Source organism: Paraburkholderia sp. SG-MS1 (assembly GCF_012275575.1).
In the GTDB taxonomy this organism is placed as follows: domain Bacteria; phylum Pseudomonadota; class Gammaproteobacteria; order Burkholderiales; family Burkholderiaceae; genus Paraburkholderia.
The window spans coordinates 65,141-122,811 of record NZ_NPIH01000242.1 but is presented as its reverse complement, the minus strand read 5'-3'; the positions used below and the strand labels follow the sequence as shown (position 1 = coordinate 122,811).

General features: G+C 63.8%; 47 protein-coding genes (1 of these 47 cut by a window edge). 20 read left to right on the top strand and 27 right to left on the bottom strand.

Annotated features, from left to right (window positions below; genetic code table 11):
- From waaA to CIC12_RS24105, 4 genes are all read right to left on the bottom strand, one after another.
- Positions 1-392: the 5' portion of a lipid IV(A) 3-deoxy-D-manno-octulosonic acid transferase gene (gene waaA, locus CIC12_RS24120; protein WP_168667679.1), read on the bottom strand. 922 nt of this gene lie to the left of the window's left edge; the window shows 392 of its 1,314 coding nt (coding positions 1-392); it begins with the start codon at positions 390-392; its stop codon lies off the left edge, out of view.
- 109 nt (positions 393-501) lie between these two features.
- Positions 502-1,386 carry a Kdo hydroxylase family protein gene (locus tag CIC12_RS24115; RefSeq protein WP_168667677.1) on the bottom strand — a complete coding sequence of 295 codons (885 nt, stop codon included), beginning with the start codon at positions 1,384-1,386 and terminating at the stop codon, positions 502-504.
- A gap of 46 nt (positions 1,387-1,432) precedes the next feature.
- Positions 1,433-2,434, bottom strand: a complete 1,002-nt coding sequence (gene waaC, locus CIC12_RS24110) for a lipopolysaccharide heptosyltransferase I (RefSeq protein WP_168667675.1) — start codon at positions 2,432-2,434, stop codon at positions 1,433-1,435.
- A 250-nt stretch (positions 2,435-2,684) separates the two neighbouring features.
- Positions 2,685-4,079 (bottom strand): phosphomannomutase/phosphoglucomutase, encoded by a 1,395-nt coding sequence (locus tag CIC12_RS24105; protein WP_168667673.1) that lies wholly within the window; start codon positions 4,077-4,079, stop codon positions 2,685-2,687.
- Between the two features lie 290 nt (positions 4,080-4,369).
- Between CIC12_RS24105 and CIC12_RS24100 the strand changes: the two genes are divergently transcribed.
- The 8 genes from CIC12_RS24100 to CIC12_RS24065 all read left to right on the top strand — a co-directional run bounded on the left by CIC12_RS24100 (position 4,370) and on the right by CIC12_RS24065 (position 13,899).
- On the top strand, positions 4,370-5,632 hold the full coding sequence (locus CIC12_RS24100) for an oligosaccharide flippase family protein (protein WP_168667671.1): 1,263 nt from the start codon (positions 4,370-4,372) through the stop codon (positions 5,630-5,632).
- Positions 5,629-6,459 (top strand): glycosyltransferase, encoded by an 831-nt coding sequence (locus CIC12_RS24095; RefSeq protein ID WP_168667669.1) that lies wholly within the window; start codon positions 5,629-5,631, stop codon positions 6,457-6,459. Before CIC12_RS24100 ends, CIC12_RS24095 begins: the two co-directional genes overlap by 4 nt.
- A gap of 38 nt (positions 6,460-6,497) precedes the next feature.
- Positions 6,498-7,646 (top strand): glycosyltransferase family 4 protein, encoded by a 1,149-nt coding sequence (locus CIC12_RS24090; protein ID WP_168667667.1) that lies wholly within the window; start codon positions 6,498-6,500, stop codon positions 7,644-7,646.
- A gap of 13 nt (positions 7,647-7,659) precedes the next feature.
- Positions 7,660-8,682, top strand: coding sequence for a UDP-glucose 4-epimerase GalE (galE, locus tag CIC12_RS24085; RefSeq protein WP_168667665.1), 1,023 nt, complete (start codon positions 7,660-7,662; stop codon positions 8,680-8,682).
- 254 nt (positions 8,683-8,936) lie between these two features.
- Positions 8,937-10,151, top strand: a complete 1,215-nt coding sequence (locus tag CIC12_RS24080; RefSeq protein WP_168667663.1) for an ABC transporter substrate-binding protein — start codon at positions 8,937-8,939, stop codon at positions 10,149-10,151.
- Positions 10,152-10,302: 151 nt separating this feature from the next.
- Entirely contained in the window at positions 10,303-11,178 is an 876-nt protein-coding gene (locus CIC12_RS24075; protein ID WP_168667661.1) for a branched-chain amino acid ABC transporter permease, read from the top strand.
- Positions 11,179-11,186: 8 nt separating this feature from the next.
- On the top strand, positions 11,187-13,127 hold the full coding sequence (locus CIC12_RS24070) for an ABC transporter permease subunit (RefSeq protein ID WP_168667659.1): 1,941 nt from the start codon (positions 11,187-11,189) through the stop codon (positions 13,125-13,127).
- A gap of 37 nt (positions 13,128-13,164) precedes the next feature.
- On the top strand, positions 13,165-13,899 hold the full coding sequence (locus tag CIC12_RS24065) for an ABC transporter ATP-binding protein (RefSeq protein ID WP_168667657.1): 735 nt from the start codon (positions 13,165-13,167) through the stop codon (positions 13,897-13,899).
- Between the two features lie 120 nt (positions 13,900-14,019).
- Here the strand turns inward: CIC12_RS24065 and CIC12_RS24060 are convergent, their stop codons facing one another.
- Positions 14,020-15,579, bottom strand: coding sequence for a methyl-accepting chemotaxis protein (locus tag CIC12_RS24060; RefSeq protein WP_168667655.1), 1,560 nt, complete (start codon positions 15,577-15,579; stop codon positions 14,020-14,022).
- 294 nt (positions 15,580-15,873) lie between these two features.
- Between CIC12_RS24060 and CIC12_RS24055 the strand changes: the two genes are divergently transcribed.
- Positions 15,874-16,974 carry an MraY family glycosyltransferase gene (locus CIC12_RS24055; RefSeq protein ID WP_168667653.1) on the top strand — a complete coding sequence of 367 codons (1,101 nt, stop codon included), beginning with the start codon at positions 15,874-15,876 and terminating at the stop codon, positions 16,972-16,974.
- A gap of 214 nt (positions 16,975-17,188) precedes the next feature.
- Here the strand turns inward: CIC12_RS24055 and CIC12_RS24050 are convergent, their stop codons facing one another.
- Genes CIC12_RS24050 through CIC12_RS24040 form a run of 3 tightly spaced genes read right to left on the bottom strand, consistent with a single transcriptional unit; the run spans position 17,189 to position 21,111 of the window.
- Positions 17,189-19,069, bottom strand: a complete 1,881-nt coding sequence (locus tag CIC12_RS24050) for a polysaccharide biosynthesis protein (RefSeq protein WP_168667651.1) — start codon at positions 19,067-19,069, stop codon at positions 17,189-17,191.
- 11 nt (positions 19,070-19,080) lie between these two features.
- A complete protein-coding gene (locus CIC12_RS24045) occupies positions 19,081-20,109 on the bottom strand; it encodes an MraY family glycosyltransferase (RefSeq protein WP_168667649.1) in 1,029 nt (342 codons plus the stop codon).
- Between the two features lie 42 nt (positions 20,110-20,151).
- Positions 20,152-21,111, bottom strand: coding sequence for a UDP-glucose 4-epimerase family protein (locus CIC12_RS24040; protein WP_168667647.1), 960 nt, complete (start codon positions 21,109-21,111; stop codon positions 20,152-20,154).
- Positions 21,112-21,848: 737 nt separating this feature from the next.
- Between CIC12_RS24040 and CIC12_RS24035 the strand changes: the two genes are divergently transcribed.
- The 4 genes from CIC12_RS24035 to CIC12_RS24020 are packed head-to-tail and all read left to right on the top strand — an operon-like array spanning position 21,849 to position 28,849.
- Positions 21,849-22,829, top strand: coding sequence for a glycosyltransferase (locus tag CIC12_RS24035; protein ID WP_168667645.1), 981 nt, complete (start codon positions 21,849-21,851; stop codon positions 22,827-22,829).
- Positions 22,826-24,994: a glycosyltransferase family 2 protein gene (locus CIC12_RS24030; RefSeq protein ID WP_168667643.1), complete on the top strand. Its 2,169-nt coding sequence runs from the start codon at positions 22,826-22,828 to the stop codon at positions 24,992-24,994. The genes CIC12_RS24035 and CIC12_RS24030 overlap by 4 nt, the downstream gene beginning before the upstream one ends.
- Positions 24,987-27,773 (top strand): glycosyltransferase family 4 protein, encoded by a 2,787-nt coding sequence (locus CIC12_RS24025; protein WP_168667641.1) that lies wholly within the window; start codon positions 24,987-24,989, stop codon positions 27,771-27,773. Before CIC12_RS24030 ends, CIC12_RS24025 begins: the two co-directional genes overlap by 8 nt.
- On the top strand, positions 27,770-28,849 hold the full coding sequence (locus CIC12_RS24020; RefSeq protein WP_168667639.1) for a glycosyltransferase: 1,080 nt from the start codon (positions 27,770-27,772) through the stop codon (positions 28,847-28,849). The genes CIC12_RS24025 and CIC12_RS24020 overlap by 4 nt, the downstream gene beginning before the upstream one ends.
- Positions 28,850-28,916: 67 nt before the next feature.
- On the opposite strand, the gene CIC12_RS24015 is transcribed toward CIC12_RS24020, so the two are convergent.
- The 4 genes from CIC12_RS24015 to CIC12_RS24000 are packed head-to-tail and all read right to left on the bottom strand — an operon-like array spanning position 28,917 to position 32,474.
- Positions 28,917-29,807, bottom strand: a complete 891-nt coding sequence (locus CIC12_RS24015; protein WP_168667637.1) for a hypothetical protein — start codon at positions 29,805-29,807, stop codon at positions 28,917-28,919.
- Complete coding sequence (locus tag CIC12_RS24010) at positions 29,804-30,394, bottom strand: histidine phosphatase family protein (protein WP_168667635.1); 591 nt, start codon at positions 30,392-30,394, stop codon at positions 29,804-29,806. The genes CIC12_RS24015 and CIC12_RS24010 overlap by 4 nt, the downstream gene beginning before the upstream one ends.
- Positions 30,395-30,436: 42 nt before the next feature.
- Complete coding sequence (locus CIC12_RS24005; protein ID WP_238812860.1) at positions 30,437-31,435, bottom strand: glycosyltransferase; 999 nt, start codon at positions 31,433-31,435, stop codon at positions 30,437-30,439.
- A gap of 49 nt (positions 31,436-31,484) precedes the next feature.
- Positions 31,485-32,474 carry a glycosyltransferase gene (locus CIC12_RS24000; protein WP_168667631.1) on the bottom strand — a complete coding sequence of 330 codons (990 nt, stop codon included), beginning with the start codon at positions 32,472-32,474 and terminating at the stop codon, positions 31,485-31,487.
- Between the two features lie 520 nt (positions 32,475-32,994).
- On the opposite strand from CIC12_RS24000, the gene CIC12_RS23995 reads away from it, so the two are divergent.
- From CIC12_RS23995 to CIC12_RS23970, 6 genes are all read left to right on the top strand, one after another.
- Entirely contained in the window at positions 32,995-33,951 is a 957-nt protein-coding gene (locus CIC12_RS23995) for a class I SAM-dependent methyltransferase (protein ID WP_168667629.1), read from the top strand.
- A gap of 43 nt (positions 33,952-33,994) precedes the next feature.
- A complete protein-coding gene (locus CIC12_RS23990; RefSeq protein ID WP_168667627.1) occupies positions 33,995-35,068 on the top strand; it encodes a zinc-dependent alcohol dehydrogenase in 1,074 nt (357 codons plus the stop codon).
- 76 nt (positions 35,069-35,144) lie between these two features.
- The gene (locus CIC12_RS23985; RefSeq protein ID WP_168667625.1) at positions 35,145-36,248 is read left to right on the top strand and encodes a methyltransferase domain-containing protein; all 1,104 of its coding nucleotides are present in this window, start codon (positions 35,145-35,147) and stop codon (positions 36,246-36,248) included.
- 108 nt (positions 36,249-36,356) lie between these two features.
- A complete protein-coding gene (locus tag CIC12_RS23980) occupies positions 36,357-38,606 on the top strand; it encodes a YfhO family protein (RefSeq protein WP_168667623.1) in 2,250 nt (749 codons plus the stop codon).
- Between the two features lie 174 nt (positions 38,607-38,780).
- Entirely contained in the window at positions 38,781-39,731 is a 951-nt protein-coding gene (locus CIC12_RS23975) for a glycosyltransferase family 2 protein (protein ID WP_168667621.1), read from the top strand.
- Positions 39,724-40,137 carry a GtrA family protein gene (locus CIC12_RS23970; RefSeq protein ID WP_342030564.1) on the top strand — a complete coding sequence of 138 codons (414 nt, stop codon included), beginning with the start codon at positions 39,724-39,726 and terminating at the stop codon, positions 40,135-40,137. Before CIC12_RS23975 ends, CIC12_RS23970 begins: the two co-directional genes overlap by 8 nt.
- Before the next feature lie 99 nt (positions 40,138-40,236).
- On the opposite strand, the gene CIC12_RS23965 is transcribed toward CIC12_RS23970, so the two are convergent.
- The 13 genes from CIC12_RS23965 to CIC12_RS23905 form a co-directional block, all read right to left on the bottom strand.
- Positions 40,237-41,367, bottom strand: coding sequence for a glycosyltransferase (locus tag CIC12_RS23965; RefSeq protein ID WP_168667619.1), 1,131 nt, complete (start codon positions 41,365-41,367; stop codon positions 40,237-40,239).
- An 11-nt stretch (positions 41,368-41,378) separates the two neighbouring features.
- Positions 41,379-42,602, bottom strand: a complete 1,224-nt coding sequence (locus tag CIC12_RS23960; protein ID WP_238812859.1) for a glycosyltransferase — start codon at positions 42,600-42,602, stop codon at positions 41,379-41,381.
- 28 nt (positions 42,603-42,630) lie between these two features.
- Complete coding sequence (gene wecB / locus CIC12_RS23955) at positions 42,631-43,752, bottom strand: non-hydrolyzing UDP-N-acetylglucosamine 2-epimerase (protein WP_168667615.1); 1,122 nt, start codon at positions 43,750-43,752, stop codon at positions 42,631-42,633.
- Positions 43,749-45,326, bottom strand: coding sequence for a polysaccharide deacetylase (locus CIC12_RS23950; RefSeq protein ID WP_168667613.1), 1,578 nt, complete (start codon positions 45,324-45,326; stop codon positions 43,749-43,751). The genes wecB and CIC12_RS23950 overlap by 4 nt, the downstream gene beginning before the upstream one ends.
- Positions 45,323-46,705, bottom strand: a complete 1,383-nt coding sequence (locus CIC12_RS23945) for a phenylacetate--CoA ligase family protein (RefSeq protein WP_168667611.1) — start codon at positions 46,703-46,705, stop codon at positions 45,323-45,325. Before CIC12_RS23945 ends, CIC12_RS23950 begins: the two co-directional genes overlap by 4 nt.
- 285 nt (positions 46,706-46,990) lie before the next feature.
- On the bottom strand, positions 46,991-47,767 hold the full coding sequence (locus CIC12_RS23940) for an ATP-binding cassette domain-containing protein (protein ID WP_168667609.1): 777 nt from the start codon (positions 47,765-47,767) through the stop codon (positions 46,991-46,993).
- A gap of 4 nt (positions 47,768-47,771) precedes the next feature.
- The gene (locus CIC12_RS23935) at positions 47,772-48,590 is read right to left on the bottom strand and encodes an ABC transporter permease (RefSeq protein WP_168667607.1); all 819 of its coding nucleotides are present in this window, start codon (positions 48,588-48,590) and stop codon (positions 47,772-47,774) included.
- A gap of 1 nt (position 48,591) precedes the next feature.
- Positions 48,592-50,007: a mannose-1-phosphate guanylyltransferase/mannose-6-phosphate isomerase gene (locus CIC12_RS23930; RefSeq protein WP_168667605.1), complete on the bottom strand. Its 1,416-nt coding sequence runs from the start codon at positions 50,005-50,007 to the stop codon at positions 48,592-48,594.
- A gap of 290 nt (positions 50,008-50,297) precedes the next feature.
- Positions 50,298-51,224, bottom strand: coding sequence for a dTDP-4-dehydrorhamnose reductase (rfbD, locus tag CIC12_RS23925; protein WP_168667603.1), 927 nt, complete (start codon positions 51,222-51,224; stop codon positions 50,298-50,300).
- A gap of 12 nt (positions 51,225-51,236) precedes the next feature.
- Positions 51,237-51,788, bottom strand: coding sequence for a dTDP-4-dehydrorhamnose 3,5-epimerase (gene rfbC / locus CIC12_RS23920; protein WP_168667601.1), 552 nt, complete (start codon positions 51,786-51,788; stop codon positions 51,237-51,239).
- On the bottom strand, positions 51,773-52,666 hold the full coding sequence (gene rfbA, locus CIC12_RS23915) for a glucose-1-phosphate thymidylyltransferase RfbA (protein ID WP_168667599.1): 894 nt from the start codon (positions 52,664-52,666) through the stop codon (positions 51,773-51,775). The genes rfbC and rfbA overlap by 16 nt, the downstream gene beginning before the upstream one ends.
- 10 nt (positions 52,667-52,676) lie before the next feature.
- Positions 52,677-53,738: a dTDP-glucose 4,6-dehydratase gene (rfbB, locus tag CIC12_RS23910; RefSeq protein ID WP_168667597.1), complete on the bottom strand. Its 1,062-nt coding sequence runs from the start codon at positions 53,736-53,738 to the stop codon at positions 52,677-52,679.
- A gap of 490 nt (positions 53,739-54,228) precedes the next feature.
- Positions 54,229-55,140, bottom strand: a complete 912-nt coding sequence (locus CIC12_RS23905) for a GDP-mannose 4,6-dehydratase (RefSeq protein ID WP_168667595.1) — start codon at positions 55,138-55,140, stop codon at positions 54,229-54,231.
- A gap of 192 nt (positions 55,141-55,332) precedes the next feature.
- Here CIC12_RS23905 and CIC12_RS23900 point away from each other — a divergent pair, with 192 nt between their 5' ends.
- Positions 55,333-56,196: a symmetrical bis(5'-nucleosyl)-tetraphosphatase gene (locus tag CIC12_RS23900; RefSeq protein ID WP_168667593.1), complete on the top strand. Its 864-nt coding sequence runs from the start codon at positions 55,333-55,335 to the stop codon at positions 56,194-56,196.
- A gap of 123 nt (positions 56,197-56,319) precedes the next feature.
- On the opposite strand, the gene CIC12_RS23895 is transcribed toward CIC12_RS23900, so the two are convergent.
- Positions 56,320-57,153: a lysophospholipid acyltransferase family protein gene (locus CIC12_RS23895; protein ID WP_168667591.1), complete on the bottom strand. Its 834-nt coding sequence runs from the start codon at positions 57,151-57,153 to the stop codon at positions 56,320-56,322.
- A 64-nt stretch (positions 57,154-57,217) separates the two neighbouring features.
- On the bottom strand, positions 57,218-57,671 hold a 454-nt coding region (locus CIC12_RS33330), incomplete at its 5' end, for an amidohydrolase family protein (RefSeq protein WP_238812858.1).

Sequence of the window (57,671 nt, the reverse complement as noted above, 5' to 3'; positions counted from 1 at the left end):
ACCAGACCGAGCGACGGCCGCCACGCACGCAGGAAGCGCCGCACCGCATGCGGCATGTCGTACGGCAGATAGCTGCGCAACACGCGGTCGCCGAAAATCTCCGTGCCGGTGGCGCGGCCGCTCGGCGTCATGTGGGTCAACAGAATGCGGGCGTCGGGGCGCGCCTTGATCAGCGCTTCGATCAACGGCTGCGCGGCGCGCGTCTCGCCGACCGACACCGCATGCACCCAGATCAGCGGCCCGTTGTCCTCGGGCAAGCGCCCGCGCGAGTAGCCGAAGCGCTCGCCGATATGCTCCCGATAACCGCGCTCCTTGCGCGAACGGATCAACAGACGCAGCACGGCGAGCGGCGCGATGATCCACCAGAGCGCGTGATAAATCGCCCTCAGCATCGGCGCTCCGCGAGGGCGAAAGCCGCAGCCTCCTGCGCACGTTCCGCATTCTTCGCGCGCTCGAACGCACCGGCGCGCGCGCCTCGCCTCACCCTCAGGAACGCGGCGCTCAAACCAGCGCCCTGCCCTTCAGCCGTTCGAGAATGCCGAGCGGCGCGCATTCGGGCTGCGCCATCGCCTTCACCGGCAGGAAGAAGGTCTGCTCCAGCATGAACTGGCCGGACATCACCGCGTGCGAGGTCTGGTCGGAGAAACACACCCACACGCAGCCCGGCGGAAACGGCATGGTCTCCTGCGGGCTCGACTTCTGATAGTCGAGATCGGCTTTCATGCCGTCGTGCAGATGCAGCATCAGATGGTCGTACTCGCTGCGCGGCGACTTGGTCACGTGCAACAGATTCAGCAGCCATGCCGCGCCCGGCATCTGCGGTTTGATACGCGGCAGGAAGCGTTTGGCCATGTCCTCGAACGGCTCGCCGACGCGCCACACGCGCGGCGCGCCATGCGGGTTGACGTTGGTGAACACGCGCAGAATCCGCTCGCCATAGTTGGGACGAGACGGAAACGCGTCCACGTGCAGACGGCTGTCGTCCTTGCGCCATGAGGTTTCGCGCGTTTCCACCTGATGCAGCCGCAAGCTGGTCGGTGCGACGCGCAGCCGGCCGTTGTATTCGGGAAACAGGCCGTCGACCAGCGTGCGCGCATTAGTCTGATATCGCGCGATCAACGCGCGCACCGCGGATTGCGTGACGGCGTCGCCGGCCACGCCGTGCAATGCGCCGCCGTTGGGTTCGAGGCTGATGTTCTTGCGGCCCGGATCGGCGAGCGCGGGATCGAGCAACGCCTGCTCGCCGCCTTCGATCGCAAAGCGCAGGTTCGGGAAGTACAGCACCTTGCCGCGCTCGACACCGGCAAGCAGCATCTCGCGCGGTACGGACAGGTTGCGTGCGTGCCAGTCGGCGTTCGTTACTTCGATGATCTGGGTTTCGTTCATGGTCGCCCTTGAGAACGGAGGGTGCGCAAGGCGAAGCGCACACGGGTTACAGCAGACCAAAACCGGTCAGCGCCGACTTGACCTGCTGCAGCGTGGGCGGCTGCCCGGCCGAGCCGAGATTGACGACGTTCGGCGACCAGTATCCGCCAGTGCGCCACGCGGTCGAGAAATTGTACAACTCGACCGTGGGCCGCTTCAGCGCCGCCGCGATGTGAACCAGACCTGTGTCAACGCCGACCGTCGCCGCCGCGCCTTCGATCAGGCCGACCACCGCGGGCAACGACAGCTTCGGCGGTACGATTGCCGCCGCGCCGAATTCCTTCGCGAGACGCTCGCTGGTTGCGCGCTCGGCGTCGCTGCCCCACGGCAGCACGATCGAAGCGCCGCGCCGCACCAGCGACTGCCCCAACTCGATCCACGCGGTGTCGGGCCATTGCTTGTCGGCGCGCGAGGTCGCGTGCACGAACACCACGTACGGCACCGGCAGGTTCAGATTCGCCTCCGACAATGCCAGCGCCGCGCGCCCGGTATCGAGGCCGAAGTCGATTTCGTCGGTCGGTTGCGGCGGCGGGTCGTTCAGCGCCGCGGCGACCAGCTGCCGCGTGCGTTCGACCACATGGGTGCGCGGCTCGATCGGCACGCGCTTGTCGTAGAAGAAACGCACCGGCCATTCGAAGCCCGCGCCCTCGGTGCGGTTCGCGAGGCCGACGAGCGGCCCACGCGCCATGCTCGCCACCCACGCAGTCTTGATGAGCCCCTGGCAGTCGATCACGAGATCGTAGTGCTCGGCCGCGAGCGCGCGCCGGAACGCGCCGATTTCGCGCCAGTTGTCGACCGACAGGATGCGCTTGCGCCAGCGCCGCAATGAAACGGGAATTGCCCGTCGCACGCCGGTGACGAGTTGCACGAGCCCGACGAAGCTTTCTTCGACGAGCCAGTCGATCTGCGCATCCGGATGGCGGCGTCGGATGTCGGCGATCACCGGCATGTTGTGAACGACGTCGCCGAGAGACGACACCCTCACGATGAGTATCTTTTGCACGCTCAAGAGTGAGAAAACCGGCTGTCCGGCCCGAAGATGCGTTGAGAGAGTCTCCAACCTGCCGCCGCGCGTCAGGCCCCCGAGGGATGAGAAAGCCTGGGACGGCCCGGCGCTTTCTCACGAGGACCGCAATTTTAACGCGTCGCATGTCAATGGCATGAAAAAACGCGGCGCGGTAATAAACCCGCGCCGCGTTCGACCACGGCGGCGCTCCAGGCCCGGCGAGCCCAGCCGAACCGCGCCGCCGCTTCAGCCGTCAGAACGGCAGTTTCGCGTCGGCCTTCTCCGCGAGGATCACGCGGCGGAAGTCTTCCTGGATGCGTTTGAGCGCCGCGTCGTTATCGGCTTCGAAACGCATCACCACGACCGGCGTGGTGTTCGACGAACGCGCGAGGCCGAAGCCGTCCGGATACTCGACGCGCAGGCCGTCGATCTTCACGACGTCGTCCGCGCCGGTGAACTTCGCGTTCTGCTGCAAACGTGCGATCAACTCGAAGTTCTCGCCTTCCTCGAGCTTCAGTTGCAGCTCCGGCGTCGAGTTCGAGTTCGGCAGCGAGTTCAGCAACGCGCTCGGATCGGCGACGCGCGTGAGGATTTCGAGCAGACGCGCACCGGTGTACAGGCCGTCGTCGAAACCGTACCAGCGGTCCTTGAAGAACACGTGGCCGCTCATTTCACCGGCGAGCGGCGCGCCGGTTTCGCGCAGCTTCGCCTTCACGAGCGAGTGGCCCGTCTTCCACATCAGCGGTTCGCCGCCTTTGTCCTTCACCCACTTCGCGAGGTTGCGCGTGCACTTCACGTCGTAAATGATCTGCGCGCCCTTGTTGCGCGACAGCACTTCTTCGGCGAACAGCATCAGCTGACGGTCCGGATAGATGATCTGGCCATCTTTGGTGACGACGCCGAGGCGGTCGCCGTCGCCGTCGAACGCGAAGCCGATTTCCGCATCCGTTTCCTTCAGCGCGCGAATCACGTCCTGGAGGTTTTCCGGATGAGCCGGGTCCGGGTGATGGTTCGGGAAGTTGCCGTCGATTTCGGTGAACAGTTCGACCAGCTCGCAGCCGAGCTTCCTGAACAGCTTCGGCGCGAGGCCGCCGGCGACGCCGTTGCCGGTATCGACGACGATCTTCATCGGGCGCGCGAGCTTGACGTCGCTGGCGATGCGATCGAGGTACGCGTCGGCAATGTCGTACTCGGTGTACGTGCCGCTGCCCTCGCTGAAGTTTTCGTCGACGATGCGCTGATGCAGCGCGAGGATCTGTTCGCCGTAAATGGCCGCGCCGCGCAGGACCATCTTGAAGCCGTTGTAGTCAGGCGGATTGTGGCTACCCGTCACGACGATGCACGAGTCGACGCGGCGCTCGCCGCCTTCGAGCTGCAACGGCACGCTGGCCGCGAAGTAGCCGACGGGCGTCGGCACCATGCCGACGTTGACCACGTCGACACCGGCCGCACGCAGACCGTCCGACAATGCCTGAATCAGTTCGGGACCGGACAGGCGTCCGTCGCGCGCGACCACGACCGCGTCACCGCCCTGCGCGCGCACTTCGCTGCCGAATGCGCGGCCGATGGAGCGTGCGGCATCGGCGTCGAGCGTCTTGCCGATCACGCCGCGAATGTCATACGCCTTGAAAATGGATTTGGAGATCATGTTGGCTCACTTACGTGCAATGGAAAATTTTGACCGGCGCACCGCTGACCATCGGTAAAACTAGCGGTAAAACGAGCGATGAAAAGTAGCACTGACATGCTGCGGTGCGCCCTTGCCGGAAGCGATCCGGTTCCAACTTATAATTGCGTTCTTCTGACCCGCCTCAATAACGCCATTCTAATGCTTAGACGCCCTCCATTTGTAAAGTTGCCGCAGCAGTCGGCCAGGTGGGCGAACGCGCGCAGTGCCGCTGCGCAATCCGCATCCATGCACCGGCAGACGGCCAGAGGATGCTGACGCTCAAACGCTTCGCCAATCCCGACGTCACGCGCGCATTCACGAATATCGTCTGGCTCGGGCTCGAAAGACTCACACAAATCGGTGTCGCGATCGTGATCAGCGGCATGCTGGCGCGCTACTTCGGGCCGGACGTGTTCGGCAAATGGCAATACGCGAACACGCTGCTGCTGGTGCTCTCGCCGATCACCTGGGTGTGCGGCGCGGAGATTCTCGTGCCGACCATCGTCAACCGGCCGCCCGCGCAGCTCGGCACCGTGCTCGGCAGCGCGTTCGTATTGCGCTTTACCGTATCCATCGGCGCGTTGCTGCTCACGTGGCTCGGCATCGCGCTGCATGTGTTCGAGCCGCTCGTCGGCGCCATGCTCGCGGGCCTCGCGGTGACGATGCTGTTTCGCGAGCCGTTCGTCGGCGTGATCAACGCGTGGCTGCAAAGCATGACCTACAGCAAGCCGCAGTTGCTCACCAGTATGAGCACCGCCGTGCTCAAGGCCGGCTGCGTGTATCTGCTGGTGCGCGCGGCAGCGGCGCCCGCGCGCTTCGGCTGGCTGTGGGCGCTCGAATCCGCGGCGATCGGCGCGGTCCTGCTGATCTACTTCATGCGCCGTCACGGCGGGCGGCTGAACTGGCGCTTCGACCGTTCGCTCTTCACGCATTTCGCGAGCGCGGGCACCGTGTTCTGGCTCGGCCTGATCTGTATGTATCTGTTCCTGAAACTGGACCGGCTGATGCTCGAGCGGGCCATCTCGTTCGCCGACCTCGGACGCTACGCCGCCGCCCAGCAGTTGAACGAAAACTGGATCACGCTCGCGCTGATGCTCGCGCAGACCATCGCGCCAGCATTCGTCTACCGTGTGCAGGAAGCCGCGCGACTGCGCCGCAATATGTGGCGGCTCACCGCGATGACCGCCGCATTGATGGTAAGCGGCGCGATCGTGCTGGACCTGCTCGCCGGTTTCATCATTCGCCGCGTGTTCGGGCCGGACTTCGAAGGCGCGATCGACATCTTCCGCTGGGCCGTGTGGCTGTCCGTGCCGGCCGGCATCGAAGCGATCGGCAATCTTATCGTACTGAAGTACCAGGCAAGGTTCGTGTTGCTGTCCAAATGGCTGCTCGCGCTGGCCGTCGCGTTCGTCGTGAATCTGCTGGCGATCCCGCGACTCGGCGCTTACGGCCCGCTGGTCGGTCTTGCGGCCGGCTATCTGGCGGCCGCGTCGGTTAATCTTTATTACATCCGTTTCAAATTGCGCCCATGACGAACGCATCCGCCACCGCGCAAACCGCTCTCGACGACGTCGCGGTGCTGATGCCCGCGTACAACGGCCAGGCCGACGTCGATCTCACGCTCGCCTCGTTCAGTGAAAGTGCGCCGGTGCACGTACTGATCGTCGATGACGGCAGCACGCCACCGATCGTCGCGCCGGCGCTCGCCAACATGAAGATCGACGTGCTGCGCCTGGCGCAGAACGGCGGCATCGAGCGCGCGTTGCAAACCGGCATCGACGCGCTCGCGCAGCGCGGCTTCCGCTATGCCGCGCGCATCGACGCGGGCGACCGCAGCGTGCCGCAACGTCTGGCAAAGCAGCGCGCGTTCATGCAGGCACATCCGAACGTGGCCGGGCTCGGCATGTGGACCCAGGTCGTCACGCGCGCGGGCGAGCCGCTCTTCATGCTGACGCCGCCCGCCGAGCCGCACGCGATCCGCCGCGTGCGCTTCTTCCGCTCCTGCTTCGCGCATCCTTCGATGATGCTGCGCATCGACGCCGTGCGCGCGGTCGGCAACTATCGCGCCGAGTATCGGTCCGCCGAAGACCTCGATCTGTTCGTCCGTCTGATGGAGCGCTACGACTGCGCGAATCTGCCCGAACTCGGGCTCTATTACGAGTTGAACGAAGGCGGCATCAGTGCGACCAGACGGCGCCGCCAGATCACCTCGACACTGCGTTTGCAACTGCGCTACTTCGACGCCGCCAATCCGTACGACTGGCTCGGCGTCGCGAAAAACCTGCTGCATCTGGTGATGCCGTACCGCGCGCTGCAGTGGGTCAAACGCGTGCTGCTCGCGCCGCGCGCGAGTCACTGACCGTCCAACGTTCCATTCACCGCCGAATCCGCTCCCGCATGAAGCCTGTCTTGAAGTCGACGCCCGCGCTGCGTATTACACTCGTTTGCAATACTGCCTGGGCAATCTATACCTATCGGCAAGGACTGATCCGCATGCTGGTGGGTCGCGGCGTCGACGTGACGGTGCTCGCGCCGCGCGACCGCACGTTCGAGCTGCTCACCGCGATGGGCTGCCGCTGCATCGAACTGCCGGTCGCCTCCAAGGGCACCAATCCACGCGACGATCTGCGCACGCTTGTCTCGCTCTATCGGCACTACCGGACGATCCGCCCGCACGTGGTGTTTCACTACACGATCAAGCCGAACATCTACGGCTCGATCGCCGCGAAGCTCGCGGGCGTGCAGTCGGTCGCGGTCACGACCGGGCTCGGCTACGTGTTCATCCAGCAGAGCCGCGCCGCGCAGGTGGCGAAAAAATTGTATCGTTTCGCGTTCCGCTTCCCGCGCGAGGTCTGGTTTCTGAATCGCGACGACCAGGCCGCGTTTGTCGAGCAGAATTTGTTGGTGCATCCTGAGCGGGCGCGGCTGCTGCACGGCGAAGGCGTCGATCTCGAACAGTTCGCGTTCGCACCGTTGCCTGAGCGGCCGGAGTTTAAATTCGTGCTGATCGGGCGGCTTCTGTGGGACAAGGGGGTCGGCGAATATGTGGAGGCCGCGCGACGGTTGCGTGAACGATATCCGCACGCGCGGTTCCAACTGCTCGGCCCGGTGGGCGTCGACAATCCGAGCGCGATCACGCGCGACGAAGTGGCGGCGTGGGAGCGGGAAGGCATCATCGAGTATCTCGGCGAGGCGCACGACGTGCGCCCCTTCATCGCCGATGCCGATTGCATTGTGTTGCCGTCGTATCGTGAAGGCGTGCCGCGCACGCTGATGGAAGCGTCGGCGATGGGCCGGCCGATCGTCACGACCGACGTGCCGGGCTGCCGCGAAGTGGTGGCCGACGGCGTCAACGGTCTGCTGTGCGAAGTGCGCAGCGCAGAGAGCCTCGCCGCGCAACTCGCGCGCATGCTCGACATGAGCCACGCCGAACGCCGCGCGATGGCCGAACGCGGCCGGCAAAAAGTCGCACAAGAATTCGACGAACGGGTCGTCGTCGAAACATATAAAGACCTGGTGCAGAAAATGACGGGTGTTTTACTTTAACGGAGCAAACAGCATGACCACGAAGGGCACGATTCTGGTAACGGGCGGCGCTGGCTTCATCGGCTCGCACACATGTGTCGAACTGCTCAACGGCGGCTACGACGTCGTGGTGATCGACAATCTCGTGAACAGCAACCGCGAATCGCTGCGGCGCGTGGAAAAAATCACCGGCCGCGCCGTGACCTTCTACGAAAACGACGCGCGCGACATCGACGCGCTCAACCGTATTTTCGACGCGCACCCGATCACGGGCGCCATTCACTTCGCGGCGCTGAAGGCCGTGGGCGAATCGGTCGCGAAGCCGATCGAGTACTACAGCAACAACGTGGGCAGCCTGCTGGCGCTGCTCGGCGTGATGCGTGATCGCAACGTCAGGCAGTTCGTGTTCAGTTCGTCGGCGACGGTGTACGGCGTGCCGAAAAGCTCGCCGATCGATGAATCCTTCCCGCTGTCGGCCACCAATCCGTACGGCCAGTCGAAGCTGATCGCCGAGCAGGTGCTGCGCGATCTGGAACTGGCCGACCCGTCCTGGCGCATCGCCACGCTGCGCTACTTCAATCCGGTCGGCGCGCACGAGAGCGGTCTGATCGGCGAAGATCCGGCTGGCATTCCGAATAACCTGATGCCCTATGTCGCGCAGGTGGCGGTCGGCAAGCTTGGGAAGCTACGTGTGTTCGGCGGCGACTATGAAACGCCCGATGGCACCGGCGTGCGCGACTACATTCACGTGGTCGATCTGGCGCGCGGGCACCTCGCCGCGCTCGACGCGCTGGTCAAACGCGACGCGAGCTTCGTCGTGAACCTCGGCACGGGCCAGGGCTATAGCGTGCTCGACGTGGTGCGCGCGTTCGAAAAGGCGTCGGGCAAGCCGGTGCCGTATGAGATCGTCGCGCGCCGTCCGGGCGACGTCGCGTCGTGCTTCGCCGATCCGGCGGCCGCCGAGAACATCCTCGGCTGGCGCGCGCAGTTCGGCATCGAACGGATGTGTGCGGATCACTGGCGCTGGCAGTCGGGTAATCCGCGCGGGTTTGCCTGACTCGGTACGGCAACCCACCGGTTGCCGAAAAATCGACGGGGCGCGAGCGGGTCCGGCTGGTTGTACCGCACGGACCACGCCGCCGTCGATTGCGGGATTGCACCAAGCGGGTAAGTCCGAATATTACTAATACTTTACGATTTCCTATACTGCCTCACCGACGCGACGGTCAGGCTTCCTAAGAACGTCCGGCCGGCGCGCATGGGAGCCGCATCGAGGCTCCGTGCAAGAAAAGACATGCTACGGAGACTGCTATGGGAATTCGCTTGAAGAGCGTGGTGAGCGCGCTCGCGCTGTGTGCCTTCGCCAACGTCAGCTATGCGGCCGACCCGATCAAGATCGGCGTCGACGGACCCTTCACCGGCGGGTCGTCTTCGATGGGCGTGAGCATGCGCGACGGCGTGCGTCTTGCCGCCGCCGAAATCAACAAGGGCGGCGGCGTGCTGGGCCGTCAGATCGTGCTGGTCGAACGCGACGACGAAGCGAAAAACGAACGTGGCGTGCAGATCGCGCAAGAGCTGATCAACAAGGAAAAAGTCGTCGCGGTGGTCGGCTACATCAACACCGGCGTCGCGCTCGCCTCGCAACGCTTCTTCCAGGAAGCGAAGATTCCCGTCTTCAACAACGTCGCGACCGGCAGTATCGTGACGAAGCAGTTCACCGATCAGCCCGACAACTACGTGTTCCGCAACGCCGCCGCGGACCGCATTCAGGCGCCGATGATCGTCGACGAAGCCGTCACGAAGCGCGGCTTCAAGAAAGTGGCGATTCTCGCCGACTCGACCAACTACGGCCAGCTCGGCCGCGAAGACCTCGAAAAAGCGCTTGCCGCGAAAGGCGTGAAGCCGGTCGCCGTCGAGAAATTCAACATCAAGGACGTCGACATGACCGCGCAGCTGCTCAAGGCCAAGGAGGCCGGCGCTGAAGCGGTGCTGACGTACGGGATCGGGCCGGAGCTTGCGCAGATCGCCAACGGCATGGCCAAGCTCGGCTGGAAAGTGCCGCTGATCGGCAGCTGGACGCTCTCCATGGCGAACTACATCGACAACGCGAGCACCAACGGCGAAGGCGCGCGCATGCCGCAGACCTTCATTCAGGAAGCCAATACGCCCAAGCGCAAGGCGTTCATCGACGCGTACGTGAAGGAATTCAAGCCGAAGAACAATCGCATCGACTCGCCGGTCTCCGCCGCGCAGGGCTATGACTCGATCTACCTGCTGGCCGCCGCGATCACTCAGGCCGGTTCGACCGACGGCCCGAAAGTGCGCGCCGCGCTCGAAAACCTCGGCACCAAGGTGGAAGGCGTCGTGATGGTCTACGACAAGCCGTTCACGCACGACGACCACGAAGCGATCAGCCCGAACGTGCCGGTGGTCGGCGAGGTCAAGGGCGGCCGCGTGATCTATGCGTATGAGGCCGACCGCAAGGGCGGCAGCCAGCTGCGCACCAAGCAGGCGTCGCCGAACTAGGCGCGCACCGACGCGAGCCCGGTGCGCACCTCGCGCCGGGCTCGTGGCAAAGCCGCGCGCGCAACGCGCGGCAGCATGCTCCGGGAGCCGCGCCCGCCTGATGGCGGGCGCGGCTCTGCCTCATAAGCGGTGAATACGAAGGCGCTCGACGATGGCCATTCTTCTGCAGCTCGTCTATAGCGGCATTGCGCTCGGCATGATCTACGCCGTGATCGCATTCGGCTATCAACTCACGTTCGCCACGTCCGGCACGCTGAACTTCGGCCAGGGCGACGCTCTGATGCTCGGCGCGCTGGTCGGCCTCACGCTGGTGTCATTGGGCGTCAACTACTGGCTGATGATTCCGCTCGTCTGCCTGTTCGGTCTGTTGCAAGGCGCGTTCGTCGAACGGATCGGCGTGCGGCCCGCGATCAGGATCAAATCCGAATTCGGCTGGATCATGTCGACTATCGCGCTCGGCATCATCTTCAAGAACGTCGCGGAAAACGTCTGGGGCCGCGACGATCTGCGCTTTCCGTCGCCGCTGCCGGAAGCGCCGCTGAAGGTGCTCGGCGCGAACGTGCTGCCGATGGAACTGCTGGTGGTCGGCGGCGCACTCGTGATGATGCTGGCCGTCGAGTTCTTCAACCGCAAGACGATCTTCGGCAAGGCGGTGGTGGCCACCGCGAACGACCGCGACGCCGCCGCGCTGATGGGCATCAACACCAGTCTCGTGATCACGTTTTCGTATGCGCTGTCGTCGCTGACGGCGGCGTTCGCCGGCGTGCTGATCGCCCCGCTCACGCTGACCGGCGCGACGATGGGCGCGGTGCTCGGGCTCAAGGCGTTCGCGGTGGCGATCATCGGCGGGCTGTCGAGCGGACTCGGCATCGTGGTCGGCGGCGTGATTCTCGGGATCGCGGAGACCACCACGGGCTTCTACATCTCCACCGGCTACAAGGATGTGCCGGGGCTCGTGCTGCTGCTGATCGTGCTCGCGCTGAAACCCGCCGGCCTGTTCGGCAAGACCTCGATCAAGAAAGTGTGAGGCCCGCCGTGAATCTGAAGAAACTCATTGCGTCGGCTCTCGCGCTGGTCGCGCTCGCGGTGTTCCCGGTGCTGTCAGGCAATCCGTACTACATCCATCTGTTCGAGACCATCATGATCTACGCGATCCTGCTGTTCGGTCTCGACATCGTGGTCGGCTATACCGGCCAGGTTTCGCTCGGTCATGCGGGCTTGTTCGGGGTCGGCGCTTATACGGCAGGCGTGCTGTTCATCAAGCTCGGCATGCCGTTTTTCGTCACCGCGCCGCTCGCGATCCTGATCACGGCCGGCTTCGGCGCAATTCTCGCGCTGCCCGCGCTGCGCGTGTCCGGTCCCTACCTCGCGATGGTCACGCTCGCGTTCGGCACGATCCTGCAGATCCTCATCAACGAGATGGATTTTCTGACCAACGGGCCGATGGGCGTGAAGATTCCCAAGCCGTCGTTGGGCGGCCGGCCGATGAACGAAGTCGAATACTACTGGCTCGTCGCGGCGCTGCTGGTGGTGTCGCTGATCGTCGTGCACCGCGTGCTCAAGTCGCACCTGGGCCGCGCGTTCGAAGCGCTGCGCGACAGTCCGATCGCCTCGGACTGCATGGGCGTGTCGGTGTATCGCTACAAGGTCTACGCTTTCGTGATCAGCGCGGGTTTTGCAGGGCTCGCCGGCTGCCTCTATTCGTATTCGGAGCAGTACATCTCGCCGAATACCTACAACTTCGAGCTGACCATCCTGTTCCTGCTCGCGATCATCATGGGCGGACGCAAGACGCGCACCGGTGCGCTGCTCGGCTCCGCGATCATCGTGCTGCTGCCCAAACTGCTCGACGACATCGACATGTTCCGCACCGTCGCGTCGGTGCTGGCGGCAGTGGTCGTGATCGGCGCGGGCGTGGCGCTCACGCGCAAGGTATCGACGCCGCGCAAGGTGGCGATTCCGGTGCTCGGCACGGTCGGGCTCGCTGCGTTCTCCTACCGCATCGACACGCTCGCCGACTGGCGGCTGACGATCTTCGGCCTGATGATCCTGCTCGTCGTGTACTACCTGCAGGACGGCGTGGTCGGCTTCGTGCGCAAGATCGTGCTGCACGGCCGGGTGCGCACGATCACCGTCGATACGACGGCGCCCACGACGGTCGGCGGCGATGCGATTCAGGCGGTGCAAGCACGCGGCACGGAAGACATCCTGCAGTTGCGCGGCATCCTGATGCAGTTCAGCGGCCTGAAGGCGCTCAACAATGTCGATCTCACCGTGCGGCGCGGCACGATTCACGGCCTGATCGGCCCGAATGGCTCCGGCAAGAGCACGATGATGAACGTGCTGACCGGCATCTACGTACCGACCGCCGGCACGCTCGACTATCGCGGCACGTCGCTCGCGGGCAAGACCTCCGCGCAGATCGCGCTGGCGGGCATCGCGCGCACGTTCCAGAACGTGCAGCTGTTCGGCGAGATGACCGCGCTCGAAAACGTGCTGGTCGGTCTGCATCACACGTTCCGCGCCACTCTCGCCGACGTCGGGCTGATGTCGCGGCGCTACCGGCGCGAGGAAGAGGCTGCGCGCGAGCGCGCGTTCGGCATGCTGCGTTTCGTCGGGCTGGAGAACGTGGCCGGCGAGGAAGCGCGCAACCTGCCCTACGGCAAGCAGCGGCTGCTCGAAATCGCGCGGGCGCTCGCGCTCGATCCGCGAGTGCTGCTGCTCGATGAACCCGCCGCGGGCCTCACCGCGCCGGACATCAAGGAACTGATCGCGATCATCCGCAAGGTGCGCGATCACGGCATTACTGTCGTGCTGATCGAACATCACATGGACGTCGTGATGAGCGTGTGCGACCGCGTGTCGGTGCTCGACTTCGGGCAGAAGATCGCGGAAGGCAATCCGGCCGAAGTCCAGTCGAACGAAAAGGTCATCGAGGCTTATCTCGGCGGCCAGGCGGCCGGGCAAGCAGCCTGAGTCGCGCGGACATGTCTTGAGACTCACAGGAACACACATGCTATCGATCAGAAATCTGCATGCGGGCTACGGCAAGGTCAAAGTGCTGCACGGCATTTCGATCGACGTGCCGAAGGCGTCGGTCGTCACGCTGATCGGCTCTAACGGCGCGGGCAAAACCACCACGATGCGCGCGATCTCCGGGATGATCCGCCCGAGCGCCGGTGAAATCACAATGGGCATGGGCGCGAGCGCGAAGCGGATCGACTCGCTCGACTCGCACCGCATCGCGCGGCTCGGCCTCGCGCATTCGCCGGAAGGCCGGCGCGTCTTCGCGACGATGAGCGTGACCGACAATCTGATTCTCGGCGCGTTTGCGCGCCTCACATGGGCACGGCCGCGCGGCGACGTGAACGCCGATCTGGAGCGCGCGATCGAACTGTTCCCGCGCCTGAAGGAGCGGCGCAATCAACTGGCCGGCACGCTGTCCGGCGGCGAACAGCAGATGCTGGCGATGGCGCGCGCGATCATGCTGAACCCCGAACTCGTGCTGCTCGACGAACCGTCGATGGGGCTCGCGCCGATTCTCGTCGAAGAGGTGTTTCGCATCATCGAGAATCTGAAGGGCCAGGGCGTGACGATGCTGCTGGTCGAGCAGTTCGCCGCGGCGGCGCTCAATGTGGCCGACTACGGCTATGTGCTGGAAAACGGCCGGATCGCCGCGCATGGGCCGGCGCTGCAATTGCGTAACGATCCGTCGGTGAAGGCGGCCTATCTCGGCACGAGTCATTGACTCGACGGGCTTGAGCCGCCATCGCAACGGCCGCCCCGACTGCGCGCCGCTGTCGATGGGTCGGTCGGGCCCGCGCTGCCACGCGGCGCCCTCCGCCAGCCCGCCAGCGCCACGACTTGCCTACGCCGACAGCGCGTCGAGTTGAAACACCGCGACGGCGTCCTTCAAAATCGCCGCCTGCTCTTCCAGCGACTTCGCCGCGGCCGCGGCCTGCTCGACGAGCGCCGCATTGTGCTGCGTGACTTCGTCGATCTGCGAGACCGCCTTGTTGACCTGCTCGATACCGTCGCTTTGCTCCAGCGCGGACGCCTCGATCTCGTTCATCACGCCGGTGACGCGCTCGACCGCGCTCATCGCTTCGTGAATCGTCTTCTGCGCGTCGGACACGAGCGAGGCGCCCTCCTCGACCTTGGCCGCCGATTCGCCGATCAGCTCCTTGATCTCCTTGGCCGCCGCGCCCGAGCGCTGCGCGAGACTGCGCACTTCCGAGGCCACCACCGCGAAGCCGCGCCCCTGTTCGCCCGCGCGCGCCGCCTCCACCGCCGCGTTCAACGCGAGAATGTTGGTCTGAAACGCGATCCCTTCGATCATGCCGATGATCTCCGTCACCTTGCGCGAGGACTCGCTAATGCCGTCCATCGTTTCGGTGACGCGCGACACCACCGTGCCGCCGCGCGTGACCGTATCGAGCGCGCCGTGGGCGAGCCGGTTCGCCTGCTTCGCGTTGTCGGCGTTCTGCTTCACCGTCGCCGACAACTGCTCCATGCTCGCCGCCGTCTGCTGCAACGCGGCCGCCTGCTGCTCGGTACGCGCGGACAGGTCCGCGTTGCCCGACGCGATTTCGTTCGCGCCCTGGGTGATCGCGCTCGTGCTGCCTCGCACCTTGGCGACGGTTTCGACGAGGCCGTCGCGCATCTTCGTCAGCGCGCCGAGCAACTGGCCCATTTCGTTGCGCGAGCGCACCTTGATGGCGACCGTCAGATCGCCGGCGGCGATCCGCTCGAAGTGCTTGACGGTCGCGTTGACCGGCTTGATCAGCGCTGCCGACAGCGCCATGCGCGCCGCCACGCCGATCACGAGCGCGATCACGCCGATTGCGACGAACAGCAGCGTCGCCAGCTGGAAGCGCTGCGCGCCGATGGCGGCCTGCTGGTGCTGACTGTCGACCTGCGCGCTTTCGAGTGCGTCGATCGCTTTCGAATAGGTCGCGTAGAAGCTGTTCGCCGTGTCGCCCTGGATATTGCGGAAGGTGTTGAAGTCGAAATCGGTGAGCGCCTTGAATTCCGGCTCGATCGCCTTGTCGACCAGCGCCGCGCGCGCCTGCTCGACGCTTTGCGCGAGCTTGCGCTCGGCATCGCTCGCGAACGGCCCCGCCATGTAGTTGCGGAAGTCCTTGTTCGATTCGACGAGCACCTTGTGCGCGGCCGGGAGCAGATCGTCGGTCTGCTTGCCGACGCTAAAGAGCGTCTGGTACGTGCCCAATGCGAGCTGCACCTGCAGAAGCTTTTCGGAACTCGCCTTCAGATGCGATAGCGCGATCGCGCTGCGCTGCGTGTCGTCGAGGCTGCTGTTGGCGAGTTTGAGCGCGCCATAACCGACAGCGATCACCGTCAGAAGGAAAGCGACGAATACGCTGATTACCAGCGTCAGGCCGCCACGAATTGTGATGTTATTTAGCATTGGGTCTCCGGAACGTCTTGCCGATCTGCGGCGAAACAGGTTGGCAGTTGCACGCGCCGCCGCTTGACGGTGACTCGTTGCGCGTGACTTACACTTCGCCGCATCCAGGTTAACGACCGCGCGCCGACTGCGCTGGATAGGTGAAATCCATGACTGGCGCGCCTTTGCGCCCGCTTCGCACCTCACTATCTGGGATCGGCCGCGCGTTGCGCGACAATGGCGGGTAGCGCGCCGCCCGGCCGGCGCGCGACGTTTCGTTTGTATAATTCGCCGTCTTCGCTCAGGCCCACTTTCATGCTTAGTTTTGCGCTCGGCTTTCTCGTTTCACTGCTGATCACGCTGTTGATCGTGCGCTATGCGCATCTGCATGAAAAATTCTCCACCGACACCGATCTGGCCGGCGTGCAGAAATTCCACGTGCGGCCGGTGCCGCGCATCGGCGGGACCGGGATACTGCTCGGGCTGATCGCTGCGGCGGTGCAGTTGTATCGTGCGTATCCGGCCGTGTCGGGCGGCATTCTCGGGCTGATCGCGTGCGGCATGCCGGCGTTCGGCTCGGGTCTCGTCGAAGATCTGACCAAGCGCGTGTCGCCGCTCGTGCGCCTCGTCTGCACAATGGTGGCCGCCGCGCTCGCCTTTTTCCTGCTCGATATCGCGGTTACGCGCATCAGCGTGCCGCCGCTCGACTTTCTGCTCTCGTACGCGGTGGTCTCGTTCGCGGTCACGGTGCTCGCCGTTGCAGCGCTCGCCAACGCGATCAACATCATCGACGGCTTCAACGGCCTTGCGTCGATGGTCGCGTTCATGATGTTCGCGTCGCTCGCCTACGTGGCGTTCCAGGTTCATGATCCGATCGTGCTGTCCGCGTCGTTCATGATGATGGGCGCCGTGCTCGGCTTCTTCATCTGGAATTTTCCAGCGGGGCTGATCTTTCTCGGCGACGGTGGCGCGTACTTCATCGGCTTCATGCTCGCCGAACTGTCGATCATGCTGGTGATGCGCAATCGCGACGTGTCCGCGTGGTATCCGGTACTGCTGTTCATGTATCCGATCTTCGAGACCTGCTTCTCGATCTACCGGAAGAAGTTTATTCGCGGCATGTCGCCGGGCATTCCCGACGGCGTGCATCTGCACATGCTCGTGTATAAGCGGCTGATGCGCTGGGTGGTCGGCACGCGCACCGCGCGAGAACTGACGCGGCGCAATTCGCTGACTTCGCCGTATCTGTGGCTGCTGTGTCTGATCGCGGTCGTGCCGGCCACGCTGTTCTGGCGGCACACGCTGCATCTGTTCTGCTTCGTGGTGGTGTTCGCGGCGACTTATGTGTGGCTGTATGTGAGCATCGTGCGCTTCAAGTCGCCGAGGTGGATGGTGGTGAGGAAGGGGAAGCGGTGAGCGTCGAACAGGAGCGCTGTTTGCGCTAGCGCGGGTCGGGACTGACCTCGCCGGCGTGGTTCCTATGGTCAGGGAGGGGCCGTCGTGATGTGGCAAGTTCGTGTTCTCGCCACAAGTTTTGATGGTCGGCTGGGTAAGGCAGACGAGGTATGGCTATGAAAAGGCGCCCGAGGGCGCCTTTTTTATGATCCGATGCGCGCGCCCCTCGCCTCACTTACGACGCCCGCGTCACCGCGGTCACGCTGCGCAGCGCGGTAGCCGTGGCCGGTTGATATTCGGGCACCCAGCGGCGCAGATCGCGGCGCACTTCATCGTCCGACGGCACGCGGTGCTGCATCAGCCAAGGCAGCAGATTGTCGATCATGGAGTCGGGCACTTCACGCGCCCGCGCGATGCGCAACTTCGGATGCGGAGTGCGCGTGGTCGTTTCATCATCGGCCAGCAACTCTTCGTACAGCTTCTCGCCGGGACGCAACCCGGTGAACACGACGCGGATCTGCTCTTCGGTAAAGCCATACAGACGGATCAGATCGTGCGCGAGATCGGCGATGCGCACCGGCTTACCCATGTCGAGAATGAAAATCTCGCCGCCGCGCCCCATGCTCGAGGCCTGCAACACCAGTTGCGACGCCTCCGGAATCGTCATGAAGAAGCGGGTGATCTCCGGGTGCGTGACCGTGACCGGCCCCCCGCGCGCAATCTGCTCCTGGAACTTCGGAATCACGCTGCCGGCGCTGCCGAGCACGTTGCCGAAGCGCACCGTTTCGAACTGCGTGCGCCGCGAGCCCTGCGCCTGCAGCGCCGAGCAGGCCATCTCCGCGAGACGCTTGCTCGCGCCCATCACGTTGGTCGGGTTGACGGCCTTGTCGGTGGAAATCAGCACGAAATGCGCGACGTCGTGGCGGATCGCCGCGCGCCCCACGCGATACGTGCCAAGCACGTTGTTGCGCACGGCCTGCCACGTGTTCACCTCTTCCATCAGCGGCACGTGTTTGTAGGCCGCCGCATGAAACACGATATGCGGACAGTAGCGCGCCATCACCTGATCGAGCAGCAGCGAGTCCTTCACGTCGCCGATGATCGGCACGACCGACACTTCCGGATACTTGTCGCGCAGCTCTTCGTTCAGCCGATAGATCGAGAACTCCGAGATGTCGAATGCCACCAGCTGCACCGGACCGAAGCGCAGGATCTGTCGGCACAGTTCCGAGCCGATCGAGCCGCCCGCGCCGGTCACCATGACGACGCGGTTCTTCAGCAGCGCCTCGACGTGTTCCGTGTCGATCGTCACCGGATCGCGGCCCAGCAGGTCTTCGAGATCGATCTGACGCACCCGCGACAGGAACGCCTGGCCCTGCGTCAGCGGCGTGAGTGCGGGCAGCGTCATCGCCCGCACGCCCGCGCGCACGCACAGCGTGGCGATGCGCCGGTGCGCTTCGACGGAAGCGGACGGCACCGCGATGATCACGTGCTCCACTTTCAGTTCGGCGGAAATTTTCTGCAGATCGCTGATCGCGCCGAGCACGCGATAGCCGTAGATTTCGCGGCCCTGTTTGACCGGATCGTCGTCGAGCAGTCCCGCGAGGCGCCATTCGCCCGAGCGCTTCAGCTCGCGCACGAGGTTCGCGCCCGCATTGCCCGCGCCGAGCACCAGCACCGGCTTGCCCTGCCCGACCAGACCGCCGTAGCGATAGAACTCCTTGGCCGCGCGATAGAGCGCGCGCGAGCCACCCATCGTGAGAAACAGCAGCATCGGCGAGACGATCAGCACGGAGCGAGGCACCACGGGCGCCGGCTGCAGCAGCGCAGAGCCGATCACAACGAACAGCGCACCGACACCAATCGCCTTCGCGATACGCACGAGATCGGGCAGGCTTGCGAACACCCACATGCCGCGGTAGAGCCCGTAGCTGCGGAACATCACTGCGTAGATCAGCAGCACCCACACGAGCGCGTGCAGACCGCTCGACCAGAACGCGGCGGGCACGGGACCGTTGAAACGGATCACATATGCCAGCATCCAGGCCAGAGCCACCGCGCACAAGTCGAACGCAAACGCACTGAACGAAAGCCATCGGGCTTTAAATCTTTTCATTGCGCAGAACCTCAGGATTGCCCGGAACGGGGCGCGTGGCGCCGCCAGCGGCGATCAATGCACAGCCCGGCGACCGCCAGCACGGCAGCCCAAACGACGACAACCAGCCATTGATACAGGACGGCAAATTGTAGAGCCAATATAGCAAGCATTATGCCCGCCGCCATGAACAAATACCAAACCCATGCCGTCGATGCGTGCCCCAAACCCGACTGCACCAGTCTTTGATAGTAGTGTTCGCGGTGCGCTTGCCAAAATTTTTCACCGCGCAGCAGGCGTTTGAGCAGCGTTACCGACGCATCGCCGATGAACGGCGCGAAGCACAGCGCGGGAAACCACACTGGCCACGCGCCTTCGCGCCAGCCCCAGTAGCCGAGCGCGCCGGCGAGGAAGCCGAGCGGGATCGAACCGGCGTCGCCGAGAAAGATGCGCGCGGGGTGGAAATTGAACAGCAGAAAGCCCGCCGCCGCCCCGGCCACCACCACGCTGGCCAGCGCGAGCGCGATGTCGGCATGAGCCGCGGGGCCAGCCGACAAGGACGCGGCGATGGCGTAGCCGCCGAAGCCGAACAGCGCCATGCCGCCGGCGAGCCCGTCCGAGCCATCCATGAAGTTGTACAAATTGACCAGCCAGACGAGCAGAACCGCCATGGCCGCCAGCGCCCACCAGGGCACGTCGGCGGGATAGACGGCGACCAGCGCCGCCACCGCGGCCGCGTGGCCGCCGAAGCGCACTCGCGCGGGCAAGCCGCGGCGGTCGTCGATCTGCGACAGCGCGGCAAGCAGCGCCGCCGCCAGCGCGGGCAGCCAGAGCGACGGCGCGACCAGCCAGATCAGTGCCACGCTCACCGGCACGATGCCCCAACCGCCGACGCGCGGTGTCGGCCGGGTGTGCAGCGAGCGGTCGTTGGGGATGTCTGTGGCGAGTCGCCACGCGAGACCGCTTCTGAGGAGCGCCCACAGAATCGCCGCGCACGCGCCCAGCGCGAGCGCGCCGCACAGCAGCAGATGAACCACCGGGTAGGCGGAAAGTGAAGACATCGGAAGCAGGTTCAATGCAGGTCAGCGTTCAGTTCTATGCGATCAATGTGTGGAGCGATACCAGGCGGCGGTCTCCAGCAGGCCGTGCTCGACGGTGTGCGGCGGATACCAGCCGAGGCGCTCGCAGATATGCGAACTGTCGAGGCGCAATTCGCCCACCAGCCGCTCGACCTGCGCCGAGCGCCCTGTCAGACGGCCCGCGAGCCGCAGCACGCCGACCGGCACCGGCACGAGACGTTGCGGTGCGTGCAGTTGCGTGGCTAGCGCCCGCGCCAGTTCCGACACGCTCAGATCGCGGTTGTCGGCGACGTGGAACGTGTGGCCGACCGCGCGCGGATCGGTGGTGCAATGCACGAGCGCGTCCGCGAGGTTATCGACGAACACGAGGCTGCGGCGCGCGGCGATCGCGCCGAGCGGCAGCGGCACGCCCCGGGCGATCGCGCCCATCAGCTGCAGGAAGTTCGCACGCACGCCCGGCCCGTAGACCAGCGGCGGCCGCACGATCACGATCTCGAGACCCGACTCGCGGCCGTATTCGAGCAACGCCCGCTCGGCTTCGAGCTTGGAGATGCCGTAGGGATCGGACGGCGCGGGCGGGTCCGTTTCCTTGATGGGCCGGCCGATGCTGCTTTCCGCCATCGCCTTGATGCTGCTGACGAACACGAAGCGGCGCGCGCCCGCGCGACGGGCCGCGGCGGCGACGCGCAACGCGCCGTCGACATTGGTCGCGCGATAGGCGGCGAGCGGCTCGGCGGTCGTGTCGTGCATCACGTGGACGCGAGCGGCCAGATGAATGACCGCATCGCATTGCAGCGTGACCGGCCAGCGTTGCTCGATGCCCTCAAAGTCGTCCGCGTCGAGCAGCCATTCACGCACGCCCTGCGCCGCGGTCTGGGCACGGCGTACCGCGCCGACGACCCGGTCGCCGCGCTGCAGCAAGGCGCGGGAAACCGACTTGCCGACGAAGCCGTTGGCGCCGGTGATGAGAACCGAGTGAGTCATCGGCTGACTCCGGCGAGGCGGGTCACGGTACCGATGCACGCGCCCGCCATGCCACCGGCCCACTTGCCACAGCGCCGCCCTGCGGCCGCACTGTGCACGGTGACGGACCTTGTCCGCGCGAGGCGCGCGACGGTACGCCTCGAGCCGGAGCATGAGCCTGTACCGACAGGGCTTGCCCTACCCGGATAGGACCGGAAAGGCGGATGAGACACGATACAATCTGGCATCGGCGGCGCTTCTTGAGAAGTCTGATTGGGAACGTATTGTATGCGGGCGACTTCCACCGTGGTCCGCTCCTCCCGAAGGTTAGGCGCTAAAATGTGTCCCGCAGCCAACAGTTTGCAAGCGCGGCGAAGTCCCGGCCGTGATGATAAAGCGGACAGGCGATTCCGAAGCGCCGTCGGCACACTTCGTAACATCTCAAACATATTCGCGCATGTGGAATTCGCTAAGATCCGACGTGCTCGACGGCAGCACAATCCAGTTCGCCCAGCAGCGGCGTGAGCGGCCAACGGCCCGCGCCACGTCTAGCCAAGGTCCGATTGCCGCGACAGCGAGCGGCATGTTCCCATGCGGAGGTCCCGAAACATCCCGGCCCGGATTTGAGCGCGTCGCTCGCGGGCCACTGTTTCACCCACTTCAGACACGCGAGATCCAATGCCACTGACGCCATCGGTCCGCGCGGCGCTTCGCTGATTTGACGAAAAGAAAACGTTTGAGCAAATAGAGTCCCATCTATGAAAGTGCTGTTCGCCACTTACCCCATGGCTTTCCATACCCCCGGAGGCGGAGAGATTCAGCTGCTTGCGTATCACAAGCATCTGCCCGCGCACGGAGTGGACGTCACGCTGTTCGATCCATGGAATCCGCGCTTCCTTGAACACGACGTGGTGCATTTCTTTTCGTGCGTCGGCGGCTCGGTTCACTTCTGTAACTTTGTTAAACAGTTGGACTTGCCGCTGGTGGTTTCGTCTAGTCTCTGGGTGACGGAGGAAACGAAACACCTTTATCCGATCGGCGAAATTCATCATCAGTTTTCGCTCGCCGACCGGGTGGTGGCGAATTCGGAGATCGAATGCGACACGCTCGCCCGCATCTTCGACCTGCCCCGGGAAAAATTCGTCAGCGTGCTCAACGGCGTCGAACAGAGCTTTTACGAGCCGGTCGCGCCAGAACTGTTTCGCAGTGAATTCGGGATTCAGGATCGCTTCGTCCTCAACGTGGGCAACATCGAGCCGCGCAAGAACCAGCTGGCGCTCATCCGCGCAATGAAGTCGTTCCCCGAACTCAAGCTCGTGCTGATCGGCCATCAGCGCGACCCGGAGTATGCGAAAGCCTGCTTCGCGGAAGGCGCGGACCGGGTCGTCTACGCGGGCACACTCGCTCACGATTCGCCGCTACTGCGCTCGGCCTATGCCGCCTGCGAAGCGTTCGTCCTGCCGAGCACGCTGGAAACACCGGGACTCGCCGCGCTGGAAGCACATGCCGCGGGCGCCCGCATCGCCGTGACGAAAGTCGGCTCGACCGAAGAATATTTTGCGCGGCACGTCGCCTACCTCGATCCGTCCAACGTCGACAGCATCGCTCAGTCGATCCGCGACGCCCTCGCCCAGCCGCGCGCCGGCACGACGAGTAACGCAGATGCAGCGCGCGACCTGACCTGGCAAGCCGTCCTGTCCCCCCTGAAAGACCTCTACGATTCCCTGCTGACAAAATGAACTTCGAACTTCGTCCTCTGAACAACGTCGAGACCTCCCCGAACCCCGAGTTCGCGTGGCTCGCAACCAATGGCGACCCGCAGTTCGAACTGACAGGCTGGGAGGCGTTGTCCGGGTGCGCCGCGCGCATCTCGTTCGAACTCGCGAAGGAAGACATGCCGGCCTCGCCCTGCATGCTCTATGTCGATGCGGGCGCCGGCATGTCCGAGCACACCGCTATCGGTCTCGCGGTCGGCGCCGACGGCAACGTGAATCAGGTCGTCGCGTTTCCGCCGCTGGTCGGGCCGCTGCGCCTCGACCCGATTGCGCGCTCGGGCCTGTTCTCGATCAGGAACTTCAGGCTCGATCGGCTTTCGGATGCGGAATGTCCGCAGGAACTGCTCGAACGGGCGCGCCGGATGTCGACCTGGCGAGGCGGCGCGCAGCCGGCCGCGGCGCCCGCCGTGGGCCACACCTATCAGGAGTGGATCGATGCGCACGAACCGCCCGCTTCGCTCTATCCCGAGTTGCGCGCGCGCTCGAAGACGTGGGAACAGCAACCGCTCGTCAGCATCGTCATGCCGACGTACAACACGCCGGAAATATGGCTGCGCATGGCGATCGATTCGGTCATCAACCAGGTGTACGAGAACTGGGAGTTCTGCATCGCCGACGACTGCTCCACCAGGCCCGAAGTGAAGGCGGTGCTGGACAGCTACGTTGCGAAGGATCCGCGCATCAAGGTCGCGTATCGCACGACGAATGGCCACATCAGCGCGTCGAGCAACTCGGCGCTCGAACTTGCGGTAGGGGACTTCGTTGGCCTGCTCGATCACGACGACGAACTGCATCCGCTCGCGCTTTACTACGTCGTCGAGCTGATCAACGCGCATCCTGACGCGGCGGTGATCTATAGCGACGAAGACAAGATCTCGATCGACGGCGTGCGCTCGGACCCGTACTTCAAATGCGACTTCAACTACGATCTGTTCCTGAGCCAGAACATGATCTCGCATCTCGGCGTGTACAAGACTTCGGTAATGAAAGAGGTCGGCGGCTTCAGAACCGGTTTCGAAGGCTCGCAGGATTACGACCTCGCCTTGCGCGTGCTCGATCGCGCGGGTCATCACACGGTGTATCACGTGCCGCGTGCGCTCTATCACTGGCGCATGATTCCCGAGAGCACGGCGGCCGGCCATGAGGCCAAGCCGTATGCGCACATCGCGGCGATGCGCGCGCTCGACGAACATCTCGCGCGCAATGCAATCGCCGCCCATACCGAGCACGCGCCCGGCACGGATGCGTTCAACAAGGTCGTGTACGACTTGCCCGCGGTGCTCCCGTCGGTGGAAATCATCATTCCGACGCGCGACTCCGCCGACCTCGTCGAACAGTGTGTGGAGTCGGTACGCAAGAAGTCGAGCTATCCGAACTTTCGCATCACCATCATCGACAACGGTTCCGTCAAGCCCGAAACGCACGACCTGTTCGCGCGCCTGCAACAGGACGAACGGGTCAAGGTGGTGCGCGACGACTCGCCGTTCAACTACTCGGCGCTGAACAATCGCGTCGCGCTCGCGAGCCCGGCCGACTTCGTCTGTCTGATGAACAACGACATCGAAGTGATCAACGCCGACTGGCTCGAAGAAATGGTGTCACTCGCGCTGCAGCCGAACGTCGGCGCGGTTGGCGCGAAACTGCTGTACCCGGACGACACCATTCAGCACGGCGGTGTAGTGCTCGGCGTCGGCGGCATTGCGAGCCACGCGCACAAGCACTTCCCCAATACGCATCCGGGCTACTTTGCGCGCGCGCGTCTGCGCAATGCGATGAGCGCCGTGACCGCGGCGTGTCTGCTGGTCCGCCAGTCGATTTACAAGCAGGTCGGCGGCCTCGACGAGTTGCTGCACGTCGCCTATAACGACATCGACTTCTGTCTGCGCGTGCGTCAGGCCGGCTATCGCAATGTGTGGACGCCCTATGCGGAGCTTTATCATCACGAGTCGGCGACACGCGGGGCCGAAGATACGCCGGAAAAAATCAGCCGCTTCAACCAGGAATCCGAGTTGGTCAGGCAGCGCTGGGGCGATCTGCTGTTAAACGATCCCTACTACTCGCCCAATCTGACGCTGACTGCCGACGACTTTTCCTTCGCATGGCCTTCAAGGATTTTAAATCTTGGTTAATCTGGGACCGAAAAAAAACAAGACAGGGTGGCTGGCAGAGTACCGGCACCCGTCGCCGGGGGAGCTTTTTTGCCTGCCGAGCGCGATCTATTTTCTGATGAAGTTCAGAGCCGATCTCGCGCCTTTCAATTCCAAGGTGCTTGACGATCGGGTCTCGCTGTACTTCTGGTGGGAAATGACGGCGCGTGAGACATATCCGGACTTCAACTGGGTGCTTCGCCAGGAAGACCGCGAATACCTGCGTCAACTCGACAACGACACGCTGATCGAGCGGCATCCGGACGCGCTCACGTACTGGCTCGGCGCAACCGCGCCGAGCGTGCTCGACACGAAGCACCTCGCCGAGACGCTGCTCGAACCGCGAACCGTATTTGAAGAAGCCGGTCTGCACCTGCCCAAGCTGATCACGATGATCGTGGGCAATCGCGGCGATCTTTCGCTGGCCTTCAACCTCGGCACGCTGACCGGCTATCTGAATTGCCTCGACTGGTGGGAGGCGCATGGGCAGGCTGGGAGCCCGCGCGTGACGTGGCGGCCGCCCGTCGCATGGCCAGAACTGCTGGAACCGATCGACGACCCCGAGTCCGGCGCGATGCCGCTGCCCCGCTTTCTCGCGCTGATTACGACCGAGCGGCCCGATCTTCGCAGCGCCTTCGATCTGACCACGCTGACCGGCCGACTCGCCTGCCTGAGCTGGTGGGAAGACCATGGGCATCGCGAATATAAGCGCATCAAGTGGACTCAGGCGCCGATCGGCGGCGCCATGCTCGAACCCGAGCAGGTCCGCGCAGACGGCGGCCCGCACATCCCGCGTTTCCTCTCCTTGATCGTCACGGAGCGGCCGGACCTGCAGGCCGCGTTCGGTCCGCTGGAGTCTTTTACCGGACGGCTGAATTGCCTGTCGTGGTGGCTCGAACACGGCCAGTTCCAGTACCGCGCCATCAAGTGGGTGCCGCCTACGCTGCCCGCGTCACTGTTCGAAATGGAATGGGGCGAACATTCCGACTGGCTGCCGGTGCCGCGCTTCCTGCGGCTGATCCTCGAGGAACGCGCGGACTTGCAGGCGCTCTGCTCGCTGGACAGTTTCATCGGACGCCTCAAGTGCCTGTCATGGTGGGTCGAACATGGCGAGGCGCAATACCCGGTCATTCACTGGGTCACGCCGGCGTTGGACGACGACCTGTTCAGGATGGAGGCCGGCGCGCAATGCGCTCTGCCGCTGCTGCCGCGGTTCCTGGTGCTGATCTGGAACGAGCGGGCCGACCTCCAGGCGTCGTTCAATCTGGATAGCTTCAGCCATCGCCTGGGTCTCATCTCGTGGTGGGACCGGGACGGACAACACGAGTATCACGCAATCAAATGGTCGGCTGCCCGGCTGTCCGAAGCGTTGGCCAGCATCGACGACGAGCAGCCGGCCGACGCCTCATTGCTCCCGCGCTTTCTCGTTCTGATCGCCAACGATCGCGCCGATCTGCGCAGCGCGTTCGACATCGACACCGATGCGGGCCGCGACCAGCTCGTGGCGTGGTGGAACGAATGGGCGCAAGCCGAATACCCGCTGCTGGGCTCGCTCAAGGTCCGCTGGATCGACAGTCCCGACGACGACGCCGACGACGACGAACGCGAGCCGGCGCGCTATCACGCGCACGTGGAAGGCGTCGGATACGACTACGGCGTGAACGTGATCGGCTTCCCGCAAGGCGTGCTCGGGCTAGGCGAAGATGCCCGCATGGCCGCGCGCGTGTTCCAGCTGACGTCCACGCCGGTCGCGCTGATCAATGCACCGATGTCCGGCCCGGCGAAGCTCGAGCACTCCGTCGATCACCTGATCAGCGACGAGCTCAAGTACGGCATCAGCCTGATCTGTCTGCCGGCGCCGGAGATGGTTCGCCTTGCGCTGGAGGGTGGCCGTAAATTGATTGACGCGCCGACTCACAAGATCGGCGCCTGGCCGTGGGAATTGCCTCACTGGCCGAGCGCGTTCGGCAAGGTGCATCAGATGGTCGACGAAATCTGGGCCCAGAGCCGCTTCGTCCAGAGCGTCTACCGCCGCCTCGGCGACACGCCCGTCTATCACATGCCGATGGCCGTCGAAGTGCCCGCGCCGCTGGATCCGAAGCGTGAACGGTTCGGGCTGCCGTCGAACGAATTCCTGTTCTATCTGATGTTCGACGGCAACTCGTGGTTGAGCCGAAAGAACCCGCTCGCCGGCGTGCAAGCGTTCAAGCAGGCATTCGGCACACGCTCGCCGGGCGTCGGGCTCGTCATCAAGGCCATGAACGTGCGTGACGACGATCCGGTCTGGCGTGCGGTGCTCGATCTGGCGGCCGGCGACAGCCGCATTCACATCGTTTCCGAACGTCTGTCCCGGCAGGATTCGACCGACTTCATGGCCTGTTGCGACGCCTACATTTCTCTGCATCGCAGCGAAGGCTTCGGCCGCGTGATCGCCGAAGCCATGGCGCTGGGGCAGCCCGTCGTGGCGACCAACTTCTCCGGCAACGTCGACTTCTGCGAACCCGATACCGCGTTCCTCGTGGATGGCGACCTTATCCCGCTGCGCGCAGGCGACTATCTGTTCTCCGAAGGGCAGTACTGGTGCGATCCCGACGTCTCGGTCGCGGCCGAACAGCTCAAACGAATGATCGACGATGTGCCGCTGCGTGAGCGCATCGCCCTGGCGGGTCAGGCACGCATCGAGCGTGATTACTCAGTTGACGCGGTCGCCCGCGCGTATGCGCGACGGTTGACCGACATTGCGGAGGCAAAGGCAAAATGACGCTGCGGGTATGTGCTCCGGATATTTTCTCGGGCGATGCGGTGGGCAACCACTGCATCGGCTTCGTTCGAATGGCGAAGCGTCTCGGCCTGCGGGCCGAACTCTATGCAAACGGCTTCGACGCGGGAACATCCGGAGTCCAGCCACTCGAAGCGTTTTTCGCCAGTGTCACGCCCGAGGACATCGTCCTGTTGAGCTACTCGATCTTCGATCCGTGTCTCGAACAGATCCTCGCGCTGGACTGCAAGAAGATCTGCTACTTCCACGGCGTGACCGATCCCCAACTGCTGCGTGCGCTCGAACCGCGCACCGCGCAGTTGTGCGAGAAGGCGCTCGCGCAATTACCCCTGCTCGCGGGCTTCGATGCCGTCGTCGCGAATTCGCAGAACACCGCGCAAAGCCTTGCCCGCATTCTCGAAGCAGGCGCGGTGAAGATCGTCCCGCCGGTTTTCCCGGACATGCCGGTTTTCACGCGCGAGCCGCCGCGCAAGGGACGCAAACAGCGCGCGCCGAATCTGCTGATGGTCGGCCGCGTGGTGCCGCACAAACGGATCGAGGACGGCATCGACATTCTGGCGCTGCTGAAACAGCGTGAAATCGTAGCGACGCTGACGATTGTCGGCAGCGCGCCGAACTACGAGTATCTGAAGTTTCTGATCAATCACGCCCGGCGCCTGGGCGTGCTGGAACAGGTCGATTTCAAAGGCATGCTCGACGACGCCGATCTGTTCGAGTGCTACGAGTCCGCCAGCGCGCTACTCGCGATGAGCCGGCATGAAGGGTTCTGCGTGCCGGTGCTCGAAGCCATGCATTTCGGCAAGCCGGTGTTCGTGCGTGGCGGCACGGCGGCTCAAGAGATTTGCCCAGCGGACTGCGTCTTCGATGCCGCCGCCAGTCTCGCGGCATGGGTGCCGGCCATCGCGGCCCGCTTCAATCAATGCGCCGGTCGCAGTCTGGCCGATGCCGCTTATGTGCGGCACGCGGACGGCGTGCTGCAACGCGCGAGCGACGCTGTCTGGCAGGACATCTTTCTGGGCGTCGACGCGGCAAGCACAGCCGGCGCGCACGCCGACTAGAGCCGAGCGGCGAACGGCGGCGCGCGGGCCATGCGGGTCGCGCGCCGCACTCATTTTCAGGATGCGGCTACTTGCCCTTACGGTCGAAATCGATCGGCTGTCCGGTATGCGGATGCGGCGTATACGAAAAGTGCGCGCGCACGTACTTCTGCGACAGCGTACATAACAGATCCATCAACGCAATCTGTTCAGACGGAAACACTTGCGCCTGATCCGCGGCATCGATCGGCTTTTGCATATAGCGCACGATATCTTTTTCGAAATCGCTGACGCAATAGTCAAAAACCTTCTCGCCTTTGATCGGATAAGCGGCCACCTTCACTTGCGTATGCAACGACAGGTAGGTGCTGAACAACCGCTCCGCGACGAACGGCAGAAACGGCGCGTCGTCGGAATGGATCGTGGGTTCCAGCACTGCGCGCGCCGCTTCGCTGTCACTCTGTGTTTCGAGAAAGGTGGCGATCGGCACCAGCACCTTGCCGACATAGTTCTCCCAGAACCGCTGCGAGCCCACCCAGAAATTGCAGTAACACAGGGTGCCCGCCGACTGACGCGGCGCCTCGCGCAAGTTCCACGGAATCTCGCACGCGTCGAGCAGCAGTTGGCTGCGCTCGACGAGTCCCGGGTGCGCATGCTCACCCTGCATCCACGCGTTGAATGAGAAATACGCGAGTTGCGGAAAAGGATTGATCAGGCAGACATCGGCATCGAGATTGGCCTGGACGAACTCGAGAAACCGGCTGCCGTCTATCCGCGCTTTCAGCGCGAATTTCGGCGAAAAGAGCCCGGTGAACTCCTGCTGCAGATGCATGCCCTTGCGGTACATGTCGACCAGAATATAGAACTCGCGCCAGGCCGCGTGAGCGTTGTTGCGCAGCACGAGCGGATGAAAGGCGTTTTCGGAGAGAACCTGGCCCGGCGCGTAAATCGGCTCGTAAATCTTGATGGATGCGCTCATGACAGCCCTGCAATCTGAAGATAGAAATTCCCGGTATGCACGTTGCGCCGGAAGATCGTGAGCGATGCGTTCGGCACCAGCACATTGGGGAATCTGGACAGCGGAATGTTCAGCAAATATTGCGAAATCACCGAGATCGGTCCCGCATGACAGACGGCGGCCATCAGGCCTGGTGTGTCCGCCTGCCGCAGAAACTCCTCTTCGACCCAGTTCACCGACCGCGCCGCCAACTCGAGATGCGACTCCCCACCTTCATAGCGATCCGACAGATGCTTGCCCCAGTCGGGGAAAGTCTGACGAAAGTCTTCGGCTTTCCAGGTGGCGAACCGTCCGGCATTGGTTTCGCCGAGTCGGCTGTCCAAAGTCCAGTCGCACTTGTCCTTGAAGAGCACTTCGGTGGTTTGCAGCGCCCGCAGCCACGGGCTGCTGAAGACGCGGTCCGGCGCAAGGCCGTGGCTTTCCATCAGCGTGCGAAGTCTCGCGGCCTGCTGCATGCCGTGCTCCGTCAACCCGTCCTGTTCGGTCGAGTTCAACAGGCCGGCGACGTTGCCAAACGATTGGCCGTGACGAATGAGAAGAAGATCCATAGTGGGCTGGCTGCAAAGAAACGTTGAGTCGAGAACGCCCGGTTAAGACTTTGGGCCGGGCAAAGCCTTCAGGAACATGGTCGCAATGTGCCGGACGCTGAAGCGGTCGAACACGTCGGCATAGGCATGCTCGCGAATCGATTGCCGAAGCGCGGCGTCGCGCAACATCTCGTCCAGCGCCTCACTCCAGCTATCCGCATTGTTCGACGCAATATAGCCCGTCTCACGATGTTTAACGTTTTCGCGGTAAGTTGGGCAGTCGGAATAGATGCTCGGAATGCCGAGGCTCCCGTAGTCCGCATATTTGATCGGCGACTTGCACGAATTGAAGAACAACGTATCGGGATCTTCTTCCGCGCCGAGCGGCACGATCGCGAACGTATAGCCTTCGTCGCGAATGGCCTTCTTGTATTCGAGGTTGCCGCGGCTGCCGCGATGCGTCATGCGAGGAATCGAATTCAGCTCCGGGAACGGGTCGCCCCAGAAGTCGATCGACAGGTTCTCGTGCCGCGTGATGAAGCTGCGCAACGTGGCAAAAAAATCTTTTCTGAAATTGACCAGCTTGATGCCGTCGAGATTGGAGAAGATGATTTTCGGCGGCTGCTGTTCCGTCCAGAGTTCGGGCGAGAGATCGAAAGCCTGATGATCGAAACCGTTTGGAATGATCAGCACGTCCGAGCGCCGCACCTTGCGCATCCGCTCCTGCAGCAACTGGTTAGACGCGGTGGCCGCGCTTGCCTCGCGAATCATTGCGAGCACGTTGTACAGCACGTCCTCGTTCATTTCGAGCACGCTCCACGAAGGCAGATCGAGCAGCCAGTCGTCCAGATCGTAGATCGTATGGAGGCCGAGTTCGTTCGCCATCCGCATGATCTTCAGCGAAAGGTTCGAGACATGCTTATTGAACAGCACCGCATCGAAGCGATGCAGGTGGCTGACCCCGACCTCCTCTTCCGATATCTGCTCCCACTCGATCAACTGGTGCCGCTCCATGTACGTGAGCAAAGGCGCAAACCGCGCGCCGATCGTGCGAGACTTCATTCGCCCATCGGTCATGGATCGCCGCTGAACGACAAGCAGGCGAGGAATCTTAGTAATTTGTGAGGCCGGCATCGATCAGGTGTTTGATTAGGTCAGCTGCTACCGTGCTCGACGAGTGTCGGGCGTAAACGCGTTCGTAGTTGTTTTCGATCCTGTCGTCCCGATCGGCGTCGGCCAATGCGGCCTGAATCGCGGGGGCGATGTCCGACGCGGCCGTGGAAGCGGCGTACCAAACATTGTCGCCAAAGTGCTCGCGTTGCCAATCCCCATCTACCATGACGAGCGGCTTCTTCACGAACGCGCCTTCGAGGCACGAGCGCCCCGGCGGATCGAAGCTCGGCTCCGCCACCACTAGTGCGTTGGCGAGCGCGGATCTCAATAGCGCGCTGCACGGCTGGATAAACGGCAGGAAGTGGATGCCGCGATGCGCTTCGCGCATGCACTGCCGGTTGTATTCCTCGTCCCTGAAGCCGCCCACCATCAGGCCGTTCATCTCGAGGCCGTTGAGCGCCCTGATGAGTTCGAGCTGATTCTTGACCGGTTCGATCAGGCCGAGACAGAGCACGTAATCCGACACGTCGCACACCGTCGGCAGTAAATCTTTATCGGCGGGCGCGAGGAATCGGTCAGATATGCCTGAGCCGACGAGGACGCACTTGCCCGGCTCGACGGTGATGTAGGTGTTGAAGTGATTCATCTCGGCCGCCGACTTGAAGAGCAGCCGGTCGGCACGCCGCGCGATAGCTTCGATCCGCGCGATTTCCGCCGCGTCCGGCGGACTCAGCCACCAGACATTGGGCCACACGAACAGCTTTTTGCCCTGCTGAACGGTCTCGCGAATGATCGCCTCTCCGTCTGCATGAACGGAGAAATGCATCACGGCGTCGTAGAAGCGCAGCGGCCGGCTGCGAATGCCATAGATGTCGGCCTGTACTCCCGAATCGTTGAGCAGTTCGGCGACCTGCACGAGTTCTGACTCACCACCACCGCTCGTCATGAACGCGGTGCTGTGAGTGGTCAGGAGAATCTTGAAATGCATATTGCGGGCTCCGTCCCGGATCGTTCAGTATCGGGGCGCTGGCGCCGTCTGCCGGCACTGCGCGGAGATAAGTCCGCGACCGCCAGCGAAACAGGTCCAGGCCATTTGTCCGTTTGTCGGCAGGGACTTAATTTTACGCCAAATCACGGCGCAAACGGCCCCCTCGGCGATACCGCTAATGCCGGTCGCACCTCTGCCTGGAGCGCTTCGCGCCTCGAGACCGGGGGAGCTGGAGCGCATGCGCCGCTCGCGAGCGGGCACCGCCATCTATCGACTCCTGACGGGCGGAGTGCACCTTACCGGGCGCGGCTGCGCCTGTGCGCAGGTCGACGGCGAATATTTTGTAAGCAGGCGTAAATGCAGAGCGCTACAGGCTTCCGCGATAATGGCGTGGCGGCGATACTTGCGCGTCAACCAAGGTGAGTTAGACTTTGCAGCGCATCGGGAAACGAAGAGCGCGCTTTTTCGTTTCCATCGTCAAGCATGGCCTCCACGTAATCCACCAAGCCGGAGACGTAAGATGTCGGCATCGACCGAACTTCTCGATTCACTTGCAGCGCAATACCCCGAGATTGCGGATCTCATTGCCGAGCGCGATAAATACCGCGACGAGCTTCGCGTCCATGTTCCGCATTTTTCAAATCTTGGCGATGTGCGCCCCGGCCATTACTACTCGCCGATCCCTTCGATCCCCGACATTCAGAAGGACGAAGCACGTCTGTTCGGCACCGTTTCACGCACGCTGCCCGGGATCGAGTTCAACGAGCAGGCCCAGGTGCAGCTCGTGAATCAGTTTGCGGACAAGTACTACGGCGAGATGCCGTTCGAACCGCACAAGAAAGACGGCCTGCGTTTCTACTTCGAAAACGTGATGTTCTCTTACGGCGACGCCACATCGCTGTATTGCATGATTCGTCATCTGCGGCCGCGCCGCATCGTCGAAATCGGCTCGGGTTTTTCGTCCGCGGTGTCGCTCGACACGAACGATTTGTTCTTCGACGGTCAGATCAAGTGCACCTTCGTCGAACCGAACAACGAACGGCTGCTGTCGCTGCTCACCGAGAAAGACAAGGTCACTTCGAAGATCGTCAAATCGCTCGCGCAGGACGTCGACCTGTCCGTGTTCGCCGAACTCGAAGCCAACGATATTCTGTTCGTCGATTCGTCGCACGTCAGCAAGATCGGCAGCGACGTCAACCGGATCGTCTTCGAAATCTTGCCGATGCTGGCGCCCGGCGTGCACATCCATTTTCACGACGTGTTCCTGCCGCTCGAATATCCGCCGCAGTGGATCTACGAAGGCCGCGCGTGGAACGAAGCGTATCTGCTGCGAGCATTCCTTCAATACAACAGCGCTTTCGAAGTCGTGCTCATGAATACGTTCATGGGTCACTTCCATGCCGACCTGATGAACGAGCGGATGCCGCTCTTCATGCGCAACCCCGGCGCGAGCTTCTGGATCAGAAAGAGCCGCTAAGCGCAACGCATCACGTTTTTACGGGCTTTAAGGAGAGTTTCGGATGACCCCGACGAGCGAGCTTGAGCATCGTATCGAAGGCGCAAGCATGCGGGCCGGTTTGCTGGACGGACTTCGCACGATGAAAGTGGCCAGCATCCCGATACCGGAAGTGTTGCCCGGCACCGTCATCGTCAAGGTGAAGAGTGTCGGCATCTGCGGTAGCGATCTGCACGCTTACAGAAACGTCGATGCCCATCAGACCTTCCCCAGCGGCCACGAACTGAGCGGCATCGTGGTCGAAACGGGCGCGGGCGTAAGTGCAGTACGCGTCGGCGAGCGCGTCACGATCGACATGGTGCTGGGCACCGCCTGCGGCCGTTGCGAATACTGCAAACTCGGCGCGCCGATCCATTGCCGCGCACGCGAGTTTCCGTTCGGCGGCGGCTTTGCCGAATACGTGCGCACCAAAGAAGCCGGCGTATTCGCGCTACCCGATGCGGTGGACAATCATCTGGGCGCGATCGTCGAACCGGTGGCCGTCGGCGTGCACGCGTGCCGCAAGATGCGCATTGTGCCTGGCATGGTCGGCGTGGTCGTCGGAGCGGGCACGATCGGATTGGCGGCGCTGGCCGCCGCGCTGGACGCCGGCGCGGAACGCGTCTATGTGGTGGCGAGGCACACGGCGCAGGCACGCGCGGCGCTGGCCATGGGCGCCACCGCGATCCTGCCGGCCGATCGCGCGGAAGCGCTCAAGGTGGTCGAGCAGGCGACCGGCGGATTGGGTGCGCACTTTGCGATAGAGGCCGTCGGCGGCACGGCCGACACGTTCGATTTCACCTGCCAGTTCGTTCGCCCTCTCGGTCAGGTCGCGGTACTCGGCGCCTTCGACCATGGTTTCAAGAACATTGAAATCATCGCGCCGCACATCAAGGAACTCACGATCTACCTTCCGAACTGCTACGGCTGTATCGATGGCGAACACGACTTCGCCGTCGCCATCGATCTGCTGGCGCGCAGGGGCGATACGCTGCGCGCGATGATCACGCACGACCTGAGCCTGGACGATATTCAGGAAGCCTTCCAACTGGCCTGCGACAAGCGTTCGGACTCCATCAAGGTGCAGGTTCATATGTAGCGGGATAGCGGGCTTAGCGCACAGCCGGAACAGATGTCAACACTGCAAGATGTGCCATCCATGACGAGGAGGCAACATGGCGAAGGACGACAACATCGAAGTTCGGAACCGGAGGCGCCACCGCCTCCTGAACGGGCTGAACATTCCGGAAAACGTAGGCGTCGAAATCGGCCCGCTCTGCTGGCCGCTCGTGCGGCGCAGCGACGGCGGCGAAATCATCTACGTGGACCACACGGACACGCCGCACCTTCGCGAGAAATACAAGGACGATCCGCATCTCGATGTCAACGAAATCGTCGAAGTCGACGCGGTGTGGGGACGCAATACGCTGCATGAAGCGATCAAAGGCCGCTATGTCGATTATGTGGTGGCCTCTCATGTCGTCGAGCACGTTCCCGATCTGGTGACCTGGCTAAGGGAACTGGCGGCCGTCCTCAAACCCACCGGCGAAGTGCGTCTCGCCGTGCCCGACCGGCGTTTCACGTTCGACTATTTCCGCCGCGAAAGCCGCCTGCCGGAAGTGCTGGCGAGCTATATCGCCCGGGCTCGCGTGCCGCAGCCCTATTCGGTGCTGGACCATTGCCTCGACGCCGCCGACGTCTCCACTGCGCAGGCGTGGCAAGGCCGGATCGATCCCGTTTCGGCCAAGCGGCACCATACGTGGCAAGGCGCGCTGCACCTCGCACGCGATGCCTACGAGAACGGCACCTATCACGACGTCCATTGCTGGGTGTTCACGCCCCGGTCGTTTGCGAGACTCATCGCCGATCTCTGCAAGATGGAGTTGCTCGACTTCGCGTGTGAAAGTTTCTGCGACACGCTTCACAACGACATTGAATTCTCCGTCGTCATGAGACGCTCGCGCGATCGCGACTATATCGCGGATAGCTGGCGGCAAATGGAGCAGGCGGCCAGCAACGCGACACCGGCCATCCCGTTCTGGCGCGCACGCCGCAAGCTCGACGAATTGCGCTCGGGGCAAGACTTTTGCAACCGCCTGAACACATCACGCGTATGCGGGCAACGCAGCGAGCTGGACCCGATCGAACCCATCGCGCTGCCGCCGGGATTCGAGCCGCGTGAATATCTTGCCGCCAATACGGATGTGGCCGAGGCGGGGATTGAGCCCGCCGCTCATTACCAGCACTTCGGCTGGCATGAAGGGCGAGCGATCCGCTAATGCGTGGTGCCGACGGCCAGTTCGCGAGTGGAACGATGCGGGCAAGTCCCTGTCGGGCAGGCGAAATGCTAGGATGGCGCGCTCATACCATCCACACGCCCGTAGCATATGCACCCTACTGAATCTGTTGAGCGACCGTCGCAATGCCGCCAGGTCGCGATATGCATTGCGATCGTCATACTCGCGCCTCTGCTCGTCAAAGCACCGCTGCTGTTCGGCATTCTGATCGCCGATCCGGTCGCGCTTTACAGCGGACTGGCCACCGGCGTACAGGCAGGCCCGATGGGCGGCTTTCCGCCGTTCCCGACCATCGACCCGAATATCGCCTTTACTAGCCACGCGCTCGGCTACCGGGCGGCACTCGATGTCCTGTCCGGCCATCTGCCGTGGTGGAATCACTTTGAAGGCGTCGGCGCGCCGCTTGCGGGCGAAATGCAGGCGGCCGCGCTGTCGCCGCTGAACCTGTTGCTCGCGCTGCCGAACGGCCAGCTCTACATGCATCTCTCGCTGCAGATCCTCTCCGGGGTGGCGACCTGGGCGTTGCTGCGCAAGCTGGGGTGCGCGCCGTTCGCGGCCTTGGCGGGTGCTCTCGCGTACGAATTCAACGGCACGTTCGCGTGGCTCGCCAACGCGATCGTCAACCCCATTCCGTTTCTGCCGATCGTGCTGCTCGGCATCGAAATGCTTCACGAGCGCATCGCAGCGGGGCGCCGCGGCAATGTCGCATGGGTCGTCTTCGGTATCGCCGCTTCGCTGTATGCAGGCTTTCCGGAGGTCGCGTATCTGAACGGCCTGCTGATCGTGGTCTGGACGCTGGTGCGTTCGGCATCCCTGCCGCGCGCCACGCGCCTGCGCTTCCTCGTTCACGTCGGTGTGGGAGGCTTGGCCGGGGTGGCCATCGCGGCGCCCGTGCTGCTCGCCTTTTTCGATTTCCTGCCGCTCGCCGAAGCGGGGGGCCATGCGGGCGATGGCTTCGCGACCGTCTATATGCAGCGCTCGACCGTGCTCGGCACCTGGATGCCCTACGTGTTCGGCGGCATTTTCCAGTTGCCGGGCATCGAGGGCTTCTGGGGGGCGATTGGCGGCTATGCCGGCTGTGTGCTGACCGTGCTCGCCCTATATGGCATGTTCGGCAAACGGCTGCGCAGCTTGCGTATCGCGCTGGCGGTGTGGGTCGTCGTGACGCTCGGCATGACCTACGGCGTGCCGGGCATTCACGCACTCGTGCGGGTGATTCCCGGGCTGAAGCTCGCCGCTTTTTTCCGGTATTTCCCGCCTTCGTGGGAGCTTGCACTGTGTGTCCTGTCTGCTCTTGCGCTGACTGACCTCAACACGCACCTCCGCCCGGTGCGTCTGAAGCTCGCGGTGGTGGCTACCGCGCTTGCCTGCGCACTCAGCCTGATCCCGATGGTCCAGCACGGCGTCGTGCCGGTGGGCACCATCGCGCGCGGCGGCGCCATCTTCGGCATCGCAATCCTCTTTACGCTGGCGATCATCGCGTGGCGCGCCAAGGAGATGAGATCACCGAGCACCGTGCTCGCCACCGTCCTGATCATCGAGAGCGTGGTGTATTTCCTCGTGCCGACGCTGAGTCATCCGCGCCATTCGACCGTGCACCTCGCTGGCGTGAAGTATCTGCAAGACAATCTGGACATGAACCGCTTCGCGACGTTCGGACCCATCGCGCCGAACTACGGCTCGTATTTCGGCCTGGCTTCGATCAACTACAACGATCTGCCGGCGCCCGCGGACTGGACCCGCTACATCAACGCGCATCTGGACGCCAACCAGGCCCCGATCCCCGGCGTTTCGCGGATCGACCCGAAGGGGCCGTCCGCGGCGGACAGCCTGGTCACGAATCTGGATTCCTACCGGGAAATTGGCGTGCGCTACGCGTTGGTGCCGGGCGACATCAGCAAGTCTCCCGATTTTGCCGGTCTGCGAAACTACCTTGCCAACACGCCGAATCCGCGACTCAAAGAGGTGTATCACGACGAGGTGATGCGGATTTTCGAACTGCCGTCGCCGGCGCCTTACTTCAGCGCGCCTGACTGCACGTTGGCACCGAAAGATCGCAACCTGGTGCTCGCGCAGTGTGACGCGCCGTCGAAGCTGTCCCGTCTCGAACTGTTCATGCCCGGGTGGCGCGCCACCGTGAACGGCGCCGCTGCGCCCGTCGTGCGCAGCGGAGAAATCTTCCAGAGCGTCGAGCTGCCGGCGGGCCACTCCGAGATCCGGTTCTCGTTCCTGCCGATGCACATGAAGTGGGCGTATCTCGCCTTCATGCTCGGCTTCCTCGTGTTCGTCATCGACGCGCTGCTCGGCCGGCGCAATCTGACGGCGCGAACCGTGGCCTGATTCCGCTACGTTGGCCGCCTTCTTCAGGCGGCCTTCGGAGCTCTTTCGGGCCGCCAGGGGCCTTGAGGTAAAATTGCACGAACGGCGCGGCTTCTCGAGCGCCGCTCTCCGTCCGCAGGCGACCTTCGCCCACGACAAGACGCACAAGACGCCACCTGAAAGCATCCCTAGAACATGGTTGAGACCCCCGTTATTCGCATCGCTGTCGTCATTCCCTGCTACAACGAAGCCGCTGCAATCGGCACCGTCGTGCGCGACTTCCGGAAGAGCCTGCCCACGGCCGACATCGTCGTTTTCGACAACAACTCGAAAGACAACACGGCCGAGGTGGCCCGCGCAGCCGGAGCCCAGGTCATTGCCGTGCCCCTGCAAGGCAAGGGCAACGTCGTACGGCGCATGTTCGCGGACGTCGATGCAGACGTCTTCGTGATGGTGGACGGCGACGCGACCTATGATGCGGCGGCGGCGCCGATGCTCATCGATCTGCTGGTTGAGAACAAGCTGGACATGGTCGTCGGCTCGCGTCTGAGCGACGAAGAAACCGCCTACCGGCTAGGTCACCGCTTCGGCAATGTGTTGCTCACGCAATGCGCCGCGACGATTTTCGGCAAGACCTTCAAGGACATGCTGTCGGGCTATCGGGTGTTTTCGCGCCGCTATGCGAAGACATTTCCGGCTCACTCCAAAGGCTTCGAGATCGAAACCGAACTGGCCGTTCATGCGCTGGGCATGCGCATGCCCGTGGCGGAAGTCGAAACCCGCTATTCGTCGCGTCCGGAAGGTTCGGAAAGCAAGCTCAACACCTATCGCGACGGTTTCCGGATCCTGATGATGATCCTGAAGCTGTTCAAGTCGGAAAAGCCGTTTGCTTTTTTCACGACCGGCTTCGCGATCTGCACACTGCTCTCCATTGCGCTGGCTATTCCGGTCTTCACGACTTACATCGAAACCGGACTCGTACCGCGCATTCCGACGTTCATTCTCAGCAGTGTGCTGATGTTGCTGGGCGCCATCCTGCTGATCTGCGGCATCGTTCTCGACACCGTCACGCATGGGCGCAACGAGTTGAAGCGCATTGCCTACCTGGCCATCCCCGCTCTGCGCTCCGGGAGCCGTAGTGGCTAGGTTGCACGGCGAATTCATCCGCTTTGCGATTGCCGGCGCGATCGGTTTCGCCGTCGATGCAGGCGTGCTCTACGCCGCGCTCGCGCTCGGCCTCGGACCCTATGCGGGGCGCGCGATCTCGTTCATCAGCGCGGCCTTCGTGACCTGGCAGATCAATCGCCGCATCACGTTCGCCGCGAACGAAGACGTGTCACTGTGGCGCGAGTGGTGTCAGTATCTCGCCGCGATGTCGCTCGGGGGCGTGTGCAATTACGGCGCTTATGCGGCGGCGCTGCATGTACTGCCGCATGGCCCGGCGAGCCCGTTGCTGGCCGTGGCCGTCGGTTCCATCGCCGGCATGTTCGTGAACTTCGCCACCGCCAAGCTGTGGGTGTTCAAGGGAGCGCCGCAAAAGGGCGCGAAGTAAGCCTCTCGCGCCGGTCGATCGACGGGCGCCCGATCATCCATCGATCCCGATCCGGCCGCGCTGAGCGTGGCCGGATGCCTATCGCACCGCCATCGCCCACTACCGCGCGAGTACCTCTTCGTAGAGTTCACGATACGCATTGCCCAGCGCCGGCCCGGAGAAAAGCCGCTCATACCGCTCACGCGCCGCCGCCCCCATCTTTTGGGCAAGCGCCTCATCCCGCACGAGTTCGTTGACCGCCGCCGCAAACTCCACCGGCGACTCGGGCGGCACCACGAAGCCCGTCACCCCATGCTCGTTCACATACGACGTGCCCGAGCCCATCTCGCAGCAGACCATCGGCTTGCCGAACATTTCCGCCTCGACGAGCACCATGCCGAACGCCTCCGAGCGCAAATGCGACGGCATCACCAGCGCACGGCAGCCGCTCAGCAACGCGACCTTCTCTTCGTGCGACACCTGCCCCGCGAACACGATGTTCGACGCGCCCACCTGCTTCGCCAGCTCCGTCAGCCGCTCCATTTCCGGCCCCGACCCGGCGATGACGATCTTGCAGCCGATCGACGGCGCCGCCTCGATCAACGTGTGCAGTCCCTTGTAGTAGCGCAGCACGCCGAGCGCGAGCACATACGGCTCGCTGCCGAGCTTCAGCCGCTCGAGGCATTGCGGCGCGAAACGGCCTTGTTGCGGATCGTCACGATAGTCGATGATGCCGAGCGGAATCGCCTTCAGACGCTCACTGTCGACCACGCTGGTCAGCACGGCGCTGCTGCGCGCGTAGACGGCCGAGGTGGCCACCACCGCCGACATCGAACGCAGCATTGAGCGCATCAATGGCCCGTATACATAGCCGAGCGCGCGCTGACGCACCACGTCGGAGTGATAGGTCATCACTGCCGGCTTTTTCACGCGTCCCAGCAGATGCAGCACATCAGCAAACGGCCACGGAAAATGGAAATGCAGTACGTCGGCCTGTTCGGCCTGCGCGCGATACTGCCGCAGCGACTCAAAGCCGCCAAGGTCGCACGAAGCAGGCGCGGCCCATGAGCGCGAGCGCGTCACGACGCCTTCGGGAAACTGGATGTCGCGCGGCACCGGATTGGGCGACAACGTGAAAATCCGCGGATCGACCCCGCACGCGCGCGTCGACAGGCTGATCTGGCGAATCGCTTCCTGAAGTCCGCCGGGCGGGTCGGGAAAATACGTGCGATAAACGTGAAGAACTTTCATACCCGCGCCGCTCATGCAACCGCGTCCAGCGAAGCCGGACTGCCGTTGCCGGCGGCATGACCGCCAAACGTAATCCGCAGCATCTTGTCGAGCCGCGCTTCCCACGTGTTCTCGCCGACCGCCGCGCGTGCTTCGTCCGCGCTCAGCTTGCCGCGCGCCAACTGCTTTTCGATGGCCGCGACGAACGCGTCGACATCGCCGCCCACTTCGAGACCCGCACGCGGCTCTTTCGCGAAATCGAGCGGGGTCGACACGACCGGCAGACCGGCCGCGAGGTACTCATAGAACTTCATCGGAAACATCGAACGGGTGTAGTCGTTGAGCAGCGTCGGCAGCACGCCGACCTGCATGCCGCGCAAGTACTGCGGCAGGACGAGATACGGGCGATAGCCGAGCAGATGCACGTTCGGCAGGCGCGCCAGTTGCGCGAGCAGTTCGCTGCGCTGCCCTTCACGCTCCTCGCCGATGATGATCCACTGCCAGTGCGGCCGCGCCTGCGCAGTTTGCAGCAGCAACGGAAAGTCCACCTTGAAGTCGGACAGCACGCCGTGATAGACGAGCCGCGGTTCGGCAATCGCGGCAAGCTCGGCGGGCACCGGACCTTCGCTGCGCGCCTCGCCGAAGTGTGCGTCGTCCACCACGTTGCCAAAAAAATGCGTGTTGCGGTTGAACGGCAAGCACACTTCTTTCAGCGACATCGCGGTCGTGAACACGGCCTCGCAGCGGCCGAGCAACGCTTGCTGCGCGTTGCGGAACGCCACGACGTCGACGCCCGGGATCTCGGCGATATCGTCGACGCAGTGATACACGAGCGGCCCGCGCGGCAGCGTCCCGATCGCATCGAGCATGTACGGGTGATACGTCCAGACCACCGGCTTCGTGAAGCACCGCGATCTCGCGAAGCGCGTCACGGAAAAGCGCAGCAACGCCTGGTTCAACGCGCGCACGAACGGCAGGTGATGGCCGGCCGGCACCATCAGCGGCGACAGCACCCAGACGTTGTGCGCGCGCCTTGGCGGCCCCAGCACGAGTGACTGCACGCCGCGCCAGAGACGGCGCCACAGGCGCGACCAGTCGCGGCCGCTGCCCACCTTCGGCGCGCGAAAGCCGACGCTCTCCACATAGAGAATCCGCCAGCCGCGCGTGGCGAGAATGCTTGCCGTGTGCTGCTTGTTGGTCCAATACGGTTCGTCCCAGTCGGCGGTGGAAAACAGTACGCAGTCCCGGGCGGCCAATGCGCTGTCGTTGCGCTTAGCCTTGCCCTCAACCAACGAACACCTCGACCGAGCCACCCTGCAGACTCTGGACGATCCGCTGCGATGCCAGCCCGTCGCCATACGGATTCGCGCGATTGCGCAACGCGGCGCGCCGCGCCGGATCGTCGAGCCAGCCGCACACCGCGCTTTCGATACTCGCCGCGGCCTGGCCGGCCAGCGTCGCGAAGCCGGCGTCGACCCCTTCGCGGCGTTCGGTGTGATTGCGCATCACGACCACCGGCACGCCGAAGGTCGGCGCTTCTTCCTGAATGCCGCCGGAGTCGCTCACGACGACCGCGCTGCCGCTGATCAGATAGAGGCTCGTCGGATAGTCGACCGGTTCGATCAGCGCGAGGTTCGCGATGCCGTCGAGCTCGCGATGCACCGGCGCGCGCACGGACGGATTCAGATGCACCGGGAACACCCAGCGGTAGTCGTTATAACGCTGACAAAGATCGCGCAGCACGCGACAGATGTCCTGCAGCACGTCGCCGAAATTTTCCCGCCGATGGCAGGTGACCAGCACGTGCTGCTTCTGCGCACCATGCCATGCGGGCAGCGGACTTTGCGGCGGCCTCGCGTTCCAGCTTTCGCGCACCGCGCCGATCGCATCCACCACCGTGTTGCCGGTCACGACGATCTTCTCCGCGCTCACGCCTTCAACGAGCAGATTGCGGCGCGCCAGTTCGGTGGGCGCGAAATGCAGCGTCGCGATGCGGCTCAGCAGACTGCGGTTCGCTTCCTCGGGGAACGGGCTCGCGAGATCGCCGGTGCGCAGGCCTGCTTCGACGTGACCCACGCGGATGCCGCGATGAAACGCCGCGAAACCGGCGCAAAAGGCGGTCGTCGTGTCGCCCTGGACGATCACCCAGTCGGGTCGCACTTCGTCGAGCGCGCGGTCGAGCGCCGCGATCAGGCGAGACGACAATGCGTTCAGCGACTGCCCGGGGCTCATCGTATCGAGCGTGATGTCCGGTTCGATGCCGAAGAACTGCAGCGCCTGCGCGGCCATGTCCTTGTGCTGCCCGCTCGCGCAAACGACCGTGTCGAACTCGCCGCGCAAGGCGCGCACGACTGGCGCCAGCTTGATCACCTCGGGCCGCGTGCCCATCACCACCATGACTTTCATTGCAGTGCTTTCCCCGACTCGACCTGCGTGTGTGCGCCCCGGAACTCGACGCCGAGCGTCAACGGGGTCATTTGACTGGAGGGTGTGACGACGCGAAACGCGCCGCCCTCTTCGATGATCTGCGTGAGCGATCTGACGCGCAGAAAGTCGAGCGCGGCGTCCTCGTGCAGGAACAACGGCTGACGCGCCTTGCTGCGCATGTACGCGATGAACTGCTCGTGCGCTTCGATCCGCGACGCCTCGTCCTTCCACCCGTATGCATAGCGCTCGGAGAATGGATGGTCGAGATAGCCGAACAGCGTATGGGTCGCGTAGGCGTAGTCGAAGGCCTGCTTGAACACGGCGAGCGGATCGCCTTCTTCGAGCATGCATTCGCCATGCAGCATGCACTGCTGGCTGTGGCCGATGAAGCCCCTCGGCATGCCGGCCAGCGCGCCGCCGCGTGCGGTCAGAAACTCCGGATCGTTGCGGATGATCCCGCCGACGCAGCCGTCATAGCCGGCATCGGCAAGGCCACGCATGGCGTACGGCGGCGACTGGTGAAACGGCGACACCGCGTAACGGACCGGCACGCCGGTCACCGCCTCGATGAATTGCGCCGACTGGCTGCCCTCGGCGAGCGCGCAGTCATAACTGCCGCCCCAGTTCGGCGCATGCGTGGCCGTGTGCGACAGCACCGCGCCCTGTTGGCGGTCGGCGAGCAGTTCGCGAAGAATGCCGTGATGTTCGGTGCGAGCGAGGTTCTGCGAGTTGACGGCGAGACTGAACGGCACGCCCATGCGCTGATACGCTTGCCACAGCGGACGCGCCGACTCGATGTCTTCGTCGCAATCGAGCCGCGACGTGATCGCCGCGTCGTAGCCCCATGGCAGCTCGCTCAGCACCGGCTGACACGGCAGCGTGTGCGCGCGGTAGCCCGACAGGAATTGCTCGACCATGCGCCATTCGAACGAATCGCAGGGGCCGACCGGCCGGTTGAACCACAACACGCTCGAACCATCGACATCCCACAGCGCTGCGTAGGCGAACTGCCGCTCGCCGGCCACCTCGACCGCTGCGAGTTCCGCTTCGGCGGGCACCTGTACCGCTTCCCGGAGCGACCAGATCGAGCCGTCGCAACGAATCGCGCCGTAGCCGAGGTTGTTCCACTCGTCGGTGAAATCGAAGCGCTCGAACGGACGATGCCACGGCGCGCCGCCAAGCGTTTGCGCGAGGGCGCCGTAGCGCACCGCCGCCGCACTCTCGCGCGACGCATGCGCCGGCGCCGCCGCGCTGCGGCTCGCGGCCGGGAGGTCCTCCGGCAAGCCGGTCGCCCGATAGCGGAGCATATCCGCGAGCGCGCTCGGCATGTGGCCGAACACCACCAGCTTGCGCGGCCGCGCGCGCAACCAGGCGATCAGGTCCGCGCTCCAGCCATCGGGCGCGTCGACCGCGACCACGAGGTCCGGCGCGCGCTCACGCACCGTGCTGCGCGTAATCGGCTGCGCCTGGGTCTCGCTCACCGAGCGTTGCAGCGCTGCCAGTGCGTACTGGCCGGCTTCGACCGCCGCGTTCGGAAACAGAACGCCGATCATGCGCTCACCACGTGACGGAACTTCGCGCGGCTGCCGACCCGCACGAAATCGTCGTGGCCGACGTAGGCGATAGTGAACGCGTCCTGCCAGAAGTGGCGCAGCTTCGCGGTCGTCTCGTCCGCGTTGGCCGACGGTTCGAGCACGATGCGCAAGGTCGGCGGCGTCGTGCGCAGATCGATCTGGAATTCCTGAATCCCGCCGACGCGATGGTCCAGCATGTCCTGGATGTGATGGGTCGGATGCGCGACGCCGTTGATCGGCACCACGTCGTGAATCCGCCCAACCACGTCAGTCAGAAAGAAGCCTCTGGACGTTTCCTGCACGCGCGCGAGGTCGCCGGTCGCGTAGCGGATCAGCGGCATCAGTCTGTTGCGGAAACCGGTAAACACGAGTTCATGCGCGCCGTCCGGGTTGTCTTGCGCGACGCGGCTTTCCGGCCATCCTTCCGATTCGAGAATCTGGAAGCCGCCTTCATGGCCGTCGAGTTCGTAGGCCATCACACCGAGTTCGGCGAGACCATAGCGGTCAATCACCCGGCAGCGCAGTGCCGACGCGATCATCTCGCGCGCATGCGGTTCGAGCAGCTCGCCGCTCGATTCGAACACCTGGAAGGCCTTGCCGCCGCCGTACTTGCGCTGCACGTAACAGGCGAGCGCGTACATGGTCGATGGATGCGAGTGCGCGAGATACGGCTTGCGACGCTTGAGCGTGCGCCACATCTCTTCGAGGCCCTGATCGTCGATGCGGTCGAAGAAAATGTTGCTGCGGTTCATCGCGAAGCATTTGAAGTCTTCGCGCGACGGCCACTCGGGCACTGCCTGGTCCGGAAAGCGGCACGCGAAGTGCAACTCCGAGCGATGCCGCAGCTTGCCGATCCGCTCACGGCAGTAGCTGGTGACCGCGGACGAGTAATCCGCGCCCTCCTGATCGTAGTAGATCGTCGTGGAGAGCCCCGTCGAGCCGCCGGTCTTGCACGCGTGATGCCCGCCCGCTTCGAGCGGCCCGGACAGCAGGCGCGGCCCCTGCTCGCGGATGATGTCCTTGGTCAGATACGGCAGTTCTTCCAGATAACGCGCGTCCTGCCTGACCTTGACCGGCTCGAACTGCAAAGCCTTGAACAGGTCGCGGTAATACGGGACCTGCGCGCCGGCGAATTCGAGCATGCCGGCGAGGCGTTCGAGCGCGATGCGGCGACGATGCGGCATCGGCAGCGTGTAGTGCTCGCGCAGTTCGCGGATTTTGGCCCGCACGTTGCGCTTTTCGCGGTTCTCGGCAATCGGATACGCGATATAGCCGCCCGCGAAACCCTTCAAGGTGCGCAACGGCTGACGCACGAGCAGGGATTCGGAGTAGCGCAGAAATGGGTGATTAGCTCGCATGAAGTTCGAACCTTGTTACGCCTGTGGCGCGTCTATGTCGCGCCGCGGGACGCGCCTCTGGTGTGCGCTTGTGGGTTACGCCTGTCCGGCTCGCGCCGCACGCGCCGCGACGCACTCGCAGGCGCCTTTGTGGCAATGATTGTAGGGGCCGCGAAGCCTCGCCGGGAAACGGCAAATTCGCCAGGCACGGCGCACGTCAGGCAATGCGTGCGACGGACGACGGTGCGATGTCCGGCACCGTACCGTACCCTTCGCTGCATCCGCTCGGGACGGCAGCCCGTGCTGTCAGTGCGGCAATTGCGCGGCCTGGCTGACGAGCGGCCCGTCGCTTTCCTGGGGTGGGCTTACCGGTTCGTCCGCGACCATCCGGCCGTGCTCCATCGAAATCTTGCGGTTGCACACGCGCGCGACCAGCTTCGGATCGTGCGACGCGACCACCAGCAGCGCGGCCTTGCCGACGAGGCTTTCGAGCCGCTCGGCCGCCTTGATGCTGAACTCGGCGTCGCCCACGCTCAGCCACTCGTCCATGATCAGGATGTCGGCCTCGACGCTGGTCGAGATCGCGAACGCGAGACGCAGCATCATCCCGCTTGAATAGGTGCGTACCGGCAGATTCAGGTAGTCGCCCAGTTCGCTGAAATCGGCGATCTCGTCGATCTTGCTGCGGATACGCGCCGGCTGCAGGCCGTCGAGAATACCGCGCAGGTAGATGTTCTCGAAACCGGTGGCGTCCGGGTCGAGACCCATCGACACGTCCAGCAGCGATGCGATCTTGCCCTGCACCTTCAGTTCGCCGCGCACCGGCGCGTAGACACCCGAGAGCGTGCGCAGCAGCGTCGTCTTGCCGGAGCCATTGTGGCCGATCAGACCGACGCGCTCGCCTTCGGTGAAGCTGAAGCTGAGGTCGTCGATCGCCCGGACGATCGCATGGCGGCCTGCATCCTGGCCGATCCGGCCACCCGTCGTCAGATTGAGCACCGCTTTTTTCAGCGAGCGGTGAGAGTTCTCGTAAATCGGAAATTCGACGGAAATGTTACGAGCGACAATGGATGAAGAACTCACAATATCAAAGCCAGTAAGGAACGCGATTACGGAAACGTTTCATCAGGAATTGCGCGAACGCAAAGCCGACGATCAGCAAGCCGATCGACCAGGCCCACGATTCCCAATGGGTCGGACGGTTGGTGAGCGGCGCACGCACTGTTTCGATCAGGTGATACAGCGGGTTGTATTCGGCGACCCACGCGCGGTCTTTCAGAATCTCCGGCGACCACATGACCGGCGTGAAGAAGAACACGACCTGGATCAGGTTGGTGACGATCGGCGGAATGTCGCGAAAGCGCGCGCACAGCACGCCAAGCGTCACACCGAGCCACACGCCGTGCAGCAACAGGATCAGCAGCGCGAACGGCACCAGCACGAACTCCCAGCCGGGCCAGTGGCCGAAGATGAGCAGCAGCACCACGACCACCGGCAGGCTGTGCAGCAGGATCACGAAATTGCGCCATGCAATCCGGCACACATGGACGGTGAGCGGCAGACGGATCTGCTTGATCAGATACGCGGCGCTGATGAAAGCCATGCAGCCTTCATTGGCGACCGAGGCCAGATAGGCCCACACGACCAGCCCCACCGCGAGATACGGCAGATAGTCGGAGATTTCCTGGTGCAACAACGTGGAGTACAGCGCACCGAGCACGACGACCATGATGACCGTGCTCAGCGTGAACCAGAACGGCCCGAGCACCGAGCGGCGATAGCGCTGCCGGATGTCGTGCCAGCCGAGCGTGCCCCACACGCGCACCGATTTCATCCCGACCATCAGGTCGTCGTTCTCGGTGTGACGCGTCAGATCTTTCGAGTCGTTAGTAAAGCTGATATCCATCTCAAGTACGTCCGTAAATGTCTTCAAAGCGAACAATGTCGTCTTCGCCCAGGTATTCGCCGCTCTGCACTTCGATCATCACGAGCTCGACCACGCCGGGATTTTCGAGGCGATGTTTGTGGCCCGCCGGGATATAGGTCGACTGGTTGGTGGACACGAAGAACTCGCTGTCTCCGTTGACGACCTTGGCCATGCCGCTCACCACCACCCAATGCTCGTTGCGGTGATGATGCATCTGCAAGCTGAGGCTCGCGCCCGGCTTGACTTCGATGCGTTTGATCTTGAAACGCGTCCCCTCTTCGAGCACCGAGTACGTGCCCCAGGGGCGATGCACCGTGCGATGCACCTTGTAGGTTTCATGGCCGCGCGACTTCAGTTCGGCGAAAATCTGCTTCACGTCCTGCGCGCGGTTTTTATCTGCGATCAGCAACGCGTCGGGCGTGTCGATCACGATCAGGTTGTCGACGCCCACCGCGCCGATCAGTCGCTCGCCGCCGCGCACATAGCAGTTCTTCACGTCGATCAGCAACGCTTCGCCTTCCACGCGATTCCCGCACGCGTCCGCCGGCGACAGGTCCGAGAGCGCGGTCCACGAGCCGACGTCGGTCCAGCCGATGTCGCAACGCACGACCGCCGCGTGTTCACACTTCTCCATCACCGCGTAGTCGAACGAGAGGTCCGGCACCGCGCCGAAGCTGCCCGGTTCAAGCCGCACCTGCGCGCCGTCCTTGCCGGCGGCGGAGGGTGACTTCTCCATGCACGCGCTCGCCGCGTCGAGAATGTCCGGGCAGTGCTGCCGCATTTCCTTCAGGATCGTGCCCGCGGTAAAGCAGAACATGCCCGAATTCCACACGAACCTGCCCGACGCCAGATATTCGCGAGCCTTGTCGAGCGACGGCTTTTCGACGAAGCGCACGACCTCGCTGCCATTTGCTTCGATGTAGCCGTAACCGGTTTCCGGGGTCTCAGGATGCACGCCGAAGGTCACGACCTTACCCGCTTGCGCAAGCTGCTGCGCTTCTGCGACCGCCGCCGCGAAGGCAGCCTGGTCGGCGATCAGATGATCCGCGGCGAGCACCAGCATGACGGTTTGATCGCCGTGCACGCTGGCCGTATGCAATGCCGCCGTGGCAACCGCCGCAGCCGTATTGCGGCCGAACGGTTCGAGGATGAACGAAGTGGCGTAGCCTTTCCCGTTCACTTCGCGGAAATCGTCTTCGGTCTTGAAGAACAGATCGCGATTGGTTACCGTCAGCACTTCCTTCACGCCGGGCAGCGCCACCGCGCGCAGGAAGGCTTTTTGCAGCAGGCTTTCGCCGTCCGCGAGCCGGATGAACGGCTTCGGGTGCAGTTCGCGCGACACGGGCCATAGTCTCGACCCCGCCCCGCCACACAGGATGATCGGTAACAAACTCACAGCGTCCTCTCAGTACCGTATTTATTACGCGGCTCGTGGCCGCACCGGTGATGGCCAGTCGGCACGACCCTCGAACCACGCGGGTCGTACGGCCATACGCGCGCCGTGACTGTTCGCGCGCCCTACCCATCGGCGGACCGGCGCGAGTCTCCTTCGTCGAACGATATTCTACCCCCGCCCCCTTTCGCTATCGTCAGACAGCGCCGGGGGGCGGCGTTGCAACAGCAAGCGGCGGAGCAAGCCCGGCGCCTCGCGCATCGCATCACAAAAGCCCATGCCGAAACCGCGCGTCAGGAACGAGCGGCGGGCGACTTCGGAAAACCGTCCGTCAGACACAGCTTCAGCGCGTCGCGCCAATGCGGCGCGGCGACGCCGAACACACGCGCCAGCTTCTCATTGGACATTCTCGAATTGGCGGGACGTGCGGCCGGCGTCGGATAGTCGGCCGCTGGAATCGGCAGCGTGTTTGGCTTGTTCGGCAGGTCGGCGAGTTCGAAGATCGCCGATGCGAAGCCGTGCCACGAAGTTGCGTCGCCGGCGCACAGGTGATAAACGCCCGAGCGCTCGCTCCACCACTTCGCGCTGTCTTCGGCGGCGAAGGCCTGCGCGCTCAGGTGCGCGCTCAGTGTGGCGATCGTGTTGCACCACGTGGGCGCGCCGAACTGGTCGGCGACGACCTTCAATTCAGGCCGCTCGGCGCCCAGGCGCAGCATGGTGAGCAGAAAATTCTTGCCGCGCGTGCCGTACACCCAGCTCGTGCGCAGCACCAGATGATTCGCCCCGGATGCCGCGATCGCCTGCTCGCCCGCGAGCTTGCTGCGCCCGTAGGCGTTTTGCGGATCGGTCGGATCATCCTCGACGTACGCGCCGTCCTTCTCGCCGTTGAACACGTAATCGGTCGAATAGTGGATCAGCGCCGCGCCCAGCTTCTTCGCTTCCTCGGCGAGCACACCCGGTGCTTCGCCGTTGATGCGCATGGCGAGGTCGAACTCCTGCTCCGCCTTGTCCACCGCGGTATAAGCCGCGGGATTGACGATCAGCGCGGGCCGCACGTCGCGCACTACGGCGCGAATCTGATCGGGATTCGAGAGATCCAGCCGCGCGCGGTCCACCGCGACCACGGTGCCGAGCCCTTGCAGCGTGCGCGCAAGCTCGTACCCTACCTGGCCGTTCACACCGGTGACGAGAATTGTCCGCGTGGCATTGTGTGCGCTCATCCGGCCACCCCCTTATGCGTAGACTTCGGCATCGGCCAGACGCTTGCCTGCCGCGTCTTTCGCGGCCAGCAGCGGCTCGAAGTCGAACGGCCATTCGATGCCGATCGCCGGATCGTTCCAGACGATGCTGCGCTCGTACTCGGGGAACCAGTAGTCGGTGGTCTTGTAGAGAAATTGCGCCGATTCGGACAGCACCACGAAGCCATGCGCAAAACCGGGCGGCACCCACAGTTGCCGCTGGTTCTCCACCGACAGATGCACGCCCACCCACTTGCCGAAATTCGGTGAGCTCTTGCGGATGTCGACGGCCACGTCGAACACTTCACCTTCGACCACGCGCACCAGCTTGCCCTGCGCATTCTGGATCTGGTAATGCAGGCCGCGCAGCACGCCCTTCGCCGAGCGCGAGTGGTTGTCCTGCACGAACACGACGCCTGCCTCGACCTTCTCGGCAAACTCGAGCGCATTGAAGCTCTCGAAGAAAAATCCTCGCGCATCGCCGAACACCTTCGGCTCGATGAGCTTGACTTCGGGCAGCGCGGTAGCGGTTACCTGGATGGCCATGCGACGTGATCCGTAAGAATGTTTTGCAGATACTGCCCGTAGGCGTTCTTGGCGAGCGGTTTGGCGAGCGCCAGCAGTTGCTCGTCGTCGATCCAGTTGCACCGGTACGCGATTTCTTCCGGACAAGCAACCACGAGACCCTGGCGCTTTTGCAGCGTCGCGATGAACGTGGCCGCTTCGATCAGCGAATCGTGCGTACCCGTGTCGAGCCACGCGTAACCGCGGCCCATGATCTCGACGTTGAGCGCGGCATTGGCGAGGTAACGCGAGTTGACGTCGGTGATTTCGAGCTCGCCGCGCGGCGACGGCTTGATGTCCGCCGCGATATCGCAAACCTGCCTGTCGTAGAAGTACAAACCGGTGACCGCGTAGTTCGAACGCGGTTTGGCCGGCTTCTCCTCGATCGACAACGCGCGGAACTGCTTGTCGAATTCGACCACGCCGTAGCGCTCCGGATCGTGCACGTGATAGGCGAACACGGTGGCGCCTTCGTCCTGGTGATTCGCGCGTTCGAGTTGCTTCGCGAGATCGTGGCCGTAGAAGATGTTGTCGCCGAGAATCAGCGCCGACGGATCGTTGCCCACGAAGTCGCGGCCAATGATGAAAGCCTGTGCGAGACCGTCGGGCGAAGGCTGCACCGCGTACTGGATGTTCATGCCCCACTGGCTGCCGTCGCCGAGCATCGCTTCGAAACGCGGCGTGTCTTGCGGCGTGGAGATGATCAGCACGTCGCGAATGCCCGCCACCATCAGCGTGGACAGCGGGTAGTAGATCATCGGCTTGTCGTAGACCGGCAGCAGTTGCTTGGAGACGACGTGCGTGATCGGATACAGGCGTGTGCCCGATCCGCCCGCGAGAATAATGCCTTTGCGCGCCATTGCCGTGCCTTTACGCGCGCTGCGCGTAGTTGGTCTCAACCCACTTGCGATATTCGCCCGAGGCGACTTCGTCGGACCAGGCCTGATTGTCCAGATACCACTGGACCGTCTTCGCGAGCCCCGTCTCGAACGTCTCCGCCGGCTTCCAGCCGAGTTCGCGTTCGAGCTTGCGAGCGTCGATGGCATAACGGCGGTCGTGGCCCGGACGATCCTTCACATACGTGATCTGATCGCGATACGAAGCGCCCGCCTTCGGACGCAGTTGATCGAGCAGGTCGCACAGCGTGTGCACGACTTCGAGGTTCTTCTTCTCGTTCCAGCCGCCCACGTTGTAGGTCTCGCCCGGCGTGCCGCGCGCGAGCACTTCGCGGATCGCGCTGCAATGGTCGCCGACGTACAGCCAGTCCCGCACGTTCTGACCGTCGCCGTAGACCGGCAGCGGCTTGCCACCGAGCGCGTTGGCGATCATCAGCGGAATCAGCTTTTCGGGGAACTGGTACGGGCCGTAGTTGTTCGAGCAGTTCGTCGTGAGCACCGGCAGGCCATACGTGTGATGGTAGGCGCGCACGAGGTGATCGGAGCCCGCCTTGGTCGCCGAATAAGGACTGTTCGGCGCATACGGCGTGGTTTCGGAGAATTGCGGATCGGTAGCGGACAGCGAGCCGAACACTTCGTCGGTCGACACATGCAGGAAGCGGAATGCTGCCTTATCGCCTTCGCCGAGCGTGTTCCAATAGCTGCGGGTGGCTTCGAGCAACGTGAAGGTGCCGACCACGTTGGTCTGCACGAAGTCGGCCGGGCCGTGAATCGAACGATCCACGTGGCTCTCGGCGGCGAAGTGCAAAACGGCACGCGGCTTGTGCTCGGCGAACAGCGCGTCGAGCGCGGCGCGATCGCAGATATCCACGCGCGCGAAGACGTGTTTGGGATTGCCCTGTTGCGACTTGAGCGTGCCAAGGTTGCCAGCGTAGGTCAGCTTGTCTACGTTGAGCACCGCTTCGTCGGAGGCATCGAGCCAGTCGAGCACGAAATTGGCGCCGATAAAACCGGCGCCGCCCGTTACCAGGATCATGAAATTCCCTTTTAGATGTTAGTGGCAGGTCGGAATGGGCTCGCCGGCCTGCTCACCCCGGTGGTGTTCCGATTCTGCAGGCGCCCCTCGTCTCCGCCCTTGACGTAAGCAGACGCTCAGACGCCAATTTTATGATGCCCCGATTATAAAGCCGCCCCCGGCAAAAACTAGCAACCCTAACAACTTGAAACAGCTTGACAAGTTTGGTTGCCGTTGACCTGAATTATGAGATTTTTGGTGTGAAACGCTCGCGCCAGCCGGTATGGCAGACCGCGTCCAGGCGCGCGGGGCGGTGCCGGCCAGGCGGGAAAAATGGCGCGCGGCATGGCGCGCGGCGAGCGACGCGCAACGATCGGAAAGCGACCGTCAGGCACGCGTCCCTGCGGGAAGTGGCAGGCGCAGGCGCATACGCGGCGCAATAACAGACTGCAATCAGCCGGCGATAAGCAACGCAAATAGCGATGTGAGCGCTAACCGGGGATGCCGCGCGTTATGCAGCGAGCATCCAACGCAGCGTATCGATGAACGGAATCGACTCGACCGCCGGCACCAGCGCACGCAATTTGGCTGGCGATCCGGCCAGCACCTTCACGTCGGTTTTGCGCACGAATGCGGGATTGATGCGGACTTCGAGCTCATGCCCGGTCAGCTCGCTAGCGGCCGAAAGAATGCTGCGCAACGTGTAGGGCGTGCCGGTGCAGACGTTGACGATGTCTGATGCGGCGGCGGAATCGAGCAACGCGTCGTACGCGCTCGCCACGTAACGCACGTCCGAGAAGTCACGCGCGACGTCGATATTGCCGAGTTCGATCGACGGCGCCCGGCGCGCGAAATGCTCGACGATCTTCGGCACGAGGAAGTTCGGCGCCTGGCCGCGGCCGGTGTAATTGAACGGACGCACGATCAGGATCGACAAGCGCTCGAACCATGTACGCACCATCGTTTCCATGGCCGCCTTGCTGGCCGCATAGTGATTGACCGGCGTGAGCGGACAGCTTTCGTCGATTGCTTCGCCGCTCACATTGCCGTAGACGTTCGCGCTGCTAGCAATCAGCACCTTGCGCGGCGTATGGCCGACGGCGTCGCACGCTTCGAGCAGATTCAGCGTGCCGAGCACGTTGACGCGATAAAAGTCGAGCGGATCGCTATGGCCCACGAAGCTGATCGCGGCGAGGTGCACAAGGTAGTCGGGCCGTGCGGTTTCGATCACGCGGCGGCAGGCCTCCGGCGACGTGATGTCGAGCCTGAGCCGCGTCGGCGTTTCCGGTTCGTCGCGGCTGGCCGTCGTTTCGATGACGGTATGGCCGCGGCCGAGCAGCTTTTCAACCAGATAGCGGCCGGTAAAGCCGCTCGCACCGGTGACGAGCGTACGGATAGGTGGCTTCGCATGAATAGACGACATGCATTCTCCGTTCACGAGGGTCATCCTGTTGTGTTGCAATATCGCGCGCGGTGCATGCGAAGCCGCCTGCTAGCGGCGACCGGCGCGAAATCGGAGCATCAAACGGGCTATTATGTCACGCTAGCATGTTGCACTGCTCAACGCGGCACGCCTCGTGCGTCACCGCGAGTATCGAACCGCACCGACTCCTTGATGACACCCTCCACCGCTTCCTCTTCTTTGGTCCCTTTGGCTTTCGGCGATCTGCAGGGCTGCCGCAAGCCCTTCCAGCAATTGCTCGCCAAGGCCGCGCCGCCCGCCGGTACGCCGCTGTGGTTCGCGGGCGACCTGATCAACCGGGGCTCCGAATCGCTCGCCACGCTACGCGACGTGATCGCGCTCGGCGAGCGCGCAGTGCCGGTGCTGGGCAATCACGATCTGCATCTGCTGTCCGTGTCGGCGGGGATTCGCAAGTCGAAGAAAGGCGACACGATCGACGAGATTCTCGCCGCACCGGACGCCGCCGACCTGCTCGACTGGGTGCGCCACCGCCCGCTCGCCTATTTCGAGAACGGCATGCTGATGGTGCATGCGGGCGTCCTGCCGCAATGGGACGTGAACTTGACGCTCGAACTCGCCGACGAGTTGCAACGCGCATTGCGCGCGCCGAACTGGAAGGAAACGCTTGCCGGTTTGTACGGCAATGAGCCCAACCGCTGGAAGCCGGGCCTCAAGGGCATCGACCGCTTGCGCGTGACGTGCAGCGCGTTGACGCGCATCCGCTTCTGCAATGCGGAAGGCGCGATGGATTTCAGCAGCAGCGGCACCTTGAACTCCGCGCCGTCGGGCTGCGTGCCATGGTTCGACGTGCCGTCGCGCAAGACCGCGGACGTCACCGTCGTGTTCGGCCATTGGGCCGCCCTCGGTTTGCTGATGCGAGAGAACCTGATCGGACTCGATTCGGGTTGCGTGTGGGGTGAGAAACTGTCCGCGGTGCGGCTTGCGCAAGATCCCGCGGAACGCACGCTGACGCAGGTCGACTGCGAGTCGTGCCGCGTGCCGGGCGGCGGCAACTAGACCTGTGCGAGCTGGTGCGCGGAGAATGGGCCGGAGCGCCGGACAGAACGTCGAAGCAGCCGCCAGCGCAAGTCGCGAGGTCCGGCGTCAAACCGCGCGCTTAAGCCGGCACCCAGCCAGACATCAAGCCGAATGACCCGACCGGTCGGCGGGCTCGATCAGCGCCCCCGTCGCAGCGGACAATGCGGTCTCTTCCGCCACGACCGCTCCCGCTTTAGCGGTGCCTCGCTGCATCTCCCGCAATGTTTCGCCGATGATCGCTTCCGCTTGCGCGGCCAGGGCTCGCCGGTCCGCGCCCGGTGCGAGCGGCTCGCCCACATACACGTGCGCGGTCAGCGGGCCGCCGCGCAACAGCAGGTTCAGCGAATCGGCTAGCGACAGGTCGTCGATATACGCGGGCGCGGTGGACTGCCGGCCCTGCGCGTCTTCATACATGATGCACAGCGGCTGCACGGGCGCCGCCGCCGACACCGCCGCCTGGAACATATTCGCGTGAAACGGCAGCAGCGCGAGTCCGTCGGACGTGGTGCCTTCGGGAAACACGCACATGAGCTCGCCCGCGCTCAGACGGTCCGATAGCTCGTGCATGATCCGCTTAGCGTCGCTGCGCTTCTCGCGCTGGATGAACACCGTATCCAGTTGCTGCGCGAGCCAGCCGACCACCGGCCATTGCCGGATCTCCGCCTTCGACACGAAGGGCGTGGGCCGCCACGCATTGATCACGTAGATGTCGATCCACGAGATGTGATTGGCGACCACCAGCGCGCCGCGCTCGAGCCGTGCATTGTCGTTATGCACGACGAGCCGCATGCCGCACAGGCGCAGCATCTTTAGCGACCACGCGCGATTGAGCGCGTGACGCCGTTCAGCGCCGGCGCCGGGAAAGCGCGTCGCCACGGTCCACATACCGTGCAGCAGATGCGCGATCAGACGGGCTTTGCGTAACGCGAGCTTCATGGTCGGAGCGTTCCGTGACTGGGCAATGGCCGTGCGTGCTATGAGGGACAGGATGCCGTGGCGATCAGCGCTGCTCGAACGCGAGGTGACCGGATACGATGGTCGCCCGCACGCGCGCCGGCAGTTCGTAACCGAGGAAGGGCGTGTTGTGCCCCTGGCTCTTCAATGCGCGTGGCTCGACGCGCCAATGCGCGTGACGGTCGAACACGCAGAGGTCGGCCACCGCGCCCACCGCGATGCGGCCGGCCGCGTTCAGGTCGAGCACGTCGGCCGGCGCCGCCGTGATGCGGTTCAGCGCCTTGGCGAGCGGCACGTCCGCTTCGTCGGCCCATTTCACCGTCAGTGACAGGAACAGTTCCAGCCCGGTTGCGCCCGGCGTGGCTTCGGCGAACGGCAGCAGCTTTTCGTCATCGTCGACCGGCGTGTGGTCCGAGCAGATCGCGTCGATCGTGCCGTCGACGAGACCCGCGCGGATCGCTTCGCGATCGCGCTGCTGACGCAGCGGCGGGTCGAGGCGG

What these genes read in the sequence shown, in the direction of transcription:
- CIC12_RS24115 (WP_168667677.1), bottom strand. Translation starts at nt 1,386, where the DNA reads ATGAACGAAACCCAGATCATCGAAGTAACGAACGCCGACTGGCACGCA.
- CIC12_RS24105 (WP_168667673.1), bottom strand. Translation starts at nt 4,079, where the DNA reads ATGATCTCCAAATCCATTTTCAAGGCGTATGACATTCGCGGCGTGATC.
- CIC12_RS24100 (WP_168667671.1), top strand. Translation starts at nt 4,370, where the DNA reads ATGCTGACGCTCAAACGCTTCGCCAATCCCGACGTCACGCGCGCATTC.
- CIC12_RS24095 (WP_168667669.1), top strand. Translation starts at nt 5,629, where the DNA reads ATGACGAACGCATCCGCCACCGCGCAAACCGCTCTCGACGACGTCGCG.
- CIC12_RS24090 (WP_168667667.1), top strand. Translation starts at nt 6,498, where the DNA reads ATGAAGCCTGTCTTGAAGTCGACGCCCGCGCTGCGTATTACACTCGTT.
- galE (WP_168667665.1), top strand. Translation starts at nt 7,660, where the DNA reads ATGACCACGAAGGGCACGATTCTGGTAACGGGCGGCGCTGGCTTCATC.
- CIC12_RS24080 (WP_168667663.1), top strand. Translation starts at nt 8,937, where the DNA reads ATGGGAATTCGCTTGAAGAGCGTGGTGAGCGCGCTCGCGCTGTGTGCC.
- CIC12_RS24075 (WP_168667661.1), top strand. Translation starts at nt 10,303, where the DNA reads ATGGCCATTCTTCTGCAGCTCGTCTATAGCGGCATTGCGCTCGGCATG.
- CIC12_RS24065 (WP_168667657.1), top strand. Translation starts at nt 13,165, where the DNA reads ATGCTATCGATCAGAAATCTGCATGCGGGCTACGGCAAGGTCAAAGTG.
- CIC12_RS24060 (WP_168667655.1), bottom strand. Translation starts at nt 15,579, where the DNA reads ATGCTAAATAACATCACAATTCGTGGCGGCCTGACGCTGGTAATCAGC.
- CIC12_RS24055 (WP_168667653.1), top strand. Translation starts at nt 15,874, where the DNA reads ATGCTTAGTTTTGCGCTCGGCTTTCTCGTTTCACTGCTGATCACGCTG.
- CIC12_RS24050 (WP_168667651.1), bottom strand. Translation starts at nt 19,069, where the DNA reads ATGAAAAGATTTAAAGCCCGATGGCTTTCGTTCAGTGCGTTTGCGTTC.
- CIC12_RS24045 (WP_168667649.1), bottom strand. Translation starts at nt 20,109, where the DNA reads ATGTCTTCACTTTCCGCCTACCCGGTGGTTCATCTGCTGCTGTGCGGC.
- CIC12_RS24040 (WP_168667647.1), bottom strand. Translation starts at nt 21,111, where the DNA reads ATGACTCACTCGGTTCTCATCACCGGCGCCAACGGCTTCGTCGGCAAG.
- CIC12_RS24035 (WP_168667645.1), top strand. Translation starts at nt 21,849, where the DNA reads ATGAAAGTGCTGTTCGCCACTTACCCCATGGCTTTCCATACCCCCGGA.
- CIC12_RS24030 (WP_168667643.1), top strand. Translation starts at nt 22,826, where the DNA reads ATGAACTTCGAACTTCGTCCTCTGAACAACGTCGAGACCTCCCCGAAC.
- CIC12_RS24020 (WP_168667639.1), top strand. Translation starts at nt 27,770, where the DNA reads ATGACGCTGCGGGTATGTGCTCCGGATATTTTCTCGGGCGATGCGGTG.
- CIC12_RS24015 (WP_168667637.1), bottom strand. Translation starts at nt 29,807, where the DNA reads ATGAGCGCATCCATCAAGATTTACGAGCCGATTTACGCGCCGGGCCAG.
- CIC12_RS24010 (WP_168667635.1), bottom strand. Translation starts at nt 30,394, where the DNA reads ATGGATCTTCTTCTCATTCGTCACGGCCAATCGTTTGGCAACGTCGCC.
- CIC12_RS24005 (WP_238812860.1), bottom strand. Translation starts at nt 31,435, where the DNA reads ATGAAGTCTCGCACGATCGGCGCGCGGTTTGCGCCTTTGCTCACGTAC.
- CIC12_RS24000 (WP_168667631.1), bottom strand. Translation starts at nt 32,474, where the DNA reads ATGCATTTCAAGATTCTCCTGACCACTCACAGCACCGCGTTCATGACG.
- CIC12_RS23995 (WP_168667629.1), top strand. Translation starts at nt 32,995, where the DNA reads ATGTCGGCATCGACCGAACTTCTCGATTCACTTGCAGCGCAATACCCC.
- CIC12_RS23990 (WP_168667627.1), top strand. Translation starts at nt 33,995, where the DNA reads ATGACCCCGACGAGCGAGCTTGAGCATCGTATCGAAGGCGCAAGCATG.
- CIC12_RS23985 (WP_168667625.1), top strand. Translation starts at nt 35,145, where the DNA reads ATGGCGAAGGACGACAACATCGAAGTTCGGAACCGGAGGCGCCACCGC.
- CIC12_RS23980 (WP_168667623.1), top strand. Translation starts at nt 36,357, where the DNA reads ATGCACCCTACTGAATCTGTTGAGCGACCGTCGCAATGCCGCCAGGTC.
- CIC12_RS23975 (WP_168667621.1), top strand. Translation starts at nt 38,781, where the DNA reads ATGGTTGAGACCCCCGTTATTCGCATCGCTGTCGTCATTCCCTGCTAC.
- CIC12_RS23965 (WP_168667619.1), bottom strand. Translation starts at nt 41,367, where the DNA reads ATGAAAGTTCTTCACGTTTATCGCACGTATTTTCCCGACCCGCCCGGC.
- wecB (WP_168667615.1), bottom strand. Translation starts at nt 43,752, where the DNA reads ATGAAAGTCATGGTGGTGATGGGCACGCGGCCCGAGGTGATCAAGCTG.
- CIC12_RS23950 (WP_168667613.1), bottom strand. Translation starts at nt 45,326, where the DNA reads ATGATCGGCGTTCTGTTTCCGAACGCGGCGGTCGAAGCCGGCCAGTAC.
- CIC12_RS23945 (WP_168667611.1), bottom strand. Translation starts at nt 46,705, where the DNA reads ATGCGAGCTAATCACCCATTTCTGCGCTACTCCGAATCCCTGCTCGTG.
- CIC12_RS23935 (WP_168667607.1), bottom strand. Translation starts at nt 48,590, where the DNA reads ATGGATATCAGCTTTACTAACGACTCGAAAGATCTGACGCGTCACACC.
- rfbD (WP_168667603.1), bottom strand. Translation starts at nt 51,224, where the DNA reads ATGAGCGCACACAATGCCACGCGGACAATTCTCGTCACCGGTGTGAAC.
- rfbC (WP_168667601.1), bottom strand. Translation starts at nt 51,788, where the DNA reads ATGGCCATCCAGGTAACCGCTACCGCGCTGCCCGAAGTCAAGCTCATC.
- rfbA (WP_168667599.1), bottom strand. Translation starts at nt 52,666, where the DNA reads ATGGCGCGCAAAGGCATTATTCTCGCGGGCGGATCGGGCACACGCCTG.
- rfbB (WP_168667597.1), bottom strand. Translation starts at nt 53,738, where the DNA reads ATGATCCTGGTAACGGGCGGCGCCGGTTTTATCGGCGCCAATTTCGTG.
- CIC12_RS23905 (WP_168667595.1), bottom strand. Translation starts at nt 55,140, where the DNA reads ATGTCGTCTATTCATGCGAAGCCACCTATCCGTACGCTCGTCACCGGT.
- CIC12_RS23900 (WP_168667593.1), top strand. Translation starts at nt 55,333, where the DNA reads ATGACACCCTCCACCGCTTCCTCTTCTTTGGTCCCTTTGGCTTTCGGC.
- CIC12_RS23895 (WP_168667591.1), bottom strand. Translation starts at nt 57,153, where the DNA reads ATGAAGCTCGCGTTACGCAAAGCCCGTCTGATCGCGCATCTGCTGCAC.